We start from the raw sequence: 56,873 nt of genomic DNA on the forward strand, positions 1-56,873 counted from the left end.
GAAGGGGCACCGCTGTTCGCTCAGTCCGACGGCCCAGGCGCCAACACGTCGCGCTGCCCGTTGATGCCCATCGACGACACCAGCCCGGCAGCCTCCATCGCCTCGACCAGTCGTGCCGCACGGTTGTAGCCGATGCGGAACTGGCGCTGCACGAACGAGATCGATGCGCGCCGCGAACGCAGCACGAAGGCCGCGGCTTCGTCGTACAGCGGATCGAGTTCGGCATCGGCGCCTTCTTCGCCGAACAGCTCGCCCGAACCCTCGCTAGTCGGGCCCGCAAGAATCTCGTCCTTGTAATCCGGCTCGCCGTACAACTTCAGGTGCGCCACCACGCGATGCACTTCTTCGTCGGCGACAAATGCGCCGTGGATGCGTTGCGGATACCCCGTGCCCGGCGGCAGGAAAAGCATGTCGCCCTGGCCGAGCAGGCTCTCGGCACCCATCTGGTCGAGGATGGTGCGCGAGTCGATCTTGCTCGACACCTGGAACGCCACACGCGTGGGAATGTTCGCCTTGATCAGGCCGGTGATCACGTCTACCGATGGCCGCTGCGTGGCAAGAATCAGATGGATGCCTGCGGCGCGCGCCTTCTGCGCGAGGCGCGCGATGAGTTCCTCGATCTTCTTGCCAGCCACCATCATCAGGTCGGCCAGCTCGTCGATCACCACCACGATCATCGGCATCGTATCGAGCGTCTCGGGCACTTCAGGATGCGCGGGGAACGGATTGAGCAACGGACGTCCAGACGTCCGCGCCTCGCGCACCTTCTGGTTGAAGCCGGCGAGGTTGCGCACGCGAAGGTCCGACATCAGGCGATAGCGGTTCTCCATCTCGCCCACGCACCAGGCCAGCGCGTTGGCGGCGAGCTTCATGTCGGTCACCACCGGCGCGAGCAAATGCGGGATGCCTTCGTAGACGGAAAGCTCCAGCATCTTCGGGTCGATCATGATCATGCGCACGTCGTCGGGCGTGGCCTTGTAGAGCATCGACAGGATCATCGCGTTCACCGCGACCGACTTGCCCGAGCCTGTGGTGCCCGCCACCAGCATGTGCGGTGCCTTGGCCAAGTCCGCCACCACCGGCTCGCCGGTGATGCCCTTGCCCATGGCCAGGGTGAGCAACGAATCGGAACCGCGGTATTCGGCCGAGTCGAGGATTTCCGAAAGCGCGATCATCTGCCGGTGCTCGTTCGGCAGCTCCAGCCCCATGCAGGTCTTGCCGGGGATCGTTTCGACCACGCGCACGGAGGAGCGGCCCAGTCCACGCGCGAGATCCTTCATCAGCGCCACGATCTGGTTGCCGCGCACGCCCACGGCGGGTTCCACTTCAAAGCGCGTGATCACCGGGCCGGCCGATGCACCCACGACGGAAACCGGGACCTTGAACTCGCGCAGGCGTTGCTCGATGAGCTCGCCGGTTTCCGCCAGCTGCGCATCGTCGATCGCATCGAATGACGGACGCGGCGGCGCGAGCAAGGCAAGCGGCGGCAGCACCGGGTCGTTGCGCGGCCGGGTCGGCGTGGACATGACGGGATGCACCACGTCGGCACGGGTGGCGCTTTGCATGTCGTCGTTTGCCGCGACATGGCGCGCCGGCGCGATGACGCCCGACGGCGGCATGGGCAGCCGCGTGCTTTCGATTTCATCGGCGGGCGTGATCTCCGCCGGCGCCTCGATGGCAACCCCATGGGATGCCAGCACACGTTGCGCATCGACGCTCGCCAGCGACGGCGCTTCGGCTTGCGCGGAAAGCGATACGGTGCGCGGTGACGATGCGTGTGCCGCTGCCGCACCCGGTACGACCACGGCATGGCCACGCAACTCCGCTGACTTGACGAGCGGTGCGGCCCTGGCCAACGGCATCGAAGCAGTGGGCGGCGCGCGTCCGTGCTTGGGTGTCAGCCACGGTTCGCGGATCACTTTCTCGGTGCGCAAAGGTTGGCGCGTGCGAGGGCTGAACGAGGGCATGGGCGGCAACGGTTGTTCCGCACGCACAGGCGCTGCCGTGGGGGGCGCGGGGGCTTGTGTTCGCCGTACCGCATCGCCCTGGCGCTTGTGTGATTTCATGGCCTTGCGTTCCACCCGTCGCACCGCGCCGCGGGAGCGCGAAGGTGAGCGCGGCTGGCCGCGGCGCGATGCCACCCGATCCACGGCGTGCTGCAACACCGTGGCCAGCCCATCGATGACGACCGACACGCGGCCTAACATGGCCCGCCACGGCACGCCGAGATACCAGGGGAGGGCAGCCGCCAGCATGCCAAGCATCAATACGCTGCTCAGGCCCGCGCCAAGCAGACGGGTCCACGCATGGGCCAATGCGCGGCACACCGCGCCGCCCACGTTGGCATCGTCGGTGTAGTGGTCAATCACCAGGCCTTCCAGCGTCGCGCAGGCCAGCAACACCAGCAGCGCGCCAAGCCAGAAACGAATGGTGCCTTCGCCACCCGGCGGGCGCGGGCCACGCGCCATCAGCCGCCTGCCGAGGCGCCACAGGAGAGGAATCAAGCAGAGGGTGGACAGCCCGAAGGCGCCAAAAAAGAAAGTGAGCATGCCGGAGTGTTCGATGCTGCCACGTGCAAACTCAGCATGTTAGCGCCAATGCCTAACGAGCGTCAGCAGATCGTGCTGCAACCGGCTGACATGATTGGCGGCACTACTTGCCGATGCAGAACGAACTGAAGATCGCACCCAGCAGGTCGTCGCTGGTGTAGGTGCCGGTGATTTCGCCCAGCGCGTGCTGGGCCTGGCGCAGTTCCTCGGCCGCGAGTTCGCCGGCGCGAGTGGCACGCAGCACTTGGTCGGCCTGTTCCAGATGGACAGTCACCTGTTCCAGCGCAAGCACGTGCCGGCGACGCGCGCTGAAGGCGCCTTCGCCGCTGCCCGCACCGGCGACCTGCCTGAGGTGCTCGCGCAGCGCATTCAGGCCCTCGCCCGTCTTGGCCGAGGCCCATACCCAGACGCCGTCGGGCCGCGTCTCGTATCGCGCGCCGACATGTTCCAGGTCGATCTTGTTGATCAGCACCAGGCGCTCGACGCTGGCCGGAAGATCGGCGAGCAGCACGAGGTCGAATTCGACGTGATCGGCGTCGGTCACCAGCAACGCCATATCGGCGCGCGCCAGTTCGCCACGCGCGCGACGCACGCCTTCCTGTTCCACCGGATCGTCGGTCTCGCGCAATCCCGCTGTATCGGCCAATTCCAGCGCGACGCCATCGAGATGGAGCTGCTCGCGCAGCACGTCGCGCGTGGTGCCGGCGATGTCGGTGACGATGGCGCGGTCGCTGCCGGCGAGCGCGTTCAACAGGCTGGACTTTCCCGCGTTTGGACGTCCAATGATCGCCACGCGCAAACCGTCGTTGAGGCGCACGCCGCGCTGCGCCTCGCACAACAAAGCGGCCAGCTGCACGCGCAAGGCATCGAGTTGCTGTGTGATCAGCGGATCCGCCAGGAAGTCGATTTCCTCCTCGGGAAAATCGATTGCCGCCTCGATGTGTACGCGCAAGGCCACCAGCGATTGCAGCAGCTCATACACCTTGTACGAGAACACGCCTTCCATCGAGCGCAATGCGGCGCGCGCGCCAGCCTGCGAACGCGCAGCGATCAGGTCAGCCACCGCCTCGGCCTGCGCGAGATCCAGCTTGCCGTTCAAGAACGCGCGCTCGGTGAATTCACCGGGACGCGCCAGCCGCGCGCCCATGTTGCAGATGCGTCGCAACAGCGCATCGAGCAGCACCGGGCTGCCGTGACCTTGCAACTCCAGCACATGCTCACCCGTGTAGGAAGCCGGCGCCGGGAAATAGAGCAGCAGGCCACGATCGATCAACTCACCGTCGCTTTCGCGGAAGGCGGCGAAGTGGGCGTGGCGGGGATCGGGGTCGCGTCCCAGCAGTTCGTGCGCTATGCCAGGTACAGCGGGACCGGACACGCGCAACACCCCGACACCGGCGGCGCCGGAAGCACTGGCGATGGCGGCGATGGTATCAGCGGAGGTCATGGGTGGAATTATGCAGGCTGGTAAAGGTTCTGAGGAAATTGGCGTCTGCTGTTGGATGGAAGGACTGGCAGGACCATTGCGCACTGGGTGCGCTCCTACAGTCGAGCGACAAAGCGATCAAAAGGACGGAATCCGCAGACGAAAAAAAGGCCGCATCAGCGGCCTTTTTCCTCAAAACGGCGACAGCGGTCAGCCCGCCTTCGCCTTCTCTTCCGCGCGATCCACACTGCGCGTGATCAGCCACTGCTGCGTCAGGCTGGTCAGGCCGTTGACCACCCAGTACAGCACCAGGCCCGCCGGGAAGAAGAGGAACATGAAGCCGAATACCACCGGCATCACCTTCATCATCTTCTGCTGCGCCGGGTCCATGCCCGCAGCGGCCGGCGTCAGCCACTGCGTCGCCAGCATCACCAGGATGTAAAGGATCGGCAGCACGAACAGCGGATCAGGCGCGGAAAGGTCGTGCACCCAGCCGAAGAACGGCGCGTGACGCAGTTCGACGCTTTCCATCAGCACGCGATACAGACCGAAGAACACCGGCATGGTGATGAGGATGGGGAGGCAGCCCGACATCGGGTTGACCTTCTCCTTCTTGTACAGCTCCATCATCGCCTGCTGCATCTTCATCTTGTCGTCGCCGTAACGCTCCTTCAGAGCAGTCACGCGCGGCTGCAGCTTGCGCATCTTGGCGCCGGAGCGGAACTGCGCGGCAGTGAGTTTCCACAGCGCGCCCTTCAGCAGCAGCACCAGCAGGATGATGGCCACGCCCCAGTTGCCGCTGATCGCGTGCAGCTGCGACAACAGCCAGTGCAGCGGCTGCGCCACGACGGTCAGCCAACCGTAGTTGGTGGTGAGATCCAGGCCCGGCGCCACGGTGTCGAGCGTACCCTGCAACTTGGGACCCATATACAGGCGTGAAGCGATGGTCGTGCTCTGACCCGGAGCCACGCTCAGCGACGGACCGATCGCGCGGATCAGGTACATGGGCTGCGCGGTGTCGGGATTGATCACGCTGGTGCTGTACGTGTTGGCTTCCTGTCCCTGCGGAATCCATGCCACGAAGAAGTAGTGCTGCAGCATCGATGCCCAGCCGCCGGTGATGACGTGGTTGAGCGGCTTCTTCGCGAAATCGGCGAAGGGCAGCGTGGACATCTTGTCTTCCGGGCTGTACCAGGCGGCGCCGTAGAAGCTGTGCGAGGACGGGTCGCTGAAGTTCTGCCACCAGCTCTTCTGCTGCACCGGCGCCACGCGCTGCAGCTGCGTATAGGCATTGCCCTGCCACGCGTTGCTGCCGGCGTTGTCGATCTTCTCGCCCACGGAAATGACGTAGCTGCCGCGCTTGAGCGTATAGGTCTTGGTAACCGTCAGGCCCGAGGCGTCCGTCCAGGTGAGGTCGGCCTTCAGTTCGTCCTGGCCTTGCACCAGCGCATAGCTGGTCTGCGCGGCCTGGAACACGGCGCGATGATCGGGTGCAGCACCCTGGTTGCTCACCAGGCCGCTCTGCGCCACGAAATACTGGGAACGCTCGTCATCAAGAAGACGGACCGGCGCCGGGTCCGGATCCTTCCTGGTGCGCGGAATGGACGGGTAGTTGAGCAGCTCCGAACGCACCACGGTGCCGCCGCGGGTATCCACGGTGAGGCGAAGCACGTCGGTGGTCAGCGTGATCAGTTGCGCGGAAGCTTCCGTCGTCGTACCCGGCACCGCGGCGGGAGCGGTGGCGGCGGGAGCGGTGGCGGCGGGAGCGGAAGCGCCCGGCACGCTGGCGTCGGCGGCAGGCACTGCGGCGCTGGAGGACGATGCAGCGGCGACCTGTGGTTTCGGGCTGTAATCCTTGTCCCAGGCCATGAAAAGCAGGTAGGCCACGGCCAACAGGGCAAAGATGAGGAACGTACGCGTTTGATTCATCGCGGAGCAGATCCGGTGCATGCCGCGACATCGGGCCGCGGAACAGGGTGAATAAAGGTCAACGCACGATTGTGCCGGCCGCATCGCCCGGCTTCAATGTGGCCTCGAGCCTCACGGAACGCAGTTTCTTCCAGAGCAACTGCAGTTCATCGAGCAGCTCAGGGCCGGGCAGGTGCGCCGCCTGCTCGCGTGCCATCACCATGAGGTCGATGGCCGGAAGCTCAAGGCGATGGCGCCGGAACGATTCGCGCACGAGGCGCTTGAGGCGGTTGCGATCCACCGCGCGCTTGGACACGCGCTTGGAAATGGCCAGGCCCAGGCGAGGGTGATCAAGCCCGTTGGGGCGATAGCGCACAGAAAAACAGCGGCCGCCGAAGCGGCCGCTGACATGACGCAAGGCGGCAAAATCACCGGCGCGGCGAAGCCGCGCCTCGCGCGGCAGGCCGGCGGCACGCATCAGGGCGCGCCGCTTACGGGATCAGGCGCTTACGACCCTTGGCGCGACGCGCGTTCAGGATCTTGCGGCCGTCGGCCGTCGCCATGCGGGCGCGGAAGCCGTGGGTACGGGCGCGCTTGAGCTTGCTGGGCTGGAAGGTTCGCTTCGACATGGCTTCGTCCGAAGTTAAAGTGATAAAAAGGTTGGAAATTATGCAGGGTTATGGCGGGCGCTGTCAAATCCACCTGTCAAAGGGGTTGACATCAGCCTGTTGGCTTCCTGTGGATATCCATGTGGATATCCATCCCATGAAGGAGGGTTCGTGCTGCTAGACTTGCCGGTCCACCCCGCGCGAAAGCGCCCCTTCCTGTGGTTGAAAAGTATCCATGAGTGACCTGTGGCGGCGCTGTCTCGAGCGTCTCGAGGGCGAACTTAACGCCGAAGACCTGCACACCTGGCTGATGCCGCTGCAGGCGCGCGACGACACCCATGGCCTGCAGCTGTTCGCCCCCAATCCGTACACCCTGGACACGGTTCGCGAGCGCTACCTGGCGCGCATCGAGACGGTGATCAGCCAGCTGACCGGGCATGAGCTGACGGTCAAGCTGGAGGTCGGCTCCAGTTCGCCCCGCGCCAATCCCAGCGGCAAGATTGCCCCTCCCGCGGCTGCCAGGCCTGCGGCGGCATCTACCGCAACGATGATGGCCGAACCCCCGGCGCCCAGCTTCAACCACAACCTGGACCCGCACTACACGTTCGAAACCTTCGTCGAAGGCAAATCCAACCAGCTGGGCAAGGCCGCCGCCATGCAGGTGGCGATGAATCCGGGCCGCGCCTACAACCCGCTGCTGCTGTACGGCGGCACGGGCCTGGGCAAAACGCATCTGATGCACGCCACTGGCAACCTGATGCGCGAGCGCAATCCGGACTTCAAGGTGCTGTACCTGCGCTCCGAACAGTTCGTCGGCTCGATGATCGAGGCGCTGCGCACCAAGAGCATGGACGAGTTCAAGCGCCGCTTCCGTTCGGTGGACGCGCTGCTGATCGACGACATCCAGTTCTTCGCGGGCAAGGACACCACCCAGGAAGAGTTTTTCCACACCTTCAACGCGCTGTTCGAATCCAAGCAGCAGATCATCCTCACCTGCGACCGCTACCCGAAGGAAGTGGACAAGCTGGAGCCGCGGCTGAAGTCGCGCCTGGGCTGGGGCCTCTCGGTGGCGATCGAGCCGCCGGATTTCGAGACGCGCGCGGCGATCCTGCTGTCCAAGGCGCACGACAAGGGCGTGGCGGTGGGGGAAAACGTGGCGATGCTGCTGGCCAAGCGCATCCGCTCCAACGTGCGCGACCTCGAAGGCGCGCTCAATACGCTGGCGGCGCGTGCCAACTTCTACGGCAAGCCGATCACCATCGATTTCGCCGAGGAAACCCTGCGCGACCTGCTGGCCACGCATGCGCAGGCGGTCACGGTGCCCAACATCCAGAAGATCGTGGCCGACTACTACCAGGTGCGCCTGCAGGACCTGCTGTCCAAGCGCCGCGTGCGCTCGCTGGCGCGTCCGCGACAGATCGCCATGGCGCTGTCCAAGGAATTGACCGAACACAGCCTGCCGGAAATCGGAGAGGCGTTCGGCGGCCGCGACCACACCACGGTGCTGCACGCCTGCCGCACGATCAAGAAGCATTGCGAGACCGATACCCGGATGCGCCAGGACTGGGAACAGCTGATCCGCATCCTCACCGGCTGAATTACCGGGGGTTGTGCATGAAATGCTTGAAAAGTGTGGTGGCAAGCTGTGGATAATAGGTGGACGATTCGGCCGGCAAAGTTATCCACATTCGGCCCACAATCTTCCGGCCCTTTGGAACACAATGAGAGAATCATATAAAGTTTTGATTCTCTTAGTTTTTTTTTGATTTTTGAGTTATCCACTCCGCCTACCACCACTACAGAACTTCTTTTAAAAACAGAAAAGCAGGTTTAGGGGAAGCGAAAACATGCAATTCAGCATCCAACGAGAAGCTCTGCTCAAGCCGCTTCAGCAAGTCGTCGGCGTGGTCGAACGCCGGCAGACACTGCCTGTGCTTGCCAACCTGCTGGTGAAGGTCGCCGACGGCAAACTGTCGATGACGGGTACCGACCTCGAAGTCGAAATGGTCGCGACCACGGCTGCCGACAAGCTGGCCGACGGGGAGATCACCATCCCGGCGCGCAAGCTGTTCGACATCGTGCGTGCGCTGCCCGACGGTGCGCAGATCGACTTGAAGCTCAATGGCGACCGGGTGGCACTGAACGCGGGACGTAGCCGCTTCACGCTGGCCACGCTGCCTGCCACGGAGTTCCCGACCATCGATGAAATCGAGTTGGTCGAGCGGGTCACGCTACCGGAAGAAGTGCTGCGCGACCTGATGGAACGCACGGCCTTCGCCATGGCGAACCAGGACGTGCGCTACTACTTGAACGGCATGCTGCTGGACCTGCAGGAGCACACGCTGCGCTGCGTCGCCACCGACGGTCATCGTCTGGCGCTGAAGGAAACCAAGCTGGACAGCAAGGTGGCCGCGCGTCGCCAGATCATCATTCCGCGCAAGGGCGTGAACGAGCTGATCGGTCTGTTCGAGACGGGCGATGGCCAGGTCGAACTGGAATTCGGCCGCAACCACCTGCGCGTGCGTCGTGGTGACGTGGTGTTCACCTCGAAGCTGATCGATGGCCGTTTTCCGGATTACGAAGCAGTGATCCCGCTCGGTGCCGATAAGCACGCCTCACTCGATCGTGAAGTGCTGCGCGGCGCACTGCAGCGTGCTGCCATTCTTTCCAACGAAAAGTACCGTGGCGTGAAGCTGGAACTCTCCCCGGGCAAGCTGCGCATCGTCGCCCACAACCCGGAGCAGGAAGAGGCCGTAGAAGAAGTCGAGGCCGAGACGGTGGTGTCCGATCTTGCCGTCGGCTTCAACGTTGGCTACCTGCTGGATGCACTGGGTGCACTGCGCGGTGAGCGCGCTCGCCTGAACCTCCGTGACGCACAGTCCAGCTGTCTGGTGCAGGAAGACGATAGCGACCAGGCTCGCCACGTGATCATGCCGCTGCGCCTGTGATGTGGGGCAGGCGTTTGCCGGAAACGGGCAAGCCACAAGGGAACGCCGGGGCCGTCGCAAGACGCTCCGGCGTTCTTGCTTCGGGGGCAGGGTAAATGCGCCTTGAGAGTCTGCGCATCCAGGGCCTGCGTTGCCTGGCGGATGTCACCATACCCTTATTGCCTGGCGTGACGGTGTTTGCCGGCGCCAACGGGGCAGGCAAGACCAGCCTGCTGGAAGCGGCTTTCCTGCTTTCGCATGGACGATCCTTCCGGGCGGGTGCCAAGGACGCCTTGCTCCAACGTGGTGCCGAGCGGTTGTCGGTGTTCGCGCAACTGCGTCACGACGATGGGCAATCCCGTCGGTTGGGTCTGGGCCGGCAGGGCGTGCGCTGGGAGGCCAGGGTGGACGGGCAGCTGGCGACACTCAGCGAATTGGTGGGCGAGTGCGCCGTGGTCTGTTTCGAACCGGGATCCCACGCCCTTATCGCAGGCGGGGCGGAAGAACGACGGCGTTACCTGGATTGGGGCGTGTTCCACGTGGAACACGAGTTCTTTCTGGCCTGGCGGCGTTATCAGCGGGCACTAAAGCAACGCAACAGCTTGTTGCGAGCCGGCAACCCCGTCCCCGACGCCCAGTTCCTGCCTTGGGAGGCTGAGTTGGCTTCCGCGGCGGAGGTCATCGATCGGCAACGGCAGGTTTACCTCGGTGCACTCCGCCCCCATTTAGAACAGGCCATGGCGGCACTCTTGCCAGAGCTCGGCGCAGTGGAGCTGCGCTACAAGCGCGGTTGGGCGGAGGAGGCCGGTCTGGCGGATGTACTAGCCTCGCAGCGAGGGCGTGATCTTTCGCGCGGGCACACCACGGTGGGTTCTCACCGCGCCGATTGGTCGCTGGCGTTCGAACACGCCCCCCTGCGTGAGCACCTTTCTCGCGGTCAGGAGAAGCTGACAGCCCTGGGCTGTGTCCTGTCGCAGGCGGCGCTCTATGCAGAGCAGCGGAAGGAGTGGCCCATCGTTTGCCTGGACGATCTGGCTTCGGAGTTGGACAAGGCGCACCAGGCGGCCCTGGTCGCCCGCCTCAAGGATGCCGGGGCGCAGGTGTTGGTGACAGGAACGGAGGTTCCTGACGCGCTGCAGGAGGCCACCGCTCATGTGTTCCACGTGGAACAAGGCCAGCTCAGGCCCCTGCTATAATCGACGAATTGTGTATTCCGCCCGGCCTTAACACGGCGCCGAACCGGGCGGGGATTGGCGCCCCAGGAAACGGTCGACGAATGAACGCATCCTACGATTCGAGCAACATCAAGGTTCTGAAAGGCCTGGAAGCGGTGCGCAAGCGCCCGGGCATGTACATCGGCGACACCGATGACGGTACCGGCCTTCACCATATGGTGTTCGAAGTCGTCGACAACTCCATCGACGAGGCCTTGGCCGGCTATTGTGACCACGTCACCGTCACCATCCTTGAGGATGGCTCGGTCAGCGTCAGCGACAACGGCCGTGGCATCCCCGTCGATACGCACCCGGAAGAGGGCCGTTCCACCGCCGAGGTGGTGATGACGGTGCTGCATGCCGGCGGCAAGTTCGACGCCAATTCCTACAAGGTTTCCGGCGGCCTGCATGGCGTGGGCGTGTCGGTGGTGAACGCGCTCAGCTCGCATCTGTGGCTGACCATCTTCCGCGAAGGCAAGGAGTACCAGCAGGAATACGCCCATGGCGAGCCGCTGTACCCGATCAAGCCCGTCGCTGATTCCACCAAGCGCGGTACCACCGTGCGCTTCCTGCCGAGCACCGGCACGTTCACCAATGTCGAGTTCCACTACGACATCCTGGCCAAGCGCCTGCGTGAACTCGCGTTCCTCAATTCAGGCGTCACCATCGACCTGAAGGATGAGCGCGGCGAGGGTCGCCATGACCGCTTCGCCTACGAAGGCGGCATCCGTTCGTTCGTGCAGCATCTGGCCCAGCTCAAGACCGCGCTGCACCCGAACGTGATCAGCCTGAGCGCCCAGCAGGACGGCATCTCCGTCGAACTCGCGATGCAGTGGACCGACTCCTACCAGGAGACGATGTTCTGCTTCACCAACAACATTCCGCAGCGCGACGGCGGCACCCATCTCACCGGCTTCCGTGCGGCGCTGACGCGCTCGCTGCAGGGTTACATCGAGAAGGAAGGCTTGGCCAAGAACGCCAAGGTCGCGCTGTCTGGCGACGACATGCGCGAAGGCCTGATCGCCGTGCTGTCGGTGAAGGTGCCTGATCCGAAGTTCTCCTCGCAGACCAAGGACAAACTGGTGTCCTCCGAGGTGAAGACCGCGGTGGAGCAGGCCGTCAACGAGAAGCTGGGCGAATTCCTGCTGGAACACCCGAACGAAGCCAAGGCCATCGCCTCCAAGGTGGTCGACGCCGCGCGTGCCCGCGAAGCCGCCCGCAAGGCCCGCGAGATGACCCGCCGCAAGGGCGCGCTGGATATCGCCGGCCTGCCGGGCAAGTTGGCCGACTGCCAGGAGAAGGACCCCGCCCTGTGCGAACTGTTCCTGGTCGAGGGTGACTCCGCCGGCGGCTCGGCCAAGCAGGGCCGCAACCGCAAGACCCAGGCCGTGCTCCCGCTGAAGGGCAAGATCCTCAACGTGGAGAAGGCCCGCTTCGACAAGATGCTGTCCTCCGCCGAAGTCGGCACGCTGATCACCGCGCTCGGCACGGGTATCGGCAAGGAGGAGTACAACCCGGACAAGCTCCGCTACCACCGCATCGTCATCATGACCGACGCGGACGTGGACGGCTCGCACATCCGCACCTTGCTGCTGACTTTCTTCTACCGCCAGATGCCCGAATTGATCGAGCGCGGCCACGTTTATATCGGCCTGCCGCCGCTGTACAAGATCAAGCAGGGCAAGAACGAGATGTACCTGAAGGACGACGCGGCCCTCAACGGCTACCTCGTCTCGAGCGCGGTCGATGGAGCGGAACTGCAGTATTCGGCGGATGCGCCAGGCATCTCCGGTGAGGCACTGGAAAAGCTGCTGCGCGACTACCAGACCGCACTCGACCAGATCGAGCGACTGGGCCATCGTTTCGACGCCACCGTGCTCACCGCGCTGCTGGAGTACGCACCGGTCGAGCCGGCGCTGTGGACCGACCCGACCGCGATGCAGGCTTGGCTGGCCGGTGTGGAATTGCGCCTGGCCGCCAGTGGTCTGGGCAAGCCGCGTTATCGCCTTGCCTTGCGCCCGGCGGTGGACGAGCACCCGGCCGCCATCGAGGTGGTGCGAGAGCAGCACGGCCTCAGCCACACCTGGTTGCTCCCGCAGCCGTTCTTCGGCGGCAACGAGTTCCGCCCGATCCTGCAGATGAGCCAGCAGCTCGCCGGCCTCGTCCAGTCGGGCGCGGTGGTCCGCCGTGGCAACGGCTCGCGTGGCGTCCTGAGCTTTGCCGAAGCACGCCACTGGCTGCTGGAGGAGGGCAAGAAGGGCCGTACCATCCAGCGCTTCAAGGGCCTGGGCGAAATGAATCCGGAGCAGCTGTGGGAGACCACCGTGAACCCGGAAACCCGCCGCATGCTGCAGGTAGGCGTCGAGGATGCCTTTGCCGCCGACCAGATGTTCTCGATGCTGATGGGCGAAGCGGTGGAACCGCGTCGCGACTTCATCGAGGCGAACGCCCTGAAGGTCGCCAATCTGGACATCTGATTCACCGTGCCGGTGTTGGCAGTCGCCTTGCGGCGGCGGTCACACCGGCATTCATTTCGGGCGACGTGTTAGCGCATTAATACGTTAGCGCGCGCCTTGGAAAGCGCAAAACCGCGATTTCCAAGGGCAAAAAGTCACGCATGACGTTGCTCGCGGGCTTGCAAATGATGTCAGTTCGCGGCCGTATGGTTCAACTTATTGATTTTTAACAATCTTTGTTGTGGCATTGCGACTTGTTATCTGCAGCCTAGTCAGGTTACGCTCAGCGATCCCCCGCGCCTAATGGGCGTGAAAACCTTACACCTGAGGACTGCCATGAAGCGTGTTCCCTTGATCAAGATGCTTGCAGGCACGGCGCTGGCCCTGGCCGTCGTGAGCACCCCGGTCATCGCAGGCGCGAGCTCTTCCAAAGAAAAGAAGGAAGTGCTCTACCCGAACACCACCCGCGCCGAACCGAAGCTGGACCTGACCAGCGAGAAGGATCAGAAGGCCGTCAACGAAGGCCTCGACGCGGTCGCCAACCAGGACAAGGACAAGGCGAACCAGATCCTCCAGCCGATCGCCGATGGCGGCAGCAAGAGCAAGTACGCACAGGCACTCGCCCTCCAGGGCCTGGCCAACATGCATTACAACGATGGCGACGTGAAGGGCGCCATCGACCTGCTCAAGCGCGCGCTCGACAACGGCGTCATGCCGAACGACACGTACTTCCAGCTGCAGTACGAGCTCGCCCAGTTCTACCTGGCCGACGAGCAGTACCAGCCGGCGCTGGACACGATTGCCAAGTGGCGCGCCGACGGCAAGAAGGAAACCGCCGACTCGTACGCGCTGGAAGGCAATGCCTACTACCGTCTCGAGAAGTACCCGCAAGCGATTGCCGCCATCAAGAAGGCGCAGTCGATGACCGACAAACCGAACGACAGCTGGAACCAGATCCTGATGGCCAGCTACTCGGAGTCGGGCCAGGGCGACCAGGCCGCGCAGCTGGCGCAGCAGCAACTGGCTTCCAATCCGAATGACGCCAACGCGCTGAACAACGCCGTGGCCGTGCTGATGCAGTCCCAGAAGTATCCGGAAGCGATCTCGCTGATGGAGAAGGCCAAGGCCAATGGCCAGCTGAAGACCGAGAAGGACTACGTCAACCTCGCCAAGCTCTACTTGGTCACCGGCCAGGACAGCAGCGACCAGAAGGGTCCGGCTTCCAAGGCCGTGGCCACGCTGGAGGAGGGCATGAGCAAGGGCATCGTGCAGTCGTCGTATGACAACTACATGCTGCTCGGCGCCGCCTCCTACATGTCCGACAACACGTCCAAGTCGCTCGCCGCGTACCAGAAGGCCATCCCGATGGCCAAGGACGGCGAGGCGAACATCCGCGCCGGCCAGCTGCTGATCGCGGACAACAAGTACACCGAGGCCAAGGGCCTCATCCAACAGGGCATCGACAAGGGCGTGCAGCACAAGGGCACTGCTTATATGTTGCTGGCCGAAGCGTGCCGTGGCCTCAAGGACAAGCCCGGTACGATCGCAGCCATGGAGAAGGCCGCACAGGATCCTGAAACCTCCGCCAAGGCCAAGGCCTGGCTGAAGGCGCAGGGAACTAGCAAGTAAGGCAAAAAGTGTATCTACCGTGAGGCGGATAGACGTCCATATGGATGCCTCACGGGTGCTATACAAATGCCATGTGCTGTTGTACCGTTGAAACCTTTCCGTGCTCTCGTCCAGTGGCAAATGTCATCCCTTGTTTGGATCGATATTGCCACCGGATGCCGTGACCACGACTCACCGATTAACTAGCTCCAGATAGTGACAGATGGCCTCAAGTAACGAAGCAACCGGCCAAGGGCCGTTCAATTGGAGGCGTACCTGGGCGCTGGCCGTAGCCATCGCGCTGCATGCGTTCGCGTTTCTGTTGCTGGTGGCGCCTATGGCACCGCCGAAGCAGGTACAGAAAGAAAAAGAACGCACTGTCCAGGTGAACTTCATCGAGCCGCCGCCGCCGCCGCCGCCGCCGCCGCCGCCGCCGCCGGAGCCGCCGAAGCAGCCGCCGCCGAAGATCATTCAGCAGGTGAAGCCGCCGCCGACACCGCCGCCGCCGGCACCGCCGCCGGCTGTGGAAGAGCGCTCGGCGAACGCCGTCTCGGCACCGCCGCCGGCACCGCCTGCTCCTCCGGCTCCGCCTGCGGATATCACCGCCAGCCAGGACATCAGCTATAACAGCCGTATCCAGCCCAAGTATCCGCCGCAGGCTATCCGCCAGCGTCACGAGGGCACGGTCACGCTGATGATCCTTGTGGGTGTGGATGGTTCGCCCAAGGACATCAAGGTGGAATCGTCCAGCGGTTACCGCGAGCTGGATCAGGCAGCGATTGAAACGGCGCGCAAGTGGCGCTTCAATCCGAACATCAGGAACGGACAAAAGACGGAAGGCTATGTCCGCGTCCCGGTCAATTTCAATCTCAATCAGCTGTAACTTCGGTTACGGTCAATCAGTTCACGCTTGACTTTCCAAGGGTAGCGTTATGTTCCTGCAAACTTCTCCGGCCCCCGCGGGCGGTACCACCAACGCCGAAGCCATGAAGTCGATGGGCTTCGACCACCTCATTCACCACTTCGATTTCCTTGGCTGGATCGTGTTCGTGGTGCTGGTGGTGATGTCCTTCTCCTCCTGGTACTTCATCATCGCCAATGCCATCCGCAACGCCATGGTTCGTGGCCGCGCCGACAAGGTGATCAACGGTTTCTGGGCCAATGGTTCGACCCAGGACGCGATCCGCGAGCTGGAAGCCCAGCCCAAGGGCGAACCGTTCTCCAAGATCGCCCTGGACGCCGCTTCGGCCGTCGCTCACCATCAGCAGGCTTCGGCCGGCGGTGGTCGCCTCGCCGAGTCGCTCAGCCGCTCCGAGTTCATTGATCGCGCCCTGCGCCAGGCTGTTGCTCGCGAGAGCCTCCGTCTGGAAGGCGGCCTGACCCTGCTCGCCACGGTCGGTTCGTCGGCACCGTTCATCGGTCTGCTGGGTACGGTGTGGGGTATCTACCACGCCCTGATCTCGATCTCGGCTTCCGGCAACGCTTCGATGGAAGCTGTGGCAGGTCCGGTGGGTGAAGCTCTGATCATGACCGCTTTCGGTCTGTTCACCGCTATCCCGGCCGTGCTCGCCTACAACTTCTTCAACCGTTCGAACCGCCTGACCTACGCTCAGTTCGACGAGTTCGCGCACGACCTGCACGACTTCTTCGCCACCGGCGCTCGCGTCGAAGGCAAGTGAGGATCTGACCCATGGCGATGAGCACTGGAGATAATTCCGGCGGCCCGATGTCGGAAATCAACGTCACGCCGCTCGTCGACGTGATGCTGGTTCTCCTGATCATCTTCATGATCACGGCACCGCTGATGTCTCACCGAATCACGGTGGATCTGCCGACCGCCAATCCGAAGGTTTCGGATAACGAGCCGGTGGAACCGATGGATTTGGCCGTGAAGCCGGATGGCACGTTGTACCTCAGTGACGTCGAAGTCACCGAGGGCGAGCTGAAGGCGCAGTTTGCGGTTGCGGCAGCCAAGAGCCCGCAACCGGAACTGCAGATCCGCGCGGACAAGACCACGGAATACAAGGTCGTGAAGAAGATCCTGGCCAGCGCCAAGGAACAAGGCATGGTCCATGTCGGTTTCATCACGACCGGCAAGGAGTAACAGTCAATGGCATTCAGTTCTGGAAGTGGTAAGGGGCCAATGGCTGACATCAATGTCACGCCGCTGGTCGACGTGATGCTGGTGCTGCTGATCATCTTCATGATCACGGCGCCGATGCTTACCCACAAAGTGAAGATCGACCTTCCGCAGCCGAATCCGAACGTGGTCCAGCCGGAAAATCCGCCGGAACCCGTTCGCCTGAAGATCGACCAGTCCGGCGCGCTGTACTGGAACGATACGCCGGTGGACGAGCTGGGCCTCAAGGCACAGCTGGCGGTGATTGGTGGTCTGGGCGATCCGGCCAAGCAGCCGGAAGTGCAGATCGCTGCGGACGATGGCGTTGCCTATGAGCACGTCGCCCGCGTCCTGGCCGATGCGAAGAGCTACGGCCTGACCAAGATCGGCTTCACCGAAGGTCAGTGATTTCGCAGTAAACCGCAGTAACACTACCCTTAGAAACCCCCGCCCCGTGCGGGGGTTTCTTTTTTGGGCTATTCGAAAAGTTTGGCATGGACGTTTAGACGTCCGAATACATTGCGAGGTCCATCGCGCACTGCGTGCGCTCCTACAAGGTGGCGCTGTTCTTGTAGGAGCGCACCCGGTGCGCGATCAACATCACATCGACGAGAAAAGGCTGCGCGAAGTATCTGCAGGGCGCTGCGTTATCGAGGAAAGGCTCAGCGCAGAATCTGCAGGTAGTTGCGCACCGTGGCCGCGAGTCCTTCGTACAAGGCTTCGCCGATCAGCGCATGGCCGATCGATACTTCGGCCAGGCCAGGAATGGCCGCCTTGAACGTGCCGAGATTGGCCTGGCTCAGGTCGTGCCCGGCATTCACCGCAAGACCCGCGTGTTGCGCGCGCCTTGCCGTGTCGGCGCAACGCTCCAGCTCGGCTTGCACGTCCCCCGCAGCGAACGCGTGGGCATAGGGACCGGTATAGATCTCGATGCGCTGCACGCCGATGGAAGCTGCGGCCTCGAAGCCATTCGCACCGGCATCGACGAACAGGCTCACGCGGGAACCGATGTCACGCAGCTCGGCGACGAGCGGGCGCAACACCTCGATGTCGCGATCGAGGTCGAAGCCGTGATCGGAGGTGATCTGGCCATCGTCGTCGGGAACCAATGTCACCTGCGTGGGCCGCACTTCGCGCGCGAGTGCGATGAGGCCGGGATAGCTGCCGCGTGCGGGCGCGAACGGGTTGCCTTCGATGTTGTATTCGACGCGGCCCCGCAACATGGCGGCGAGTGAGCGCACGTCCTCGGGGCGCACATGGCGCTGGTCGGGACGAGGATGCACGGTGATGCCGCCGCAGCCCGCATCGATGCAGGTCTGCGCTGCGCGAATGATGTCTGGCTCGGTGCCGCCGCGCGAGTTGCGCAGCACGGCGATCTTGTTGACGTTGACGCTGAGCAGGGTCATGGAGAGTGCACGTCTCGGGAGTCGAGGACCGCGGGATAGGCGCGGCGGGTCGCAAACAGTGCGCCGATCAGGCAGGGTCGGCAAGTGTCCACAGCCGCACGTGGCGAGGCTCGCCGTGCCATGCGAGCGTACCGACATGCTCTTCGTCCAGCGCCAGTCGGTGCAGCTGCCACTGGCCGGCCTCGTGACCCTCCAGACGCCCAAGAATGGGCAGCTCCGAGGAGCCCGCGATGCTCAGTCGATGAAGCCCGAAGGCCAGCCCGCGGCCCAGCGCCTTCAGCACGGCTTCCTTGGCGGTCCAGAGGTCGAGGAAGGCCCGGTCGCGTTGTGTTGCCGGCACGCCTTCCAGCCACGCTGCCTCGTCCGGACTGAAATAGCGCCGGGCGATGGGCACCGCCTTGGGATGCGGGCGCAGCCGCTCCAGATCGACGCCCGGCGCGACGCCGCGGGCGATGGCGATCAGCGCCTGGTCGTGGCTGTGCGACCAGTTGAAGGCGAACGCATCGCGGTGCGGGTCGGCGAGCATGGGGCGTCCGTGATCGGACTCCTCAAGCTGCACGGCTTCCGCCGGCACGCCGAGATAGGCGGCCAGCATCCAGATCAGCGGGGCGCGCCCGCGATGGTGGTCATACGCCAGGCGCCACACGTGTATCTCGTCATCGCCCAGCCGCTCTGCTACTTTCCCTGGCGTCTGGCCGTCCGTCGTCATCATCCGCGCATGTTGCCGGGTGGATGGCGGCACTGACAAGCATCGCGAACGTCGATGCCCGCGCCGCACGGCCTTTTGCCTGCAGGGAAGCCTCAGTACGGAGAATCACGCTTGATCGCCGGATGGCTGCTGCTGCTGGTGTCACTGCTCTACGTGGGCCTGCTGTTCGTCGTGGCCTACGCGGGAGACCGGCGGCCGCTGTATCCACGGCAGCCGAGATTGCGGCCGCTGGTGTACAGCCTTGCGCTGGCCGTGTACTGCTCGTCCTGGACGTTCTACGGCGCGGTAGGCACGGCGGCACGCGAAGGACTCGGCTATCTGCCGATCTATCTCGGTCCGATCCTGCTGTTCGTTTTTGGCTTCGGGTTGTTGCGTCGACTCGTGCTGCTCGCGCGCCAACGCAACATCACCTCCATCGCCGATTTCATCGGTGCCCGTTTCGGCAAGTCACATGGACTGGCGGCGCTGGTGGCCATCATCGCGGTGATTGCCGTGGTGCCTTACCTCGCGCTGCAGTTCAAGGCAGTGGCGATGTCGTATTCGGTGCTGGGCGGCATGGGTGCGCCCGGTGCCAACCAGTTCGGCGACAGTGCGCTGTGGTGCGCCATCCTGCTCGCCACATTCGCCATCCTGTTCGGCACGCGTACCATCGATGCAACCGAGCATCACCACGGACTGATGCTGGCCATCGCGGTGGAATCGCTGATCAAGCTGATGACCTTCCTCGCATTGGCAGGTTACGCGCTGTGGCGCGGACCTGGCTTGCAGGCTACAGCGCATCTGCCACTGCAACAGTTTTCCGAAGGCGTTTCCCCGGGCTTCCTGGCGCAGACGCTGCTCGCGTTCTGCGCGATGTTCTGCCTGCCGCGGCAGTTCCAGATCGGCGTGGTGGAATGCGAAGACCCCACCGATCTTTCGCGAGCTCGCTGGTTGTTTCCCATCTACATGGCGCTGGTGAGCCTGGCGGTGTTGCCCATCGTGGCGGCCGGTCTGCACATCCCGCAGGTACTGGGTGGCAACAAGGATGCATGGGTGCTTACCCTGCCCATGAGCTATGGCGATCGAGGCATGGCGTTGCTGGCCTTCATCGGCGGCTTCTCGGCGGCGACGGGCATGGTGATCGTGGCGTCGGTGGCGCTGTCGACCATGATAAGCAACGACCTCGTCATGCCGATGCTGTTGCGCGTGCGACGCTTCAGGCTGGACGAGCGTGCGGATCTTTCGCAACTCGTGCTGCTGGTCCGCCGCATCGCGATCATTGCGCTCGCGGCCATGGCGTACCTGTACTACCGCGTGGTGGCCGACGCCACCAATCTCGCCGACACGGGCCTGCTCGCCTTCGCCGCCGTCGCGCAATTTGCGCCCGGCATCGTCGCCGCACTCTACTGGCGTGGCGCGAGCAGGCGCGGCGTGACGGTCGGTCTTGCCGCGGGTTTCCTGGTGTGGGCGTACACACTGCTGCTACCCGCGATGGATCGCTCGGCCGACTGGCTCGACACCGGTCCGATGGCATTGAGCTGGCTGCAGCCGCAAGCACTGTTCCACCTGAGCGGTTGGGATCCGGTCATGCATGGCACGTTCTGGTCGCTGCTGATGAACGTGGCGTGCCTGCTCTTCGTGTCCTTGCGGTTCCGGCCCAACCTTGAGGAACGCCTGCATGCCGCAATGTTCATCGACCCGTATGCGATCGATAACCGCGGTGCGGGAGACTGGCGTGGCCGTGTGGCCGTGGCGGATTTGCGCACGATCGCCGAGCGCATTGTGGGCGAACGCACCAGCCAACGCGCTTTCGACGAGTACGCCGAGCGTCGCGGCAAGCCGCTGCAAACGGGTGAAGCCGCCGACCGCGCCCTGATCCAGTACACCGAGCGCCTGGTGGCTTCTGCCGTGGGCGCGGCGAGCGCGCGTCGCATCCTGATGGGCGCGTTGTCGGGATCGGGTCTGGACATTGCCGAAGCCATGGCGCTGATGGACGAAGCTTCGCAGGAGCTGCGCTTCAATCGCGAACTGCTTTCCACCACGCTTGAGAATGTCTCGCAGGGCATCAGCGTGGTGGATGCGAACATGCGCCTGGTCGCATGGAATCGTCGTTACCTCGAACTGTTCGACTACCCAGACGGCATGGTCTACGTCGGCGTACCGGTGGCGGACCTGATCCGCTGGAACGCCGATCACGGCGAATGCGGGCCCGGTGAAGTCGAAGCGCACGTGGCCAAGCGCATCGGCCATATGCGCGCGGGATCACCGCATCTGTTCCAGCGCATCCGCCCCGATGGCACGGTGATCGAAATGCGCGGACGCGCGCTGCCGGGCGGCGGCTACGTCACCACCTATACCGATGTCACCGCATACAAACATGCGGAGCAGGCGTTGATCGAGGCGAATGAAAACCTCGAGCAGCGCGTGGACCAGCGCACCGCGGAATTGAGCGAAGCACTCACCGCCACGGCCAACGCGCGCCGCGATGCCGAGACGGCCAATGCATCCAAGACACGCTTCCTGGCGGCGGCAAGCCATGACTTGCTGCAACCGCTGAATGCGGCTCGACTCTTCACCGCCGCGCTGCGCCAGCATCCCGGGCTGGATGCGGAAGCGGGGCAACTCGCGGAACGCATCGATGCCTCGTTCCGCGCCGCAGAAGACCTGCTCGATGCGTTGCTCGACACGTCCCGACTGGACGCGGGAAGCTATCGCGCCGACATCAGCAACATCGCCTTGTCCGACCTTTTCGACTCGCTGAAGGCACAGTTCGCGGTGATCTCCGAACAGCGTGGCCTGCGTCTGCGCGTGGTGCCCACGAAACTCGCCGTGCGCAGCGACCCGCAACTGCTGCGGCGCATCCTGCAGAACTTCATTTCCAATGCGCTGCGCTACACGCGCACCGGTAGCGTCCTGCTGGGTGCACGGCGCATGGGTAGCGAAGTGCGCATCGAGGTGTGGGACACCGGGCCGGGCATCGCCGCCGCGCAGCGTGCGCGCATCTTCGGCGAGTTCCAGCGCCTGGATCGGCCATCGCCATGGGGCGAGAAAGGCCTGGGCCTGGGTTTGTCGATCTGCGAGCGCATCGCCGGCATTCTCCATCACACGCTGGAACTGGATTCGCGCGAAGGCAAGGGCAGCCGCTTTGCCGTGCGCGTGCCACGCGCGGAGAGTGCGGTGCCGCGTCGCCGTGCGTCGGTGCACCCGCTGCCCAACGAGCAACTGCCGCTCACCGTGCTGTGCCTGGACAACGACTCCTCCATCCTTGATGGCATGCGCGCGTTGCTGCAGCGCTGGGGCGTGGATTGCAGGACGGCGCTCGATGTGGCGCAGGCGCAACAGGAACTGCGTCGCGGGCATATCGACCTCATCCTTGCCGACTATCACCTGAGCGACGACATGGACGGCCTGCAGGCGCTGCAGCAGCTACGCAGTGCAGTGGACGACATGCCACCGGTGGCGATGATCACCGCCGACGGCAGCAGCGAACTCAAGCAGCGCGCACGGGCGCTGGGATATCCGATTCTGCACAAGCCGGTGCGGCCGGCGGCATTGCGGGCGTTGTTGACGGCGTTGGTGAGGAGGCAGACGCCGGCTTAGGCGAGTGTGAGGCGTCTGATCGCGCACTGAGTGCGCTCCTACGCATGAACGCCGCTGGTTATTCGTCGTCGTCCGGCAGAGGCGGTAGAGCTTCCTTGTCGATCGCCAGATGACTGGCGGCCAGCGCGACCTGCGTGCGGTTGTTCACGCCCAGCTTGCGCATGATCGCCGTCATGTGCGCTTTAACTGTCGCTTCGGACACGCCAAGGTCGTAGGCAATCTGCTTGTTGAGCAGGCCCTCGGCAATCATCGTGAGCACGCGGAACTGTTGCGGCGTGAGCGTGGCGATGCGATCGGCCACGGCGGCTTCGTCCGGCTTGAGCTCCGCGCCGCCGCCCACGAACTGATGCGGCAGCCACACGTCGCCATCGAGCACCTTGCGGATCGCCGTGATGATGTCTTCGCCCGGCGTCGATTTCGGGATATACGCGGAGGCACCATGGGCCAGCGCACGACGCGCCACCTGCACGTTCTCGTGGCCGGATACCACGATGGTGGGCAGGCCCGGGAACTGGCCACGAATATGCGCCAACGCCGAATACCCACGCGCGCCCGGCATGTGCAGATCCAGCAGCAGCAGCTCGGCATCGGGATATTGCTCGATGAGGCTGAGCAGCGTGTACACGCTGTCGGCGCAATGCACGCTGGCATGAGGCACGGCGGCCACCACGGCGCGTTGCAGCGCGTCGCGGAACAGCGGGTGGTCGTCGGCGATCAGGACATCGGGCATAAGCGAGAAAAGTAGTGCAGAGGAGTGAGAAACGAGAGAGAGCACACTCGCTTCCCGTTCCGATTCAGGCGTTGCTGTTCACGGCCAAAGGAAGCCTGCGAAGAGAAGCGCGAACGAGAGGACGGCAGCATTCTCACTCCTCTTCACTCACTCCTCGTCATTTGATCAGGCGCTCATCCACCAGGTTCTTCACCACACCCGGATCGGCCAGCGTGGAAATATCGCCGAGCTGATCCGGCTGGTTCTCGCCGATCTTGCGCAAGATGCGGCGCATGATCTTGCCCGAACGTGTCTTGGGCAGACCGGGCGCCCACTGCAGGAAATCCGGCGTGGCGATGGGTCCGATCTCCTTGCGCACCCACGCGACGAGTTCCTTGCGCAACTCCTCGCTACCGTTCTCGCCGGCGATCAGCGTGACAAAGGCGTAGATGCCCTGGCCCTTGATGTCGTGCGGCGCGCCAACCACGGCGGCTTCGGCCACCTTGGGATGCGAGACCAGCGCACTTTCCACTTCGGCGGTGCCGATGCGGTGGCCGCTCACGTTGATCACGTCGTCGACGCGACCGGTGATCCAGTAGTAGCCGTCCTCGTCGCGGCGCACGCCGTCGCCGGTGAAGTAGTTGCCCGGATACGCGCTGAAATAGGTGTCGATGAAACGTTGGTGGTCGCCGTACACCGTGCGCATCTGGCCCGGCCAGGAATCGGTGATCACCAAGTTGCCTTCGGTGGCGCCTTCCAGCACGGTGCCGGAGGCGTCAACTACGGCGGGGATGATGCCGAAGAAAGGCTTGGTCGCCGAACCGGGCTTCGCGTCGATGGCGCCGGCCAGCGGCGTGATCAGGATGCCGCCCGTTTCCGTCTGCCACCAGGTATCAACGATCGGGCAACGCTCGTCGCCGACCACGCGGTAGTACCACTCCCACGCTTCCGGATTGATCGGCTCACCCACCGAACCGAGCAGGCGCAGCGAGGCGCGCGAGGCCTTCTTCACCGGGCCTTCGCCTTCGCGCATCAAGGCACGGATGGCGGTGGGCGCGGTGTAGAACAGCGTGACCTTGTGCTTGTCGATCACGTTCCAGAAGCGGCTGGTGTCCGGATAGTTGGGCACGCCGTCGAACATCACCGTGGTGGCGCCATTGGCAAGCGGCCCATACACCACATAGCTGTGCCCGGTGACCCAGCCCACATCGGCGGTGCACCAGTACACATCGTCCTCGCGCAGGTCGAACACCAGCTCGTGCGTGTAGCTGGCATAGACGAGATAGCCACCCGAGGTGTGCAGCACGCCCTTCGGCTTGCCGGTGGAACCGGACGTGTAGAGGATGAACAGTGGATGCTCGGCATCCACCGGCGTCGGCGGGCAATCGGCCGATTGGCCGTCCATCAGCGTGTGGTAATAGCGATCGCGCGGCGACTGCATCGGCACGGCGCTGCCGGTACGGCGCACCACGATCACGGTCTCCACGCTGTTGGTGCCCGGGCGTTCCAGGGCGGCATCCACATTGGCCTTCAGCGGAATCTTCTTGCCGCCGCGCACGCCTTCGTCGGCGGTCACCACCACCTTGCAGGCGGAGTCGGCGATGCGGCCGGCCAGCGAGTCGGGCGAGAAACCGCCGAACACCACGGAATGCACGGCGCCGATGCGCGCGCAGGCCAGCATGGCCACCGCGGCTTCCGGCACCATCGGCATATAGATGGCCACACGGTCGCCCTTGCTGACGCCAAGGTGCTTGAGCGTGTTGGCGAACTTGCACACTTCCGCGTGCAGTTCCTTGTAGGTGATGTGGCGCGACTCGTTCGGGTCGTCGCCTTCGAAGATGATGGCCGTCTTGTCGCCACGCTCGGCCAGGTGGCGGTCGAGGCAGTTGGCCGCGACATTGAGCTCGCCGTCCTCGTACCAGCGGATATGCAGGTCATGGGGATCGAAGGAGACGTTCTTGATCTTCGTCGGCGCCTTCGTCCATTGCAGGCGCTCGCCCACCTTGCCCCAGAAGCCCGCCGGGTCCTTCACCGATTCGGCGTAAAGCCGCTCGTAATCGTCCTTGCGAATGCGGGCGTTGGCGGCGAAATCGGGCTTGACGGGGTAGAGCTTGGTCATCGTGGGGCTCCTGCGGCCGGTCTCGCCGGCCTCCTCATGCGTTGAATGTTGCCGCAGCGCACCATGGCCGGCGGTAGCGACCGAGTGTAGCGGTTGGGCGGTGATCCTTACGTTGCCGCGCGCTTTCGACTTTGGTCGAGGTTCGACCAATGGGGAATAGGCGACCGCGTTGCAGCATGGACATGCTCGGGCCGGTCATCGACCTGGGGAGGCCTGCCATGACATTTCCTACCACCGCCCGGGGCAGCCGGCTGCTGGCGATCAGTATCGCCTGCGCGCTGGCACTGCCACTCGGGGTGCACGCACAAAGCACGACGAAGAGCACGGGAAAGAGCAGCACGCACGAGCAACAGCTCGAGCAACGCGTGAACCAGCTGGAACAGGAACTGGCCGAGTTGAAGGCCATGATCCAGGAACAGAAGCAGGCCACCACGCAGGCGGCGCAGACGGCGCAGCAGGCGCAGGCTACGGCTACGCAGGCGGCGACCACCGCGCAGGCGACATCCACCAAGGTCGAAGCGGTGGTGCCCAATGGCAAGCCGGTGTTCTCCAGCGCGCCAGGCCTGAACGTGGCGCTGCATGGCTTCATCAGTGCCAGTGCGTTCGGACAGGACAAGACCTTCACCTACGGCAATGGCCAGAACGCGGAAATTCCCGCGGTGCCGGCCGCCGCCAACAAGGGTTCGCTCAGCGGCGTGGACGTGCGCAATACGCGCTTCTGGCTCGACTTCACCGGTGCCAAGTTCAATGAGAACTGGGGCGGCGGCGGACGCATCGAGATGGACTTCTTCGGTGGCTTCAACGGCACCGGCGCGTACGCACAGCAGCAACCCACGCCGCGCCTGCGCCAGGCGTACATGGATATCGCCAATGTCAATTCCGGTACCACCATCCGTATCGGCCAGCAGTGGAACCTGATGTTCCCGCTGGACAACACGCCCACCTCGCTCTCGCACATCGCTTTCCCGCTGGGCTTCGGCTCGGGCTTCGTGGGCTGGCGCTACCCGGGCGTGGTGTGGATGCAGGATCTCAACCACGGTTCCAACGGCGCCAAGTGGCGCCTGGACATCGCTGCGTTCTCGGGTAACTGGAACGGTCCGAACCCGTCCGGTGGCACCAACACGATCAACTACCTGACTGCGGGCAACGCCAACTTCCGTCCGCAGATCGAAGCGCGCCTGCGCGTGGCGGACAAGGACTGGCTCGCCTATTTCGTGGCCCACTATTCCTCGCTCAACCTCAGGGGCGTGAATGGTTCGTTCGCCACGCCCATCAAGGACAACATCGACAGCTACGGCTACGAGCTGGGCGGCCAGTGGAAGCCGGGTCCGTGGACGTTCAAGGGGCTGATCTACACGGGCAACGCGCTGGGACAGATCTTCGGTGCGATGTCGCAGTTCGGCGACATCAGCGAGGCTGGCGGTTTCGTGCAGGCGGGTTACAACTTCACGCCGAAGTGGAGCGTCAACGCGTTCTACTCGCAGGCCAATCCCAGCCAGACCGACGTGCGGCGCTGGGTAATCGGCAGCAGCGCCACCGCCAACGGCTTGCTGCGTGACCAGCAGTCCGCCCTGAGCCTGCAGTACGCCTCGGGCGCGTACGAACTTGGCGTGGAATGGATATACGACAAGCTGCGTTACCAGACCGGTGCTGAAGGCGAACGCCGAAACATCAACGGCAACCAGGTCAGCTTGAACGGTCTGTACAAGTTCTGATGTCTCACGGCGGCGGTGCGGAGGCATCGCCGCCTGATCGGCCGGGAACGGGCTTACGGATTTGCCCTTACCCGACAGCGGAGAGAGAGCGAGGGCGGCTTGGCCGCTCCGGTCCGTCGCACCCTGCGTTTTCCCATCCAACTCCCGACCGAACCGTTTACCGAGGGCTTTCATCATGGCTACGACCGCAGTCGACACACGCGGATCGCTCGACACCAACCATCGCCGCGTCATCCTGGCGTCCAGTCTTGGCACGGTATTCGAGTGGTATGACTTCTATCTTTACGGCTCGCTCGCCGCGCTGATCGGCAAGCACTTCTTCAGCGGCCTCAACGAGACGAGCCAGTTCATCTTCGCGCTGCTGGCGTTTGCCGCGGGCTTCGCGGTGCGTCCGTTTGGCGCCATCGTGTTTGGCCGTCTGGGCGACATGATCGGCCGCAAGTACACCTTCCTCATCACCATCGTGATCATGGGCCTGTCGACCTTCCTGGTCGGCGTGTTGCCTGGCTACACCAGCATCGGCGTGGCGGCGCCCACCATTCTCATCGCACTGCGCCTGTTGCAAGGCCTCGCGCTCGGTGGCGAGTACGGCGGTGCGGCCACCTATGTGGCCGAACACGCGCCGCAGGGCAAGCGTGGCCTGTACACCAGCTTCATCCAGATCACTGCGACGTTCGGCCTGTTCCTGTCGCTGCTGGTGATCCTCGGTACGCGCTTGGGGATGGGCACCGAGCCGTTCGAGGCCTGGGGCTGGCGCATTCCGTTCCTGATCTCCTCGCTGCTGCTGATCGTGTCGGTATACATCCGCATGCAACTGTCCGAGTCGCCGGTGTTCCAGCAGATGAAGGCCGAGGGCAAGCAGTCCAAGGCGCCGCTGACGGAAGCCTTCGGCCAGTGGAAGAACCTCAAGCTGGTGATCCTCGCGCTGCTCGGCGCCACCGCCGGTCAGGCCGTCGTGTGGTACACGGGCCAGTTTTATGCGCTGTACTTCCTCACGCAGAGCCTGAAGATAGACGGCACCACGGCGAACCTGCTGATTGCCGCAGCACTGGTCATCGGCACGCCGTTCTTCGTGTTCTTCGGCTGGCTGTCCGACCGCGTGGGCCGCAAGCCCATCGTGCTGGCGGGTTGCCTGCTGGCGGCGCTCACCTACTTCCCGATCTTCAAGGGCCTTACGCACTACGGCAATCCGGCCATCGAACAGGCCGCGGCCACGTCGCCGGTGAAGGTGGTGGCCGACCCGCAGGCGTGCAGCTTCCAGTTCGATCCGGTGGGCAAGACCAAGTTCACCAGTTCCTGCGACGTGGCCAAGAGTGCGCTGGCGAAGAAGGGCATTCCCTATCAGAACGTGGCCGCTGAACGCGGCGCGATTGCCGAAGTGAAGATCGGCGACACCACCATCAGCTCGTTCGAAGGCGGGACGATCGACAGCAAGGCTTTCGCCGACCAGGGCAAGGCATTCGGCACGCAGCTTGGCGCCGCGCTGAAGACCGCCGGCTATCCGGAAAAGGCCAATCCGGAACAGACCAACAACGTGATGCTGATCGTGCTGCTGGCCATCCTCGTCATCTACGTCACCATGGTCTACGGCCCCATCGCCGCGTGGCTGGTGGAGATGTTCCCCACGCGCATCCGCTATACCTCGATGAGCTTGCCGTATCACATCGGCAACGGCTGGTTCGGCGGCTTCGTGCCCACCATCGGCTTCATGCTGGTGGCGTGGAAGGGCGATATCTACTACGGCCTGTGGTATCCGATCATCGTGGCGATCGCCACGTTCTTCATCGGCCTGCTGTTCCTGCGCGAAACCAAGGACGTCGATATCCGCCACTGATCGCGCAGCGATGCATGACGAAGGGCGCGGCAGCACTGCCGCGCCCTTTCTGTTTCGCACGACCGCTGTGGGAGCGCACCCTGTGCGCGACAGCGGCATGTCGGCACGACTTTGGTCGATGAGGGTTGCGCGATCGTGCATGCCACGTCCGTGCGCGCTCCTACACGAAATCTCAATCACTCACGGCTCTAAGATACGCCCACCCCTGCGATCCACGGGAAGCGCATGACGACCCGAGAGCGTACGACCAGGCCAACGCCACGGTTGCGTCGCCGCTGGCGCAGCATGCTGGGATGGATCGCGTTGCTGCTGGATCACCTCAAGCCCGTGCGCGTCTCGCTGTTGATACTGGCGGTGGCGGCGGGTGTTGCCGTCGGCGTGGACCAGGCTGCCGAACTCTTTCTCATCGCGTTGTGGACCGATCCGAGCGCGCGGCGTTATCTCGCCCTGTTGGCCAGCAGCGCGCTGGCGGGTCTGGCGATCTGGTATGCCGCGCGTAACGCTTATCGCGTGCGCTATCCACGCTGGCCTGCGCTGCAGGACGAAAGCGGTGCCGCCTTGCGTGACTGGCTACCGCGTGTGCTTGGCGCCGCCGTGCCGCTGCTGGTATGCCTGGGTTATGTATTTGCGCTGCTGGCGCTTGCGCACGGTCCGTGTGGCGACACCGCGCCTTGCCAGCAGCGCAGCTGGCGCGCGGCAGGCCTGGCGATCGAGTCGTTGCTGCTCATCACCTTCTTCGTGACGCGCCGTCGCATGTGGATGGCGCTGTCGCGGCATGTGGCCTCGGTACGGCCGCCAAGCCGCAAGCCATCACTGGAAGAGCGCGTCTGGCGCGTGCGTGATCTAGGCGTCGTGCCGTGCAGCCTGTATGTCGCCGCGGTGCTTCTGAACGTACTGGCGACCGTGGTGATCGCGCTGCGTCCCGAGGCATTCGACGGCATCGGACCGCTGGCCATCCTGCTGATCGCCGCAGGGTTCCTGTGCTTCAGCGGCGGCCTGTTGTGCATGGTGGGTGACCGGCGCGGACTGCCGCTGCTTACGGCGATGCTCCTGCTGAGCGCGACACTGCACTGGCTGCACCTGAACGACAACCATCGTGTGCGCCAGTACCCCGACATGAGCACGCACGAGCACCCGCGGCCGCCACCGGCGGACACGCGTCCCAGCTTCGATGCCTACACGGATGCCTGGCTGGCGAGTCGCTGTGCGGGCTTCACGCGTTGTCCGGTGATCCTCGTGTCGGCCGAGGGCGGCGGCATCCGCGGCGCGGCATGGTCAGCGCTGGTACTTGCGCGACTCACCGCGCGCCTCGATGCGCTGCAGCCCGATCACTCGCCGCAGTTTGCACGCTACCTGTTCGCCGGCAGCGGCGTATCGGGCGGAAGCCTGGGCCTTGCGGCTTATGTCGCGTTGCTGGCACAACCGGCCGGCGCACCGACCGCAGCGTTGGAAGCGCGCACACAGGCCTTGCTGAGACACGACTTTCTCGCACCGACCTTGGCCAACACGTTCTTCGTCGACTTCACGCAGCGTTGGCTGCCGGGCGCGTGGATGAACGATCGCGCACGAGCGTTGACCCGTGCGTGGGAATCGGCGGCGCGCAAGCAAGGCGTGGACGCCTTCGCGCAGCCGTTCGCCGCGCTCTACGCATCGTCGGCGGCGACGCCGCCGGCCGTGCCTGCGCTGTTCCTCAACAGCACGACGGTGAATGAAGGCAAGCGTTTCATCCAGCATCCGTTCCAGCCGATGGCCACGCCGCAGCGGCAACCGTGGACGGCGGGTTTCGATGGTTCAAGCTGGCTCGACCCGCGCGTGCCCTTGAGCGAAGCGGTGCTCAACAGCGCGCGCTTCACCTACGTGAGCCCGGCCGGTACGCTGGAATCGCGCGCCGCGAATCCGCCGGTGCCGGCGCGACTGCAACTGGTGGATGGCGGCTACTTCGAGAACTCCGGCACCACCACGCTGCTGGAGGTGATGCGACTGTTGCGCGCGCATGCGCGGCAGCAGGGAAAGTCACTGCGCTTCATCGTCATCCACATCAGCAACGATCCGCAGATGAGCGACTTCATCGATCGGCACGACCGCGATCACCCGATGCCGCTGTATTCCGCCGCATGTCCGCCAGTGCCGGGCGTGGTGCGTGACACCGTGCGTGGCGAGGCGTCGGCGCCACTTGCTGCCTTGCTTGATACACGCAGCGCGCGCGGGGAGTACGCGCGCGTGCAGCTGCTCAATGCATTGAAGCCCGACGACAACGATCCGGCGCAAGGCGACATGCTGTGGCACTTCCGTCTTTGCCCGGGTGACTACCCCATTCCGCTAGGGTGGACCATTTCGGCACCGGTATTCACCGAAATGGGCCGGCAGCTCGAACAGGGCTACCCACTGGACGCGATGACCGAAGCGCTGCGCGCCCAGCTGACGCCCGCCGAACCGGATGTGTCGCGTTGACTGAGATCTGCCGGGTGCACACTCGCCGGCATGACCGACACGTTCATCCCGCCGCAGGCCCTGAAGGGTCGGGGCGCCGCTTCCAATCCGGAAGGGCGCTTCGAGTCGATCCGACATCATGCCGAGGACGACGGTTGGCAAAGCCTGCTGCTGGACGACGCCGCGCCGCGCCCACGCACGGAAGTAACCGAAGAACGCGCGCGCAGCGTCATCACGCGCAACGATTCGCCGGACATCCACTTCAACCAGGCGCTCAATCCCTACCGCGGCTGCGAGCATGGCTGCATCTATTGCTTCGCACGGCCCTCGCACAGCTATCTCAACCTGTCGCCCGGCCTGGACTTCGAAACCAAGCTGCGCGCGAAGAGCAACCTCGCCGAAGTACTGCGGCATGAGCTGGCGCGTCCTGGCTACCAGGTGAGTCCGATCAACATCGGCAGCAACACCGATCCTTACCAGCCGATCGAGCGTCGCTGGAAACTTGCGCGCGCCGCGCTGGAAGTGTTGGCCGAATGTCGGCATCCGTGCACCATCGTCACCAAGAACGCGATGGTGGAACGCGACCTGGACATACTCGCGCCGATGGCACGCGACAACCTGGTGCAGGTGTTCGTCTCGATCGGTTCGCTCGACAACCAGCTGGCGGCGAAACTGGAGCCGCGCGCCAGCGCGCCGCACCGGCGCATCAAAACGATCCGCGCACTGGCCGACGCGGGCGTGCCCGTCGGCGTGCTGGTGGCGCCGATCATTCCCGCGCTCAATGATCGCGATCTCGAAGCCGTGTTGGAGCAGGCCGCCGATGCCGGCGCACGCTGCGCTGGTTACACCACGCTGCGCCTGCCTTACGAACTGAAGGCCTTGTTCCGCGAGTGGCTGGCGCTGCATGTACCGCAGCGCGCGGCGCACGTGATGAGTCTGGTACAGCAGATGCACGGCGGCCGCGACTACGACAGCGACTTCACCATGCGGATGCGCGGTCAGGGCGTCTTTGCCGAACTCATCCGGCGCCGCTTCGACGTGGCCTGCCGCAAGCACCACTTCGGCCGCGCCCGCGAGCTGTCGCTGGACACCAGCAAGTTCGTGCCGCCGCGCAAGCCGTCGCCGCAGGGTCAGCTGTTCTGAACCCTTAGCGTGCCGCTAAAGCATTGGCGTGTGGCCTTTACACATGAGTCCATTGCGCGAAATGAGCCAGGCCCAGCCCGTGGCCGGCTTCTATGGCAAGCCTGCGGGCAAGCAGCCCCTGCAGTTGCTTGCCGCCACTGGGGCGGCGTGAAGGCGCTTACGGATGCCAGTACGGCCCATGACGCCGCGGCCGAGCAGAAAGCCATGAGCGACCTCAACACCAACGTCACGGCCATCGCCAAGTTCTTCTGCCGCTTCCGCGTAGGCGCGCTGCTGCAGGACGAAGCGCTGACCGGCCGCAAGAAAAAGCCGCCGATGTTTCCACCGGCGGCCTGGTTCTTTTACGGCGGGAAGCGGTTCAGCCCTTCGCCGGCAGGTACTTGTCGAACCACATCAGCGCGCGCTGCAGCACATCGCGCTGGTGGTCCGGATCGACGAAATGGTGGCCTTCGTTCGGATACACCACCAGCGAAGTCGGCACGCCCTGCGCGCGCAGCGCATGCCAGAACTCGAACGACTGCGGCGCCGGGCATTCCGCGTCGCGATCGCCAACCACGACGAGCGTGGGCGTCTTCACCTGCTTGATGAAGTTGATCGCCGAGCTCTTGGCGTACACCGACGGATCGTCGTACACGGAAGCGCCGAAGAACGGCAGCATCCATTGGTCGATCAGGTTCTGGCCGTAATAGCTCTGCCAGTTGCTGATGCCGGCGCCCGCTACCACGGCGCGGAAGCGCTGCGTCTGCGTGGGCACGAACATGCTCATGAAGCCGCCGTAGCTCCAGCCAGTGAGGCCGAGGCGATGGTCGTCCACCGGCAGTGTCTTCTCGATGGCGTCGATGCCGGCGAGGATGTCGCGCAGGTCGCCGTAGCCGAAATCCTTGCGGTTGGCCTGCACATAGGCTTCGCCCTGGCCGAAGCTGCCGCGCGGGTTGGGCATGAACACGAAATAGCCCAGCGCAGAGAACGGCACGCCGCCGAAGCCCACGCCCGGCCAGCGCGGAATCACCGCCGCCGACGGACCGCCGTGCACGGTGACGATCATCGGATACGACTTCTTCGGATCGTAGTTGGCCGGATACAGCAGCCAGCCCTGCACGTGGTGGCCTTCGTTGTCCCACTCCACCGACTCGGTCTTGCCCCAGCCAGGCTTGAGGCCAGTGTTGAGGTGCGTGACGGCGGGCGGCGGCGTCTTGCCGAGTTCGCCAGCATGCACTTCGGGCGCGGTGTCGAACGAGCTCTGGATGAAGGCGACTCGGGTCTGGTTCGCCGACAGCGACACGGCCATCGAGGCCGTGCCGTCATGCAGGCTCGCCGGCAGCGTGAACAGCGTGGCGGACGGCGCGGCCTTGTTGCCGGTAACGGCATACTCGGCCATCTCGCTCTGGCCGTTGCTCACCTGCGACACCAGCATGTTGGCGTTGGCGGTCCAGGTGAACCATACCGGCGTCACCGTGGTGTCGGGCGTCAGGTTGACCGGGTCGCCACCGCGGCTGGACACCGCGTAGATGTCGCCGCCGGTGGAGCCCTGGTCGCTCATCAGGCCGCCGATGAAGGCGATGCGCTGGCCATCCGGCGAGAAACGCGGCAGCGCCATCTGCAGGCCGTGCAGCGAACCCTTCACCGTGGTCGGGTCGAGCACCATGGTCGCCTTGGCCTCGGCCCTGGCGTCCTGCACGTAGAGCTTGGCTACCCACCAGTTGTTGTCGCCCGGCGGCGGCGCGCCCACGTAAGCGATGCGCTTGCCATCCGGCGACCAGCTGAACTCGTACGCATACGTGTTGGCGTCGGTGAGCAGGTGCACGGCGCCACCGCCGGCATCGACGCTCGCCACGCGCTGCACTTCCACGCCGTCCACGCCGATTTCGCCCGCGGCCGGTTTGGCCGCATAGACGGCGCTGGCGCGGCGGGTGCCGTTGGGCACGTAGAGGAAACCCAGCGACTTGCCGTCCGGCGACCAGTTCAGGCCATCGGACATGCCCGGCAGCTCGGCGAGCCGCCGGGGCGCCGCCTTGGCCGAGGTGTCCACCACGAACAGGTCCTTCTGCTTGCCGCCGCTCGCACAGTTGGAAACGAAGGCGAGGTGGCGCGAATCCGGCGACCAGGCGATTTCGCCGGAGCTGCACGTGCCCGGTTTGTCGTCGCTGACGCGATGCACGTCGCTGCCGTCAACCTTCGCCACCTCGATGCCATCCTTGCCTTCGGTGCGGATCACCCAGGCGAGCTGCGTGCCGTCGGGCGAGATCTGCACCGAATCGATCTGGCGCACCTTGCCGAGGTCGGCGAGCAACTGCTCGATGCGTGGATCGACCGCTGCGGGCGCGGCAAAGGCGGCGGGCGCCAGCGCGGCAATGAGCACTGGCAGGAGAAGACGAGCGGGCTGGGGCATGGACGTGCCTGTTGCGGTGGAAAGCGTAAACGCTAACAGGTCGTTTCCATCGCGTGTAGGCAGCCGTCCATAAGTCATGCCACGGCCGGGGCGCGCTCAAGATTTTGCGCCGTCGTAGCGTGCGCTCCAGCGCATGTGCAATCAGTGCGCGGCGATCGCCTGTTGCTGCCGCGCGGCCTGGATCTGCGCGATCTTGGCCTTGATCGCCGGCATCGCCGCCAGCGCGGAGCGCTCGCCTTCCATGATGGCCTGGTTCTTCTGCTCGAAATCGGCGGGGCCGATCTGGTTCACCTTGGGGCGTATCACGATGTCGGCGCGTGCCAGCTCCTGCTCGCCAAGCTTCTGGCCCATGATGCTGATCGACTGGCCGACGATGTTGATCATGCCCTGCGGGTTGCTGCCATTGGCCTTGCTGGAAATATCCACCGCGATCACCACGTCGGCGCCGAGCTGGCGCGCGGCATCGACCGGCACCGGGCTCACCACGCCACCGTCGACGAAATGCTTGCCGTTGATCTCCACCGGCTCGAACACGCCGGGGACGCTGCTGGACGCTCGCACCGCCTGGCCGGTATTGCCGCGCACGAACACCGTGCGCTGGCCCGTTTCCAACTGGGTGGACACCACCGCGAAGGGCTTGTCGAGCTTGTCCAGCGGGCGGTTCTTCACCAGCTGGTTCACGTAGTCCTGCAGCTTCTGGCCCTGCACCATGCCGCCGGAGAACAGGCGCACGTCGCGAATGCTGCTCTCATCCAGCGAGAAGGCGGTTTCCTGCATCTGGAATGCGTCCATGCCGCTGGCATACAGCGCGCCCACCACGCTGCCCGCGCTGGTGCCCGACACCACATCCGGACGGATGCCGTTGGCCTCCAGCATCTTGATCACGCCGATGTGCGCGAAGCCCTTGGCCGCGCCACCGCCAAGCGCCAGGCCAATGCGCAGCTTCACCACCGGTGGCGGCGCGATGGGCGCGGGCGGCGGCGTGGGCTTGGTGCCGCCGAAGCAGGCGCACAGCACCAGGCTGGCGAACAGGGGAAACAGCAGGCGATAGCGGCGTGTCGCGGACATGGCTTGTGGCGCGTTGGGTTGGGGTGTCACCGCCTTGTACGAGGCGGTGACTGGCGCGCGAGTGTAAGGCCGCCGAAGGGCGGTGTGCTGTCGGTGCGGGGCGCTTGTTGGGCGTCGCTCAGCATTCTTGCCGTCATCCCTGCCTTCGCAGGGATGACAGTGAGGGCGCGGCTATGGAAAGGCCAGCTCCCCCGTCCCGGTCACGCTGCCGCGTCCGCCTCCACGTGGTAATGCGTGGCCACTTCCACTTCCTTCTTCGAACCGAGGAAGACCGGCACGCGCTGGTGCAGCCCGGTGGGCTGCAGTTCCATGATGCGCTCGCGGCCGGTGGTGGCGGCGCCCCCAGCCTGCTCGATGATGAAGGCCATCGGATTGGCTTCGTACATCAGGCGCAGTTTGCCGCCCTTGGACTTGATCTTGGCGTCCAGCGGATAGAAGAACACGCCGCCGCGCGTGATGATGCGATGCACGTCGGCCACCATCGAGGCCACCCAGCGCATGTTGAAGTCCTTGCCGCGCGGGCCGTCGCGACCGGCCAGCAGCTCGCCGATGTAGCGTTGCATCGGCGCTTCCCAGTGGCGCTGGTTGGACATGTTGATGGCGAACTCGGCGGTCTCGTCCGGAATGCGGATGTCGCGGCGGCTGAGCACGAAGCTGCCCACTTCGCGGTCCAGCGTGAATTCGTGCGTCCCGTGGCCGAAGGTCAACACCATCACCGTGGCCGGGCCATACACCACGTAGCCGGCGGCCAGTTGGGTGGTGCCGGCCTGCAGGAAATGCTCGGCCTTGGGCTCGGTAACGCCATCGGGGCAGCGCAGGATCGAGAAGATCGTGCCGACCGAGATATTCACGTCGATGTTGGAGCTGCCATCGAGCGGATCGAACAGCAGCAGGTGATGGCCCTTGGGATACATGTCGGGGATCGGCTGCGGATCTTCCATCTCCTCCGACGCGCAGGCGGCGAGCTGACCGCCCCAGGCGTTGGCTTCCAGCAGGATCTCGTTGGAGATCACGTCCAGCTTCTTCTGCGCCTCGCCCTGGATATTGCCGGTGCCCGCCTCGCCCAGCACGCCGCCGAGGGCGCCCTTGTTGGTGGCCACCGCAATGCGCTTGCAGGCGCGGGCGACCACCTCGATCAGCAGGGAAAGCTCGGCGTTGACGCGGCCGGCGCGGCGTTCCTCGATCAGGAACTGGATCAGCGAGATGGACTTCATGGCGAACCCGCAAGGGAAGGGACACCTATTGTCCCGGCTGCCCCTGCTCCTTGTCAGCTCAATATGTGACCAGTGGGCTCATCTATGTGTCGTGAAAACCTTTTCCGGCGAACCAGTGGCGCAACCTTAGGCTCTTCTGTAGGAGTGCACCCAGTGCGCGACCGAGCGTCATGGAGTACCTCAGCAGCCGGCTGTCGCAGGAACCCAGCGGTTCGCCGCCGTGCCGTCCGATCGCGCATTGGGTGCGCTCCTACAGTTGATCGCGCGCGGTGCCTGCTGACAACACGCTGGCAGCAGGGGGTCCCCACACTGCGTCCTGTCAGAAGGAGGGATTCTCATGCGCGACACGGTGTATTTCCTGGCGTTCGATGGTTTCGCGGACTGGCATGCGGCGCATGCGCTCTGCGAGATCCGGCGGCCGGGCGAATGGCAGTTGAGGACAGTAGGTTTTTCCATGCAGCCGGCGCTTTCCATGGGCGGGTTGCGCGTGGTGCCCGAATTGACCCTGGAGGAGCTGGACCTGCAGCGCGCGGCGCTGCTGATCGTGCCCGGCGGCTATCTGTGGGAACACGGCCACGGCGACGAAGCGGTGGATGCCGCACGCCGCGTCCATGCCGCCGGCGCACCGGTCGCTGCCATCGATAGTGGCGTGCTGGTGCTGGCCCGGGCCGGACTGCTGGATGCCTGCCGTCATACCGGCAGCTGGCCCGGCCACATCGGCACCCATGTGCGCGCGTATGCGGGTGCCGATCAGTACGACCCCAACGTGCTCGCGGTCAGCGACGGCGGCGTGATCACCGCCAGCCAGCTCGGTTGCGTGGAATTCGCCCGCGAAGTGATCCACACGCTCGATCTGTACAGCCCCAGCGACCGCGAGCACTGGTATCGCCTGTTCAAGCACGCCCTGCCGCCGCCGTGGTGCGCCAGCGACGCCGCCACCGCCGTGGCGGCCTGACGAAAGGAGCCTGTCATGCCGTTCCCGATCGGAAAGATTTTGATGGCCTACCGGCCGCTCTACCTGCGTGGCCTGCTGATGGATGGCCAGTACAAGTTGCCTGCCAGCAACCCGGCAACGACGGGCAAGCGGGCGGACACGCCGGCGCCGGAAGCGAAGTCCGAGCGCCTGCCCACGGTGATCGCGTGCAAGCCGCTGCGCGGAGCCACGCCATGAGCCGCGTTTATCACGGCAGCTGCCATTGCGGGGCGGTGCGCTTCGAAGCCGAGCTGGACCTCGCCTCCGGCACCGGCCGCTGCAACTGTTCCATCTGCCGCAAGCTGCGCTTCTGGGGCGCCATGGCCAAGCCGGACACGTTCCGCCTGATCAGTGGCGAAGACGCGCTGGCGGACTACCAGTTCAACACCCAGAGCACGCACAACCTGTTCTGCCGGCACTGCGGCGTGCACTCGTTCCATCGCGGCTATGTGGAGCAGATCGGCGGGGCATTCCTGTCGGCGAATCTTGCCTGCCTGGATGACGCCAGCGACGAGGAATGGGCCGCCGCGCCCGTGCGCTATTCCGATGGCCGCGACAACAACTGGTGGAACGCTCCCGCCATCACCAGCTATCTCTGAATGGAGACCCACGCCATGGCCACCTCACGCGTCACCTTCTACCACGCGCCCAACAGCCGCTCCGCCGGCACGCGTGCGTTGCTTGAGGAACTGGGCGTCGAATACGACCTGCAGGTGCTCAACCTCCGACACAACGAACAGCGTCAGCCCGGCTATAGGGACGTCAATCCGATGGGCAAGGTACCCGCCATCTGGCACCACGATGCGCTCATCACCGAGCAGCCCGCCGTGTACCTGTACCTGGCGGATCTCTATCCGGAAAAGGGGCTGGCGCCTGCCATCGGCGATCCGTTGCGTGGCCCGTACCTGCGCTGGATGGTGTTCTACGGTTCCTGCTTCGAGCCTGCACTGGTCGATCGCTCGATGAAGCGCGACCCGGCCCAACCTTCGACGTGCCCGTACGGCGACTGGGACACCATGTTCAACACGCTGGTGGCGCAGCTGGAGCGCGGGCCCTACATGCTGGGCGAGCGTTTCAGCGCGCTCGACGTCCTGTGGGGCACGGCATTGCGTTGGACCACCCTGTTCAAGCTGGTGCCGGAACTGCCGGTGATCACGGCCTATATCGAGCGCATTGCCTCGCGCCCGGCCATGCAACGTGCCGCAGAACTCGATGCCGAACTGGCGGCTGCTCAGGCGGCGTGAGCCATCGTCTGCCGCCTTCGGGTTTCGCGCCTGTTACCCCGGCGAAAGCCGGGGTCCAGTGCCTTTTCATGGGACGAACCGGCCTCGTCTCACTTGATCTATGCCTTCGCGGCGGCGAACCAGGCGCGCGGCACGACGTCGTTGGCGTAAGCACGCCGAACCGTGACTCCCGGCGCTGGCTCCTGGCGCCGGGCTCGGCGATCATCTGCCGATGCGTCGCGCCGACCGGCTCTTCCTCATCATCCATGCCTTGCGCGGCCGTCGCACCGCGCTGCAGGCGCGCCAGCTTGCGGGCACGCTCGGCGTCTCGCTGCGCACGGTTTATCGCGACGTCGCCGATCTGCAGCTTTCCGGCGTTCCCATCGAAGGCGAAGCCGGCGTGGGCTATCTGCTGCGCAAGGGTTCGGACATCCCGCCGCTGATGTTCACCGCCGACGAACTCGAATCGCTGGTGGTCGGCACGCGCTTCGTACGCGCCTTCGCCGGGCAAAAGCTGGCCGAAAGCGCACAGGCGGCCTTGCTGAAGATCGAAGCCGTGCTGCCGCCCGAACTGCGCGATCGCGCCACGCGTACGCGCATCTATGCGCCGATCTGGCGCGACCAGACCAAGACCGACTTCGCCGCGTTGATCGACCGCCTCAATGCGGCCATCACCGACAACCAGGTGCTGCGGCTGGAATACGCCGACGAAACGGGACGCGAGAGCGCGCGCGAGGTGGAACCGCTGTGCCTGGCGTTCTGGGGCGGTGCGTGGACGCTGGGCACCTGGTGCCGGTTACGCGTGGGTTTCCGCAATTTCCGCCCTGACCGCATCCGCCACTGCACCATTACCGGCGAACGTTTCGGTAGCGAGCAGGGTCGCGATCTCGACGCCTATCTGCAGGCCATGCGCGGCTATTACGAAGGCATGGAAAGCTGAGCGTTTTCCGTGGCCGCACCGGTCATGGCAGGATGGAAGCAGGTGCCAGGCGGCTTTGCCTCCCGACGCGACCCAGCTTTCGCCACAGGCGCGGGGGCAGGGAACCGCCGAGGATGTCGGGTTGGCACTCGTGCCCGCATCATCTCGGCCAAGGGAAATCCGCTGTGACCCATACCTTCCGCATGACCTGGCTGGCGACAGCCGCCCTCGCCCTCGCTGCGCCCGCCTGGGCTACACAGGACGCCGCCGCCCGCTTCAAGCAGATCTACGACCAGGAATGGTCCTGGCGCAACGACCAGTCCGGCATCGCCTCCTCCGGCGAGGCGCAGCCCAACAGCGGCCGACTGGACAACGTCGACGCCGCCAGCCAGCAGAAGCGGCAGGATTACTGGCAGAAGGTGCTGAAGGATCTCGACGGCGTCGAAGTGAAGCAGCTGTCGGCCGAAGACCAGGTCAACTACGCGATCTACCGCGCACAGATCCAGAACCTGCTCGCCGTGCAGACGTTCAAGCAGTGGCAGATGCCGTTCAACAGCGACTCGGCGTTCTGGAGCGATCTGGGCTACGTGCTCGAAGGTGACAACCTGCATACCGCGCAGGACTATCGCCGTTACCTCGACCGACTTGGCCAGGTGCCGTCGTACTTCAACCAGCAGATCGACAATATGCGCGATGGCCTCGCGCGTGGTTTCAGCGTGCCGCGCGAAGTGCTCAACGGACGCGACGTGTCGATCGCCTCGGTGGCGGAACTGAAAGATCCCACCAAGAGCAGCTTCTACAAGCCATTCGAGAAGATGCCGACCTCGATCGCGCCGGCCGAAGCGGCGAAGCTGCAGGACGAGGCAAAGCAGGTGATCCGCAGCAAGGTGATTCCGGCCTACGGTACCCTGCTCACGTTCTTCCGCAACGAATACATGCCCAAGGCACGTACCACGCTGGCGGCCGAAGCGATGCCGGACGGCAAGGCGTGGTATCGCCAGCAGATCATCGAATACACCACGCTCGATCTCGATCCCGACACCATCCACAAGGTGGGCGAGGACCAGGTGGCGAAGATCCACGCCGAGATGGTCAAGACCATGCAGGAGACGGGCTTCAAGGGAAGCTTCGCCGATTTCCTGCATTTCCTGCGCACCGATCCGCAGTTCTACGCCAAGACGCCTGATGAACTGCTGATGCGCACCGCCTGGGTGGCCAAACAGGTGGACGCGCAACTGGGCAAGGAATTCGGCCGCCTGCCGCGCCAGCGCTTCGCCATCGTGCCGGTGCCGGCCGACATTGCGCCGTACTACACCTCGGGCCGCGGCGGCGCGTCGAGTTACCTGGTCAACACGTACGACCTGCCGTCGCGCCCGCTCTACAACATGCCCGCGCTGACCCTGCACGAATCGGCACCCGGCCACTCGCTGCAGCTGGCGCTGGCGGCAGAGCAGAAGGGCCAGCCGGCGTTCCGCCGCGAGGGCTACATCTCCGCGTTCGGTGAAGGCTGGGGCCTGTATTCCGAATACCTCGGCAACGAGATGGGCATCTACAAGACGCCCTACGACCGCTTCGGTTATCTCACCTACCAGATGTGGCGTGCGTGTCGTCTCGTCGTCGACACCGGCATCCATCACCTCGGTTGGACGCGCCAGCAGGCGATCGATTTCATGACGCAGAACACCGCGTTGTCCGACCGCGAAATCGCCAACGAAGTCGACCGCTACATCAGCTGGCCAGGCCAGGCACTGTCCTATGAGCTGGGCTACCTGAAAATGCTGGAGCTGCGCCAGAAGGCAGAACAGGCCTTGGGAACCAAGTTCGATATCCGCCACTTCCACGACACCATCCTGCAGCTGGGTTCCGTGCCGCTGCCGGTGCTGGAAAAGCGCATCGACCGCTTCATCGCCGATGGCGGCCCGGCGCCGGATTTCGGGTGTGATTGCGCCAGGCAGAAAGCGCCGTAACCCGTCGCATTTTTCCTCTCTCCTCCAGGGCGAGTGGCCCTGGGGAACCACGAGAGGGCGCTCGCTGCATTCCGCATGCCATGGCGCACCGGACACGCGCGGTGAAACGCAGATGCCCGCGCCCTGCACGACTCACCAAGCTTCATCACCATCACCGCGCACCGTTTCAGGGGGAAACGACGTCATGAGTGACATGCAAGGCGTACTGGGCAAGGACTGGCAGCGGGACATTCGCTATCCGCTGGTTTATCGGGTCACCACCGGCCAGAAGGTGGCTTGCGGATTCCTGGGCGTGCTGTTCGGCGCCATGGGCATCGGCCTGCTCTACCTGCTGCAGACGGGCCACTCCGATGGACTCGCCACCGCGTTCCTGGCCTTCATGGCGATGTGCCTGCTGGCCATCCCGGTTTATGCCTTCGCTTACGCGAGCAACGCCAGCGTGACGCTGGAGGCGAACGCCATCGAGATCCGCAAGGCTTTCGGCTCGCGACGCCTGGAACGGGCAGGCATCGAGGGCCGCCGGCTGATGCGCGGACGAAATGCGGTCTATCCGCTGATCGTGCCGAAGCAGGGTGCGCCCATGCAGATTGCCCGCTCGACGTTTGGCCTCGATGACCGTTTCAATGCGTGGTTCGACGACTTGCCCGACCTGGATGAAAAGGAACGCGTGGCGACGCTCGCGATGGTCGAGCGGGACGTCACCTTGGGCAGCAACGCGCAGGAGCGACTGGCGACGCTGGAAAAAGCCAAGAAGATGGGCAAGGTACTCAACCTGCTGCCGATGATCCTGCTGGCCTGGAGCTTCATGTATCCGCAGCCCTATGCCGCCGTGGTCGCGTGTGCCGCGGTGCTGCCGTGGGTGGCGATCGTGCTTTCGTGGGCCAAGCCGAACCTGTACCAGCTTGATGGCAAGCAAAGCGATGTGCGTCCGAACGTCGCTGTGTTGTTGATCATGCCGCCGATGGTGTTGGCGTTGCGCGCGCTATTGGACGTCCATATCGTCGATCTCCAGCCGCTGTTCCTGTGGGGCGCCGTACTGGGATTGCCATTGTGCCTGGCCGTCGTCCTGACGCCCAAGACGTCCACGCCCGCATCCAAGAAGCCTTGGGTACTTCCCCTTGTCATGCTGCCCTTCGTGGCCGCCTACGGCGTCGGGCTGCTTGCCATCGTCGACACGATGTGGGACGAGGCCCCCGCGCAGGTCTTCCAGACGTCCATCTCCGGCAAGCATGTCAGCCACGGCAAGAGCACCACCTACGAGGTGTACCTGGCGCCATGGAACGACACCATCCACGAAGACAGCATCACGGTATCGCGCAGCTATTTCGATGCGGTGAACAAGGGCGACGCCGTTTGCGTGCGCCTGCATCCTGGCAAGTTCGGACTACGCTGGATGCAACTGGGTAGCTGCCGCGCCTGAGTCCCGTGCGTTCCACGTACCACCCTCACGGCTTGATGGGCGCAGCGCTGCCGGTTTCCGCGTAGTGCTGCAGTCTTTGCAGCTGCTGCATCAGCACGCCGTCGACATCCGGTGCCAGCTTGTCCAATCCGCTCGCGGAAGAACCAGTCACGCGGTACTCGAACTGCAGTGCCGTGCCATCGCCAGACGGCTTGAGCGCAAACGTCATCACACCCTCAACAGCCATGCCCTGCAGCGGTCCCAGCGCGGTATCCAGTCGCAACAGATGGCCCGGGTTCGCCCAGATCACGCGCCCATGCTCCACGCCTTGGCTGGCCCAACGCTCGCAGAAACAACCGCCGGCCGAGGCCTGCAAGCTGAGGTTTGCCGCATCGCCGGAATAGGTATGCTGGCTGTCCCACCAGTGGCCGATGTCGATCAACGCCGTGTAGACCTTGTCCGGCGACGCATGGATCGTTCGCGCGTTGACGAACAGCGCGTGGTCCGCAGCCGATTCCTTCACCTCGGCACGGACGCCCATCGGGCAGGCCAGGGCCGCGACAGCAAGCAGGAACAGGGCACGCATGGTGTTCTCCCGCAAAGAAGGCCGCAGGAGTATGCGCGGCATGCGCGGCGCCAGACATAGGCTGGTTGGCGTACCGCGCCGCCAGCGCCCGAGCGACGGCGCGGTCTGGGCTGGGCTGGGCAGCCCTGCGCAGGCCTATTGGCGAAAACTTCACCAATACAGTATATTGACGTCAAGGTTTATAAGGAGAGTACGCCATGGCTGCACATCTCCAGTCCGAAGCTATCCCGGCAGGTGACCTGAGCGGCCCCGCCCTGCGCGCCTTTTTCAACCTCGCCGAGCGCTGGAACCTGCGCATCGTGGATCAGCGCCGATTGCTCGGCGATCCGCCGGAATCGACCTTCTACAAATGGAAGCGCCTGCAGGACGGCGCGCTGGGCCGCGACACGCTGGAGCGCATCAGCTACCTGCTCGGCATCTGGAAGGATCTGCAGATCCTCTTCCCCGACGAACAGCAGGCCGACACCTGGGTGCATCGCGCCAACCAGGCAACGGTGTTCGGTGGCCAGACGGCCCTGCAGCGCATGCTGTCGGGCAACGTGGCCGACCTGTACGTGGTGCGTCAGTACCTCGACGCGCAGCGCGGCTGGGGCTGACGGGCGGGCAGTAAGTTTCCGGATTGCCTGCGGCCTACGTCGCAGCCAGCGATACGCCGGCCCGCCATACTCGATGACTCTGGCAGATCGCGTGAGCAGCACTCGTCATGGCAGACATTCCACCCCTTAAACGCATCCGCTGGAACCAGGCTTATCGCATCGTGCCGAGCCGATTTCCTCCGGTCGGCGTGTTCGATCGCATCGCCGCACCCGGCGACCTGGAAGCCCTGTACGCCATCGAGGCGCTGACCAATCCGCGTCTGCGCGACGAGTTGGGGCAATTGCCACTGGTGGCGAAAGACCGACGCATCAGCGGACCTGGAACCACTCCCGTCATGGCCGCCTTCACCCATCTCAATCCAGAAGGAAGCCGCTTCTCGGACGGCAGCTGGGGCGTGTTCTATGCCGGCCACAGCGTGGCCACCGCCGTCGAGGAAACCGTCTATCACCGCGAAAGGTTCCTCGCAGCGACCGCCGAGGCACCCTGCGACATCGAGATGCGCTGCTATCGCACCAGCATCCACGCGCGCTTGCATGACCTGCGCGGTGGCTGGAAAGCCGAACACGATCCGGACGACTACGCGGCCGGCGTCGCGCTGGCGCGCAAGCTGCGTGGCGCGGGCTCCGATGGCATCGTTTACGACAGCGTGCGCCATGCGGGCGGTGAATGCGTTGCCGTGTTCTATCCCGATCGCGTCGCACCCTGCGTGCAGGCGCAGCACCTGATGTACCGCTGGGATGGCACGCGCATCGCGCAGGTGCTGGCCGTCGAGGAATGGAAGCGCCATTGAGCGCTTTCGACGGACAAAAAAACGGGCCTCCCGAAGAAGGCCCGTCCGGCATCCGTGCCGTAGCCCGTAGCGGGCCTAGAAGCGGTAACCCAGGCTGATGCCGTAGACCAGCGGATTGATCTTGGCCGTGCCGACCTTGGTACCGTTCACGTGCACGTCGCTTTCGATGTCCACCCAGCGCAGGTCGGCGGTGAAGATCCATTTCGGATTGAGCTTCACGTCGATGCCCGCGTGCGCTGCCACGCCCCAGCTGTTGTCGATGCTGACGCTGGCACCCTTGAGTGCTCCGGCGCTCTTGGTATCAAAGAAGTTGGTGTAGTTCACACCCACGCCGACAAACGGCGACAACTGGCTGTCGGGCAGAAAGTGATAGTTGATGCCCAGCGTCGGCGGCAGCTCCTTGGTCTGGGCCACCTTGCCCAGGCCCGACAGTTTCACGTCGTGCTCGAACGGCCACGCCGCGAGGAGATCCACGCCGAGATTGGGCGTGATCATGTATTCAAGGCTGCCGGTGGGACGCACGCTGCTGCTGACCGAGGAGCGGGCGCCGGCGAGGGTGCCGTTGTTGCTCTTGGGATCGACGGCATGGGCACCGAAACGAACGACCCAATTGTCGTTGTCGGCGTGGGCGGCGGGGGCAGCGAAGGCGCCGAGGGTAGCGGCGAGGGCGAGGGGAAGGAGAGCTTTCATGGCGTTCATCCGTGTAGGTTTTCGTTCGGAACGAAGCCATGCTCGTAAGAATTTCGTTGTGCGGTTTTGACTTGAATCAAACCGATATAGGGCATACGGACGCAGGCCAGGTTGGCCGCGAAAGCACAACAAGTCTTCAGCCGCCCACGCGTTGTCGCATTGCCATGCGGCGATTTTCAGGGACGCCATGGTGACAAAGTCACTGAAGCGTAAAGTCGCGCCTCCTAACGTCGCCACTCCCGCCTATCAAGGAGCAAATGATGTCTGGCAAGAACGTAGGAACCGCTGATCGTGTCATCCGGGTCATCGTCGGTGGCGTGTTCATCGCACTCGTGTTCATCGGACCCCGCACACCGTGGGGATGGATCGGATTGGTGCCGCTGGCTACCGCCGTGTTCAGCTGGTGCCCGCTCTATCGCCTGTTCGGCCTGCGCACTTGCAAGGAAGCGAGCTGCAAAATCTGAGCGGCGCGATGTCTCCGAGCGCATCATGGAATGCAAAAAACCTACCGAAACCATGGACGACTGCATGCGTGAACCATTGCGGCGCCTGGGGCTGCAGGATCTGCCGCAAGCCCGGGCGCTCATCATTCGGATATTGAAAGGCACGGTCCTGTTCCGTGCCGGGGACGCGTGTCGTGGTTATCCGGTGGTGCTGACCGGCGAGGTGCGTGTGTGCCGCATCGGTCCGTTCGGTCATGACGTGGTGTTCTATCGCGTGCGGGAGGGAGAGGGTTGCGCGGTTTCGGCGGGATGCCTGATGGAAGAACAGCGCTATCCGGTTTTCGGCGTGGCGGAACGGGAAACGACGGCGCTGTTTCTGCCAGCATCAGTGTTCAGGGAGCAACTCGACACGAATGTCGCGTTTCGCGCCTATGTGTTCGGCCAATATGCGATGCGGGTAGGCATGCTGATGACGCAGATCGACAGCCTCATCAGCGAAGGCCCGTCAACACGCTTGGCCAGGCACCTGCTGGCGAGGATGCAAGGTGGAACAGTGACCATGACGCACGCCGAGCTGGCGGCTGATATCGGTACCGCCCGCGAAGTGGTGTCGCGCCATCTCGGTACATTGGTGCGGGCCGGATGGATCAGGCAGCGTCGACAGGTGATCGATATCATCGATGCCGGGGCGTTGCAGGCACTGGCGCATACGGGGCAATAACTTCGCCGCGGCGGCTGTTCGCTGCCGCTACGCCGTTGGTGATATAGGACTGGTGGCAGGCCGAACCTAAGCTCTCGCGAGCTCTTCCGGGGAGGCGCGTGATGAAGCTGATTCTGGGCATGCTGTGGTTTGCGGCAGTAGTACTGTTGCCTGTGCGAGTCGCCGATGCATCGGACATGTTGTCGGCCGGTGAACACACGGCGACGATCAACGGCGTGGCGCTGCACTACACCGTGGCGGGCACCGGCGAACCGCTGGTGCTGCTCCATCCGTTCGGTGCCTGTGCGGGCATCTTCGCGCCGTTCGATGCATCGCTGGGCGTGTACCAGCGCATTGCGATCGACATGCGCGGACACGGCCAGTCGACCAATCCGTCCAAGGTGTTCACGCATCGCCAATCGGCACAGGACGTGCTGGCCTTGATGGACAAGCTTGGCATCCAGCACTTCAAGGCGATGGGCTTCAGCTCCGGCGGCATGACCCTGCTGCATATGGCCACGCTGCAGCCGAAGCGCGTCGATGCCATGGTGCTGGTGAGCGCCACGCCACGCTTCACGGACGAAGCGCGCGCCATCCAGCGAAAGCTTTCCTCGCCGGCAGACTTGCCGCCGCCGGTACTGGCGGGCTATCGCCGGTGCGCGGCACGTGGCGAGCCGCAGGTGCAGGAACTGGTGAAGGAGTTCGCGCACTTCGCGGACAGTCACGACGATATGGCGTTCACGCCTGCCACGCTCGGCAAGATCAGTGCACGAACGTTGATCGTGCATGGCGATCGCGACCCGTTCTTCCCGGTCGCATTGCCGGTGGAGATGTTTGGCGCGATCCCGGTCTCGGCGCTGTGGATCGTGCCGCAAGGCGATCATCTGCCGGTGTTCGGCGCGCAGATGGCGCCTTTCCTCAGCGAGGCGGTGGCGTTTCTCGACGAAAAGCCGGCATCGGCCGCGGGCGGCCACTGAAAAGCGGAAGGCCCGCCGGAGCGGGCCTTCGGGCCGCGATGAAGCAGCTCAGGTATCGGCGTTGGTCGCCCAGCCTTCGCGGTCGCCACGCGTGAACACACGATCGCCATCCAGCACGTCGCCAGCGGCGTGCGGCGGCTGTTCGCGCAGGCTCGCATAGATCGGCGTGAAATCCGGACGCGTGGCCTCGAACAGCTGCTCGAAGCTGTCGATCACGAAATAGGTCTGCTGGTAAGTATCGATGCGATAGCGCGTGCTCATCACGCGCTCCAGCCCGAAGCCGATGCGGTTGGGCGAGGGTGAATCCAGCGAGTAGATCGACTCGCCCTTGGAGCTGACGATGCCCGCGCCGTAGATGCGCATTCCCTCGCTGGTGTTGATCAGGCCGAACTCCACCGTGTACCAGTACAGGCGCGTCAGGTTCATCAGCGCTTCGGGGCCGATGGCGAATGCCTTCATGCCGCCGCGGCCGTAGGCCTGCATGTAGTCGGCGAAGACTGGGTTGAGCAGCAGCGGCACGTGGCCGAACAGATCGTGGAACAGGTCGGGCTCGCTGAGGTAGTCCAGCTGATCGGGCTTGCGGATCCACCAGCTCACCGGGAAGCGGCGGTTGGCGAGGTGATCGAAGAACACTTCATCGGGCAACAGGCCTTCGACCGCCACCACTTCCCAGCCCGTGGCCTGGCCCAGCAGCTTGTTCAGGTCAGCGAACCTGGGGATGCCACCGTCGCCCAGCCCAAAGCGCTCTACGCCGTCGAGGAACTCCTGGCAGGCGCGGCCGGGCAGCAACTCGCGCTGGCGCTTGTAGAGGATGTCCCAGACCTCATGGTCGGTCTGGGAGTAGTCCGCCCATGGCTGTTCCACAATCCCGGTGGCGTACACCGGCACGTAGCCGCGGTCGGTCTGCTGGTGTTCGACACGGCGAGGCGTGGTGTTCATGGCGGGCTCCTGGCGCTGGCGGCGGTGCATACTGATGGGCACAGCTTAGGCCGGTTGGCGCGCATGAAGATTGTTTGATTGCAGCATGCAGAGGCAAATGAGCAATAATCGTGCGCACAGTGGCCATTGGACGGAGCTTCATTGCCATGCCTACGCTTGACCGCACCGACTTGCGCATCCTGGCCGTCCTGCAGAGCGACGGACGCATCACCAATGCGGATCTGGCGGAGAAGGTCAGCCTTTCGCCGTCGGCCTGCCTGCGTCGCCTTCAGCGCCTTGAGGCCGAGGGCATCCTCACCGGCTATACCGCCCAGGTTGACCCGCAGGCGGTGGGCCTCGGTCTGCAGGCTTTCGTCCGGGTGCAATTGACCAAGCACGAGAGCGCCGCGGTGGAGCGCTTCGTTGAGCTGGTGAATGGCTGGGACGAAGTGGTTTCCTGTTACGCGCTCACCGGGGACATGGACTATCTGCTGCACGTCTTTGTAGCCGACCTGCAGGATTTTTCCCGGTTTCTGCTGGATCGCCTGCTGAATGCCTCGGGTGTGGCTGACGTCAATTCCAGTTTTGTGCTTCGCACCGTCAAGCGCTCCGCCGCCTTGCCGCTGACCCGTCTGGAACGTTAAGCACGCCCCGCCCAAGGGGCGCGGGGACACCCCGACTAACGCTAAACTAACTGGACTGATGAACACCCACACCGTTTCCGCCCCGGCCCGCCGCGACCTGATGCGGCCCCTGCGCTACCTCTGGCGCGTACCGCTGCTGCTGTTGCACGTGGTGCTTGGCATCCTGTTGTGTTCGCTGCTTCTCACGTGGACCCGGGACGCGGTGATGGAGAATGGGCGCGAACCGTTTGCGCACCGCACCATCCGTTGGTGGTCGACGGCCCTGCTGCGCATCTTCGGATTGCGCTCCGTGCGTTTCGGTAAACCGTTGGCCGATCCGGTGCTGTTCGTGGCCAATCACACCTCCTGGCTCGACATCGAACTGCTGCACAGCCAGCGCGCGGCCTGCTTCGTGGCCAAGGCGGAGATCGCCAGCTGGCCGCTGGTCGGCTGGCTGGCCTCTTCGGGCGGGACGATCTTCCATCGACGCGGCAGCAATCATTCGCTGGCGGCAGTAATGCAGGCGATGGTGGACCGCCTGCGTGGCGGACGTTCGGTGGCGGTGTTTCCAGAAGGCGGCACGGGCCACAACGGCGTGCTGCGCGTGTTCCATGCGCGCATCTTCCAGGCCGCGCTGGATGCGGACGTACCGGTGCAGCCAGTAGCGCTGCGCTTTGCACGCGACGGTCGCCGCGTGGTCGACGCAGGCTTCCGCGAGGACGAGAACTTCATGCAGAACTTCCTGCGCCTGCTGGGCGGCGCACCGCTGGATGCCGAGGTGCATTTCCTCGAACCCGTACCGGCGACTCCCGATGCGCGGCGCCGCATGGCAGAGCTGTCGCGCGAGCGCATTGCATTGGCGCTGGAAGACCAGCCGAGTCGCGACAACCGCGCATGACGCTGCCCAAGGGTAAGGACTTCCAGCCGTCGTGGCCGCTGCGCAGCGGCCACATCCAGACCATGCTTTCTTCCAGCGGCGTGCGTCGCCTGTTGTTGCCCGCCGGCGCGCAGGCGGTGATGGATGGCGCGGAACCGATGATGGTGGACGGTGGCGACGGCGTGCGCCTGACCGGCGCCTATACCGGGCAGAAAGTGCAGTCGACTTCACGTGGCCTGGCGGTGCTTTTCCACGGTTGGGAAGGCAGCGTCGATTCGACCTATGTGTTGCAGACCGGCAGCCGGCTGCTGGCGGATGGCTGGGATATCTTCCGGCTCAACTTCCGCGACCACGGCGACAGTCATCATCTCAACGAGGCGCTGTTTCATTCGTGCCGCATCGATGAAGTGGTGCATGCGCTGGGTGACATCGCGCGGCGCTTCCCCAGCCGGCCCATGGCGGTCGCGGGTTTCTCGCTGGGCGGCAACTTCGCCTTGCGTGCCGCGCTGCGCGCACCTGCGGCGGGCCTTCCGCTCAGCTACGCGCTGGCCGTGTGTCCGATCATCGATCCCAGTGAGGGCCTGTTTTCGCTGGAGGCATCGGCGCCCTGGTTCTACCAGGCGTATTTCATGCACAAGTGGCGTCGCTCGCTGCAGGCCAAGCAGGCGGCGTTTCCGCAGCACGAGTACTTCGAACTCTCCGAACTCAAGCAGAACCTGCGCGGCCTCACCGCATCGCTGGTTTCGCGCCATACGGATTTCGGTTCGCTCGAAGCGTATCTGGACGGCTATTCGGTCGCCGGTCGCGCGCTCGCTGACCTGCATGTGCCGGCCACCATCCTCACGGCGCGCGACGACCCCGTGATTCCGGTCGATGCGTTCGAGAAACTGGAACTGCCCGCCAACGTGGAACTGGACATTTCCGACTATGGTGGCCATTGCGGCTTCATCCGTGGCTGGGACATGACGAGCTTCACTGACGAATACATTGCCGCACGCTTCAACGCGGTGGTGGCGTAAGCCTGCACGCAGGCATAGCGGTACGGCGTGGGCGCAGGATAAAAGCGGCGGTCGCGCACAGGGTGCGCTCCAACGATGGCTGGGACACGGAGTGATCCATATGACGCAGCATGCGAAAGGCACGTTCGAAGTGAAGATGACACCGCAACCCGGTGTCGAAGGCGTGGGTGATCCGTCCGTGGGCCGCATGTCCATCGAAAAGCGCTTTGCGGGCGATCTTGAGGCCACCGGCCGCGGGCAGATGCTGGCGGTGGGCACGGCGATCGATGGATCGGCCGGCTACGTTGCGATGGAACGCGTGCAGGGCAGCTTGAACGGCCGCGAAGGCAGCTTTGCCCTGCAGCATCACGGCGTGATGGATCGCGGCGCGCCGACGTTGTCGATCACCATCGTGCCGGACTCGGGTACGGATGGCCTCAGTGGCATCGCGGGCGCGTTGAGCATCGCGGTGGAGAGCGGCGTGCATCACTACGAGCTGGCGTATACGTTGCCGGACGTCCCGTAGCGCTTCTATCGATGGGGGGCGCGCCTTGCGCGCGACGGCGGCGTCTGGAGGCGTGTCGTCGTCTTCCCATGACGAGATGGATCCGGGCGCCCTTCGCGCACTGGGTGCGCGCCTGCACAAGAGTGTGGCGCGGTGTTGAAATAATCTGGTCGTGGAAGCTTGCAGGCGCTCGCGCTACGCTTCGGCTTCCTCACCGTCCCGGAGGTCGCCCATGCGTCGCTGGATATTCGCACTGTTTGGCCTCCTGGCCGTCCACACGGCCAGCGCTGCGCCGCAATTGGACAAGCTCACGCTGCCCAAGGGTTTCCATGTCGAGATCTACGCGAGCGACGTGGGCAACGCCCGCGAGATCGCGCTGGGCGCGAAGGGTACGGTGTTCGTGGGCTCCAACAGCGCCGGCAAGGTCTATGCACTGACCGACAGCAAGGGCAGCGGCAAGGCCGACAAGGTGCGCGTGATCGCCAGCGGCCTTCAATTGCCGGTGGGCGTGGCGTTCCGCAATGGTGACCTGTACATTTCCGCGGTCAGCAAGATCCTGGTGCTGCGCGACATCGAGAACCACCTGGACAATCCGCCCAAGCCCGAGGTGGTCTACGACAAGTTCCCGACCGAAACGCACCACGGCTGGAAGTTCATCGCATTCGGCCCTGACGGCAAGCTCTACGTGCCCGTCGGCGCGCCGTGCAACATCTGCGACAAGGGCAAGGACTACGCCAAGATCACGCGCATGAATGCCGACGGCACCGGTCTGGAAGATGTCGCCTACGGCATCCGCAACACGGTGGGTTTCGACTGGCAGCCGGGCACGAAGCAACTGTGGTTTACCGACAACGGTCGCGACCTGCTGGGCGATGACGTGCCCAGCGACGAACTCAATCGACTCACCCGCGTGGGCGAGCACTTCGGCTATCCCTATTGCCACCAGGGCGACACGCTCGATCCCGAGTTCGGCAAGGGCAAGAACTGCAAGGACTACACGCCACCGATCTACAAGCTCGGCGCGCATGTCGCCTCGCTCGGCATGCGCTTCTACGAAGGCACGCAGTTTCCCGCCGACTACAAGGGCGCGGTCATCATCGCCGAGCATGGCTCGTGGAACCGCACCAAGAAGTCCGGCTATCGCGTGATGGTTGTGCGGCTCAACGGCGAGAAAGTGGTGTCGTACGAGCCGCTGATCGATGGCTTCATGCAGAACGAATCCGCCTGGGGCCGACCCGTCGACGTGCAGCCGCTGCCGGACGGCAGCCTGCTGGTGAGCGACGACCTGGCCGGCGCGGTCTACCGGGTGACCTACCAGCCCTGATGCCATGCCGCGCCGACTACGGCGCGACGCAACACCTTGATGGAACTTCCGCAGGAGAACGACCGTGCAATTGCGCAGCGACAACTTCATCCACGGGCAACCGATTCCGCCCGCCAACGCCTTCTGCAGGATCGGGGCGCCAGTTGCGCTTTCGGACAACCTGAGTCCGCACCTGGCCTGGAAGGATGCGCCACTGGCGACGCGCTCCTTCGTGCTGATGGGCCTGGATTTCGACGTGCCCAGCAAGCCGGACGATGTCAACCAGGAAGGCCGCACCGTGCCTGCCGATCTTCCGCGCGTGGAGTTCGTGCACTGGTTGATGGCCAACATTCCGGTGGAGTGCGGCGAGCTGGCGGAAGGCGCTTGCAGTGACGGCATCGTGCCGCATGGCAAGCGGGCGCCCTACGGCCCGCCGGGCAGCGTGCAGGGGCTCAACGACTACACCGGGTGGTTTGCCGGTGATGCGCAGATGAAGGGCGAGTACCTCGGCTACGACGGCCCGTGTCCGCCGTGGAACGATTCCATCGTGCATCACTATCACTTCCGCCTGTACGCGCTGGATGTGGAGCACCTGAAGCTTGCCGACGGCTTCACCATCGCGGAGCTGCGCAGCGCCATGGACGGCCATGTATTGGCGGAAGCGGAGTTGATGGGAACGTACGCGCTCAACCCCGCGCTGGCCTGAATGCTTCGCGGGCGCTGGGTGAACGGAAACCAACAACGCGCAGGCGTGAGGGAATCTTCACGCTCGCAAGGCATGGCGTGTGGGTGAATGTCGCCGGGGTGAAGCACTGCCCCGTCGAGAGGAAACCCCCCATGCTCCACTACGCCCTGGTATTTCTGGTCATTGCCATCATCGCGGCGCTGTTCGGGTTTACCGGCATCGCCGGTACGGCGGCGGGTATCGCGAAGATCCTTTTCATCGTCTTCCTGATTCTTGCCGTGATCGCGTTCTTTCGTCGCGCGAGTTGATTGGCAGCGTGCCGGGGACGTTGCGCCCCGGCACGCGCGGAGCCGATGTCGTTAGATTCCAAGTCTTAACGGAGAATGTCATGAACAAGCAGGTCCAGGCGCATGAGGAAGGTGGCAACTCTGCCGCCGAACGCATCGAGGAGCGCGCCGAGCGCATCAAGCAGGCCACTTCCAGCGCCGTGACGAACACCAAGGAAGCGGTGGATCGCGCCGCCGATCACGTCGAGGAAAGCCTGCACCGCGCCACCGACAAGGCGGCCGACGCCGCCACGCGCGCAAGCGACAAGGCGGACGAATACCGCCAGCGCGGTCGCGAGGTCTACGACGACGCGGTCGACCGCGCCGACGAATGGCTTGATCGCGCACGCGAATACGTACGCGACAAGCCGGTGCAGTCCGTGGCCATTGCGCTTGGCGCTGGCTGGCTGCTTGGCCGCATACTTCGTCGCTGATGGCGGCGAGGGCGAGGGATGAGTCAGACCGATAGCGGTAGTGCACCTGCGGCACCCGACGACATGCCGGCGCCGCCACCGCCGCCCGGTCTGCTGGAGGATCTGGGGCGCCTGGGACGCGCGTTCCACAAACTGTTCGGCGCCCAGCTCAGCCTGTTGGCGGCCGAACTGGGGCTGGCGCGCAGCGCGGTGCACTGGCTGTTCGCTGCCGCGCTGGTCGCCACCGTGGCCGCTGTCGGCTTCGGCCTGACCCTGCTGGGACTGGTCGGCTGGTTGCTGGCCCAGTGGTTTGGTTCGTGGACCTGGGCACTGGTTGTCATGGCACTGATGGAGTTGGGCGTGCTGGTTGGCGCCATCGTGCTGTTCCGGCGTTGCATGCACTGGATGACCTTGCCCGCGACGCGGGGCGAGTGGAGTGCGATGATGCAGGACGTCCTGCATCGTCACGAGCCGCAGGGCGACAACCGCCCAGAGGACCTGCCATGAGCCTGATCAAGCAGCTGCATGCAGTGCGCGAAGCGGGCCTACGCGCGAGAGACGCGCGCCACGAACTGGCCGTGCCTGCCCAGGCGCTGCTGGCGCGTGGTCAGCACTATCCGCTGACCACGGTGGGCCTGGCCGCCGGGGCCGGTTTCGTACTCGGCAAGCTCGACGTGCATCCTCTGCGCGTGCCGGGTCTGGGCACGTTGCTCAGCGGCACGGCCGCCGAAGTGGTGGGCCAATCGGTGCGCCTGCTGGCCGAATACGCCCAGGACAGCTTCGACTTCACATGACCGAATCCGAATCTCCATCGTCGCCCGTCACCGAAGGTGACGTGGTGCAAGTCCCGGTACCCGTCGAATCGATGGTGCCCCATCGCGAGCCGCGCGTGGCCATGGTGCGCGTGCAGCGCACGCAAAGCGCGCGCCGGCACCTGCGCGGCATTCGCATCGTGCTCAACATGTTCCTCGCGCTGGCCGTGCTCTATACGGTGACGCTGACCAAGCAGCTGCTGATTCCGCTGGTGCTGGCGTCGTTCATCGGCCTGGCGCTCAATCCCATCGTGGCGCGCGGCGCGCACTGGGGCATTCCGCGCTGGCTGGGCGCGAGCGTGCTGGTCATTGCCCTTATCGCCGGCATCGGCGCAGGCGTGGGCATGCTTACGCAGCCGGCGCTGGGCTGGTTCCATGAGGCGCCTGCGGCGATCCGCGCGTTCGTGCCCAAGCTGCGCTCGATCACGCAGCCGCTGGAGGCCGCCAACCGGGCCACGCAAAGCCTCACGGGACCCGCGCGTGCGCAACAGCCACCGCCGCCCGGGCTGACCATTTCCGCGTGGGACGTGGTGGCCACCACGCCCAAGATCCTCGCCGGCGTGCTGACCGTGGTCCTGCTGGTGTTCTTCTTCCTCGTCTACGGCGATCTCATGCTGCGGCGCCTGGTGGAGGCGTCGCCCAACTTTGGTTACAAGCGACATGCCGTGTCGATCATGCGAGGCATCCAGTACGAGGTATCGCGCTACATCCTCACAGCGGCACTGATCAATTTCGGCCTTGGTGCGATCACCGCCGGGATGCTGTGGCTCTATCACATGCCCGATCCGTTGCTGTGGGGCACGGTGGCGATGATGGCCAACTTCATTCCCTACGTGGGCGCGATCACCACCACCACGGTGCTTGCCTTCGTGGGCCTGCTCAACTTCAACGATGTCGGTTCCGCGTTGTTGCCCGCGCTCACCTTCGCCGGCATCACGGCCTTCGAAGGCAACCTGGTGACACCGCTGATCCAGGGTCATCGCATGCGGCTTAGCCCGATCGCGATCCTGCTATGGCTGCTG

General features: G+C 64.6%; 51 protein-coding genes and 2 pseudogenes (1 of these 53 running past the window's edge). 37 read left to right on the forward strand and 16 right to left on the reverse strand.

The window, feature by feature from the left end; translation table 11 throughout:
• Window positions 1-20 precede the first annotated feature (20 nt).
• From VFG49_RS19250 to rpmH, 6 genes and pseudogenes are all read right to left on the reverse strand, one after another.
• Window positions 21-1,637 (reverse strand): annotated as a pseudogene (locus VFG49_RS19250) (DNA translocase FtsK); the annotation flags it as partial.
• Window positions 1,638-2,207: 570 nt separating this feature from the next.
• Window positions 2,208-2,549: pseudogene (locus tag VFG49_RS19255) on the reverse strand (DNA translocase FtsK 4TM domain-containing protein); the annotation flags it as partial.
• 103 nt (window positions 2,550-2,652) lie between these two features.
• Entirely contained in the window at window positions 2,653-3,993 is a 1,341-nt protein-coding gene (gene mnmE / locus VFG49_RS10970; protein WP_324860370.1) for a tRNA uridine-5-carboxymethylaminomethyl(34) synthesis GTPase MnmE, read from the reverse strand.
• A 189-nt stretch (window positions 3,994-4,182) separates the two neighbouring features.
• Entirely contained in the window at window positions 4,183-5,901 is a 1,719-nt protein-coding gene (yidC, locus tag VFG49_RS10975; protein ID WP_324860373.1) for a membrane protein insertase YidC, read from the reverse strand.
• A 58-nt stretch (window positions 5,902-5,959) separates the two neighbouring features.
• Window positions 5,960-6,358 carry a ribonuclease P protein component gene (gene rnpA, locus VFG49_RS10980; protein ID WP_324860375.1) on the reverse strand — a complete coding sequence of 133 codons (399 nt, stop codon included), beginning with the start codon at window positions 6,356-6,358 and terminating at the stop codon, window positions 5,960-5,962.
• A 13-nt stretch (window positions 6,359-6,371) separates the two neighbouring features.
• A complete protein-coding gene (rpmH, locus tag VFG49_RS10985; protein ID WP_019464789.1) occupies window positions 6,372-6,509 on the reverse strand; it encodes a 50S ribosomal protein L34 in 138 nt (45 codons plus the stop codon).
• A 214-nt stretch (window positions 6,510-6,723) separates the two neighbouring features.
• Here rpmH and dnaA point away from each other — a divergent pair, with 214 nt between their 5' ends.
• The 9 genes from dnaA (at window position 6,724) to VFG49_RS11030 (ending at window position 17,220) form a co-directional block, all read left to right on the forward strand.
• Complete coding sequence (gene dnaA / locus VFG49_RS10990) at window positions 6,724-8,085, forward strand: chromosomal replication initiator protein DnaA (RefSeq protein ID WP_324860379.1); 1,362 nt, start codon at window positions 6,724-6,726, stop codon at window positions 8,083-8,085.
• Window positions 8,086-8,335: 250 nt separating this feature from the next.
• Entirely contained in the window at window positions 8,336-9,436 is a 1,101-nt protein-coding gene (gene dnaN, locus VFG49_RS10995; RefSeq protein ID WP_324860381.1) for a DNA polymerase III subunit beta, read from the forward strand.
• Between the two features lie 95 nt (window positions 9,437-9,531).
• Window positions 9,532-10,611: a DNA replication/repair protein RecF gene (gene recF / locus VFG49_RS11000; RefSeq protein WP_324860383.1), complete on the forward strand. Its 1,080-nt coding sequence runs from the start codon at window positions 9,532-9,534 to the stop codon at window positions 10,609-10,611.
• A gap of 80 nt (window positions 10,612-10,691) precedes the next feature.
• Complete coding sequence (gene gyrB, locus VFG49_RS11005) at window positions 10,692-13,106, forward strand: DNA topoisomerase (ATP-hydrolyzing) subunit B (RefSeq protein WP_324860385.1); 2,415 nt, start codon at window positions 10,692-10,694, stop codon at window positions 13,104-13,106.
• 315 nt (window positions 13,107-13,421) lie between these two features.
• Window positions 13,422-14,714, forward strand: coding sequence for a tetratricopeptide repeat protein (locus tag VFG49_RS11010; protein WP_324860387.1), 1,293 nt, complete (start codon window positions 13,422-13,424; stop codon window positions 14,712-14,714).
• A gap of 202 nt (window positions 14,715-14,916) precedes the next feature.
• A complete protein-coding gene (locus tag VFG49_RS11015) occupies window positions 14,917-15,576 on the forward strand; it encodes an energy transducer TonB (protein ID WP_324860389.1) in 660 nt (219 codons plus the stop codon).
• A gap of 49 nt (window positions 15,577-15,625) precedes the next feature.
• Window positions 15,626-16,372 carry a MotA/TolQ/ExbB proton channel family protein gene (locus tag VFG49_RS11020; protein WP_324860391.1) on the forward strand — a complete coding sequence of 249 codons (747 nt, stop codon included), beginning with the start codon at window positions 15,626-15,628 and terminating at the stop codon, window positions 16,370-16,372.
• A gap of 11 nt (window positions 16,373-16,383) precedes the next feature.
• Window positions 16,384-16,797 carry a biopolymer transporter ExbD gene (locus VFG49_RS11025; RefSeq protein ID WP_324860393.1) on the forward strand — a complete coding sequence of 138 codons (414 nt, stop codon included), beginning with the start codon at window positions 16,384-16,386 and terminating at the stop codon, window positions 16,795-16,797.
• Window positions 16,798-16,803: 6 nt separating this feature from the next.
• On the forward strand, window positions 16,804-17,220 hold the full coding sequence (locus VFG49_RS11030; protein ID WP_324860395.1) for a biopolymer transporter ExbD: 417 nt from the start codon (window positions 16,804-16,806) through the stop codon (window positions 17,218-17,220).
• A 254-nt stretch (window positions 17,221-17,474) separates the two neighbouring features.
• Here VFG49_RS11030 and VFG49_RS11035 read toward each other — a convergent pair whose 3' ends face one another.
• The gene (locus tag VFG49_RS11035) at window positions 17,475-18,218 is read right to left on the reverse strand and encodes a pyridoxine 5'-phosphate synthase (protein ID WP_324860397.1); all 744 of its coding nucleotides are present in this window, start codon (window positions 18,216-18,218) and stop codon (window positions 17,475-17,477) included.
• Window positions 18,219-18,285: 67 nt separating this feature from the next.
• Window positions 18,286-18,930, reverse strand: coding sequence for a 4'-phosphopantetheinyl transferase family protein (locus VFG49_RS11040; RefSeq protein WP_324860399.1), 645 nt, complete (start codon window positions 18,928-18,930; stop codon window positions 18,286-18,288).
• 108 nt (window positions 18,931-19,038) lie between these two features.
• Here VFG49_RS11040 and VFG49_RS11045 point away from each other — a divergent pair, with 108 nt between their 5' ends.
• The gene (locus VFG49_RS11045; RefSeq protein WP_324860401.1) at window positions 19,039-22,506 is read left to right on the forward strand and encodes a PAS domain-containing hybrid sensor histidine kinase/response regulator; all 3,468 of its coding nucleotides are present in this window, start codon (window positions 19,039-19,041) and stop codon (window positions 22,504-22,506) included.
• Window positions 22,507-22,564: 58 nt separating this feature from the next.
• Here VFG49_RS11045 and VFG49_RS11050 read toward each other — a convergent pair whose 3' ends face one another.
• Together VFG49_RS11050 and acs are read right to left on the reverse strand one after the other, a co-directional pair.
• Complete coding sequence (locus VFG49_RS11050; protein ID WP_324860403.1) at window positions 22,565-23,236, reverse strand: response regulator transcription factor; 672 nt, start codon at window positions 23,234-23,236, stop codon at window positions 22,565-22,567.
• Between the two features lie 157 nt (window positions 23,237-23,393).
• Complete coding sequence (acs, locus tag VFG49_RS11055) at window positions 23,394-25,334, reverse strand: acetate--CoA ligase (RefSeq protein ID WP_324860405.1); 1,941 nt, start codon at window positions 25,332-25,334, stop codon at window positions 23,394-23,396.
• 218 nt (window positions 25,335-25,552) lie between these two features.
• Here acs and VFG49_RS11060 point away from each other — a divergent pair, with 218 nt between their 5' ends.
• The 4 genes from VFG49_RS11060 (at window position 25,553) to VFG49_RS11075 (ending at window position 32,456) form a co-directional block, all read left to right on the forward strand.
• Window positions 25,553-27,049 (forward strand): alanine-zipper protein, encoded by a 1,497-nt coding sequence (locus tag VFG49_RS11060; RefSeq protein WP_324860407.1) that lies wholly within the window; start codon window positions 25,553-25,555, stop codon window positions 27,047-27,049.
• Window positions 27,050-27,224: 175 nt separating this feature from the next.
• The gene (locus VFG49_RS11065; RefSeq protein WP_324860409.1) at window positions 27,225-28,883 is read left to right on the forward strand and encodes an MFS transporter; all 1,659 of its coding nucleotides are present in this window, start codon (window positions 27,225-27,227) and stop codon (window positions 28,881-28,883) included.
• Between the two features lie 225 nt (window positions 28,884-29,108).
• Window positions 29,109-31,334: a hypothetical protein gene (locus VFG49_RS11070; protein ID WP_324860410.1), complete on the forward strand. Its 2,226-nt coding sequence runs from the start codon at window positions 29,109-29,111 to the stop codon at window positions 31,332-31,334.
• 30 nt (window positions 31,335-31,364) lie between these two features.
• Window positions 31,365-32,456 carry a PA0069 family radical SAM protein gene (locus tag VFG49_RS11075; RefSeq protein ID WP_324860412.1) on the forward strand — a complete coding sequence of 364 codons (1,092 nt, stop codon included), beginning with the start codon at window positions 31,365-31,367 and terminating at the stop codon, window positions 32,454-32,456.
• A 358-nt stretch (window positions 32,457-32,814) separates the two neighbouring features.
• On the opposite strand, the gene VFG49_RS11080 is transcribed toward VFG49_RS11075, so the two are convergent.
• From VFG49_RS11080 to VFG49_RS11090, 3 genes are all read right to left on the reverse strand, one after another.
• Complete coding sequence (locus tag VFG49_RS11080; protein WP_324860414.1) at window positions 32,815-34,845, reverse strand: S9 family peptidase; 2,031 nt, start codon at window positions 34,843-34,845, stop codon at window positions 32,815-32,817.
• Between the two features lie 141 nt (window positions 34,846-34,986).
• Complete coding sequence (locus tag VFG49_RS11085; RefSeq protein WP_324860416.1) at window positions 34,987-35,913, reverse strand: patatin-like phospholipase family protein; 927 nt, start codon at window positions 35,911-35,913, stop codon at window positions 34,987-34,989.
• 200 nt (window positions 35,914-36,113) lie between these two features.
• Window positions 36,114-37,127: a class 1 fructose-bisphosphatase gene (locus VFG49_RS11090; protein WP_324860418.1), complete on the reverse strand. Its 1,014-nt coding sequence runs from the start codon at window positions 37,125-37,127 to the stop codon at window positions 36,114-36,116.
• Between the two features lie 337 nt (window positions 37,128-37,464).
• On the opposite strand from VFG49_RS11090, the gene VFG49_RS11095 reads away from it, so the two are divergent.
• From VFG49_RS11095 to VFG49_RS11125, 7 genes are all read left to right on the forward strand, one after another.
• On the forward strand, window positions 37,465-38,082 hold the full coding sequence (locus tag VFG49_RS11095) for a DJ-1/PfpI family protein (protein WP_324860420.1): 618 nt from the start codon (window positions 37,465-37,467) through the stop codon (window positions 38,080-38,082).
• 15 nt (window positions 38,083-38,097) lie between these two features.
• A complete protein-coding gene (locus tag VFG49_RS11100) occupies window positions 38,098-38,298 on the forward strand; it encodes a hypothetical protein (RefSeq protein WP_324860422.1) in 201 nt (66 codons plus the stop codon).
• The gene (locus tag VFG49_RS11105) at window positions 38,295-38,699 is read left to right on the forward strand and encodes a GFA family protein (RefSeq protein WP_324860424.1); all 405 of its coding nucleotides are present in this window, start codon (window positions 38,295-38,297) and stop codon (window positions 38,697-38,699) included. Before VFG49_RS11100 ends, VFG49_RS11105 begins: the two co-directional genes overlap by 4 nt.
• 15 nt (window positions 38,700-38,714) lie before the next feature.
• Window positions 38,715-39,344, forward strand: a complete 630-nt coding sequence (locus VFG49_RS11110; protein WP_324860426.1) for a glutathione S-transferase family protein — start codon at window positions 38,715-38,717, stop codon at window positions 39,342-39,344.
• A gap of 211 nt (window positions 39,345-39,555) precedes the next feature.
• A complete protein-coding gene (locus VFG49_RS11115) occupies window positions 39,556-40,263 on the forward strand; it encodes a YafY family protein (protein ID WP_324860428.1) in 708 nt (235 codons plus the stop codon).
• A 182-nt stretch (window positions 40,264-40,445) separates the two neighbouring features.
• Window positions 40,446-42,209 (forward strand): DUF885 domain-containing protein, encoded by a 1,764-nt coding sequence (locus VFG49_RS11120; protein WP_324860500.1) that lies wholly within the window; start codon window positions 40,446-40,448, stop codon window positions 42,207-42,209.
• A 184-nt stretch (window positions 42,210-42,393) separates the two neighbouring features.
• Window positions 42,394-43,629, forward strand: a complete 1,236-nt coding sequence (locus tag VFG49_RS11125) for a hypothetical protein (protein ID WP_324860430.1) — start codon at window positions 42,394-42,396, stop codon at window positions 43,627-43,629.
• Window positions 43,630-43,654: 25 nt separating this feature from the next.
• Here VFG49_RS11125 and VFG49_RS11130 read toward each other — a convergent pair whose 3' ends face one another.
• Window positions 43,655-44,194: an SRPBCC domain-containing protein gene (locus VFG49_RS11130; RefSeq protein WP_324860432.1), complete on the reverse strand. Its 540-nt coding sequence runs from the start codon at window positions 44,192-44,194 to the stop codon at window positions 43,655-43,657.
• Window positions 44,195-44,391: 197 nt separating this feature from the next.
• On the opposite strand from VFG49_RS11130, the gene VFG49_RS11135 reads away from it, so the two are divergent.
• Both VFG49_RS11135 and VFG49_RS11140 read left to right on the forward strand, forming a co-directional pair.
• A complete protein-coding gene (locus VFG49_RS11135) occupies window positions 44,392-44,790 on the forward strand; it encodes an MbcA/ParS/Xre antitoxin family protein (RefSeq protein ID WP_324860434.1) in 399 nt (132 codons plus the stop codon).
• Between the two features lie 107 nt (window positions 44,791-44,897).
• Entirely contained in the window at window positions 44,898-45,581 is a 684-nt protein-coding gene (locus VFG49_RS11140; RefSeq protein WP_324860436.1) for an RES family NAD+ phosphorylase, read from the forward strand.
• Window positions 45,582-45,656: 75 nt separating this feature from the next.
• Here VFG49_RS11140 and VFG49_RS11145 read toward each other — a convergent pair whose 3' ends face one another.
• Window positions 45,657-46,271 (reverse strand): OmpW/AlkL family protein, encoded by a 615-nt coding sequence (locus VFG49_RS11145; RefSeq protein ID WP_324860438.1) that lies wholly within the window; start codon window positions 46,269-46,271, stop codon window positions 45,657-45,659.
• A 260-nt stretch (window positions 46,272-46,531) separates the two neighbouring features.
• Here VFG49_RS11145 and VFG49_RS11150 point away from each other — a divergent pair, with 260 nt between their 5' ends.
• The 3 genes from VFG49_RS11150 to VFG49_RS11160 all read left to right on the forward strand — a co-directional run bounded on the left by VFG49_RS11150 (window position 46,532) and on the right by VFG49_RS11160 (window position 48,391).
• Window positions 46,532-46,735, forward strand: a complete 204-nt coding sequence (locus tag VFG49_RS11150) for a DUF2892 domain-containing protein (protein WP_324860440.1) — start codon at window positions 46,532-46,534, stop codon at window positions 46,733-46,735.
• Between the two features lie 25 nt (window positions 46,736-46,760).
• Window positions 46,761-47,435 (forward strand): Crp/Fnr family transcriptional regulator, encoded by a 675-nt coding sequence (locus tag VFG49_RS11155; protein WP_324860442.1) that lies wholly within the window; start codon window positions 46,761-46,763, stop codon window positions 47,433-47,435.
• 101 nt (window positions 47,436-47,536) lie between these two features.
• Complete coding sequence (locus VFG49_RS11160) at window positions 47,537-48,391, forward strand: alpha/beta hydrolase (protein WP_324860444.1); 855 nt, start codon at window positions 47,537-47,539, stop codon at window positions 48,389-48,391.
• 48 nt (window positions 48,392-48,439) lie between these two features.
• On the opposite strand, the gene phhA is transcribed toward VFG49_RS11160, so the two are convergent.
• Window positions 48,440-49,330 (reverse strand): phenylalanine 4-monooxygenase, encoded by an 891-nt coding sequence (gene phhA / locus VFG49_RS11165; protein WP_324860446.1) that lies wholly within the window; start codon window positions 49,328-49,330, stop codon window positions 48,440-48,442.
• Window positions 49,331-49,476: 146 nt separating this feature from the next.
• Here phhA and VFG49_RS11170 point away from each other — a divergent pair, with 146 nt between their 5' ends.
• The 11 genes from VFG49_RS11170 to VFG49_RS11220 form a co-directional block, all read left to right on the forward strand.
• On the forward strand, window positions 49,477-49,953 hold the full coding sequence (locus VFG49_RS11170) for an Lrp/AsnC family transcriptional regulator (RefSeq protein ID WP_324860448.1): 477 nt from the start codon (window positions 49,477-49,479) through the stop codon (window positions 49,951-49,953).
• Between the two features lie 58 nt (window positions 49,954-50,011).
• The gene (locus VFG49_RS11175) at window positions 50,012-50,830 is read left to right on the forward strand and encodes a lysophospholipid acyltransferase family protein (RefSeq protein WP_324860450.1); all 819 of its coding nucleotides are present in this window, start codon (window positions 50,012-50,014) and stop codon (window positions 50,828-50,830) included.
• Window positions 50,827-51,828: a YheT family hydrolase gene (locus VFG49_RS11180; RefSeq protein ID WP_324860452.1), complete on the forward strand. Its 1,002-nt coding sequence runs from the start codon at window positions 50,827-50,829 to the stop codon at window positions 51,826-51,828. Before VFG49_RS11175 ends, VFG49_RS11180 begins: the two co-directional genes overlap by 4 nt.
• A 100-nt stretch (window positions 51,829-51,928) precedes the next feature.
• Window positions 51,929-52,333: a DUF3224 domain-containing protein gene (locus VFG49_RS11185; RefSeq protein WP_324860454.1), complete on the forward strand. Its 405-nt coding sequence runs from the start codon at window positions 51,929-51,931 to the stop codon at window positions 52,331-52,333.
• A gap of 211 nt (window positions 52,334-52,544) precedes the next feature.
• Window positions 52,545-53,636 (forward strand): PQQ-dependent sugar dehydrogenase, encoded by a 1,092-nt coding sequence (locus tag VFG49_RS11190; RefSeq protein ID WP_324860456.1) that lies wholly within the window; start codon window positions 52,545-52,547, stop codon window positions 53,634-53,636.
• 64 nt (window positions 53,637-53,700) lie between these two features.
• Window positions 53,701-54,321 (forward strand): YbhB/YbcL family Raf kinase inhibitor-like protein, encoded by a 621-nt coding sequence (locus tag VFG49_RS11195; RefSeq protein ID WP_324860457.1) that lies wholly within the window; start codon window positions 53,701-53,703, stop codon window positions 54,319-54,321.
• 131 nt (window positions 54,322-54,452) lie between these two features.
• Window positions 54,453-54,608, forward strand: a complete 156-nt coding sequence (locus VFG49_RS11200; RefSeq protein ID WP_038622806.1) for a DUF1328 domain-containing protein — start codon at window positions 54,453-54,455, stop codon at window positions 54,606-54,608.
• 80 nt (window positions 54,609-54,688) lie between these two features.
• On the forward strand, window positions 54,689-55,060 hold the full coding sequence (locus tag VFG49_RS11205) for a hypothetical protein (protein WP_324860460.1): 372 nt from the start codon (window positions 54,689-54,691) through the stop codon (window positions 55,058-55,060).
• 18 nt (window positions 55,061-55,078) lie between these two features.
• A complete protein-coding gene (locus tag VFG49_RS11210; RefSeq protein WP_324860462.1) occupies window positions 55,079-55,546 on the forward strand; it encodes an ABC transporter ATP-binding protein in 468 nt (155 codons plus the stop codon).
• A complete protein-coding gene (locus tag VFG49_RS11215) occupies window positions 55,543-55,833 on the forward strand; it encodes a hypothetical protein (RefSeq protein ID WP_324860464.1) in 291 nt (96 codons plus the stop codon). The genes VFG49_RS11210 and VFG49_RS11215 overlap by 4 nt, the downstream gene beginning before the upstream one ends.
• A 71-nt stretch (window positions 55,834-55,904) precedes the next feature.
• Window positions 55,905-56,873, forward strand: the 5' portion of a protein-coding gene (locus VFG49_RS11220) for an AI-2E family transporter (RefSeq protein ID WP_324860502.1). The gene runs 123 nt beyond the window's last position; the window shows 969 of its 1,092 coding nt (coding positions 1-969); the start codon lies at window positions 55,905-55,907; its stop codon lies off the right edge, out of view.

It is taken from the genome of Dyella sp., assembly GCF_035685885.1.
Taxonomy (GTDB): domain Bacteria; phylum Pseudomonadota; class Gammaproteobacteria; order Xanthomonadales; family Rhodanobacteraceae; genus Dyella.

Bases quoted from the DNA above. Each gene is read 5' to 3' on its own strand.
- phhA (WP_324860446.1), bottom strand. From the start codon at position 49,330: ATGAACACCACGCCTCGCCGTGTCGAACACCAGCAGACCGACCGCGGC.
- VFG49_RS11025 (WP_324860393.1), top strand. From the start codon at position 16,384: ATGGCGATGAGCACTGGAGATAATTCCGGCGGCCCGATGTCGGAAATC.
- VFG49_RS11060 (WP_324860407.1), top strand. From the start codon at position 25,553: ATGACATTTCCTACCACCGCCCGGGGCAGCCGGCTGCTGGCGATCAGT.
- VFG49_RS11085 (WP_324860416.1), bottom strand. From the start codon at position 35,913: ATGTCCGCGACACGCCGCTATCGCCTGCTGTTTCCCCTGTTCGCCAGC.
- VFG49_RS11170 (WP_324860448.1), top strand. From the start codon at position 49,477: ATGCCTACGCTTGACCGCACCGACTTGCGCATCCTGGCCGTCCTGCAG.
- mnmE (WP_324860370.1), bottom strand. From the start codon at position 3,993: ATGACCTCCGCTGATACCATCGCCGCCATCGCCAGTGCTTCCGGCGCC.
- VFG49_RS11125 (WP_324860430.1), top strand. From the start codon at position 42,394: ATGAGTGACATGCAAGGCGTACTGGGCAAGGACTGGCAGCGGGACATT.
- VFG49_RS11100 (WP_324860422.1), top strand. From the start codon at position 38,098: ATGCCGTTCCCGATCGGAAAGATTTTGATGGCCTACCGGCCGCTCTAC.
- VFG49_RS11075 (WP_324860412.1), top strand. From the start codon at position 31,365: ATGACCGACACGTTCATCCCGCCGCAGGCCCTGAAGGGTCGGGGCGCC.
- VFG49_RS11155 (WP_324860442.1), top strand. From the start codon at position 46,761: ATGGAATGCAAAAAACCTACCGAAACCATGGACGACTGCATGCGTGAA.
- VFG49_RS11070 (WP_324860410.1), top strand. From the start codon at position 29,109: ATGACGACCCGAGAGCGTACGACCAGGCCAACGCCACGGTTGCGTCGC.
- gyrB (WP_324860385.1), top strand. From the start codon at position 10,692: ATGAACGCATCCTACGATTCGAGCAACATCAAGGTTCTGAAAGGCCTG.
- VFG49_RS11105 (WP_324860424.1), top strand. From the start codon at position 38,295: ATGAGCCGCGTTTATCACGGCAGCTGCCATTGCGGGGCGGTGCGCTTC.
- VFG49_RS11015 (WP_324860389.1), top strand. From the start codon at position 14,917: ATGGCCTCAAGTAACGAAGCAACCGGCCAAGGGCCGTTCAATTGGAGG.
- VFG49_RS11145 (WP_324860438.1), bottom strand. From the start codon at position 46,271: ATGAAAGCTCTCCTTCCCCTCGCCCTCGCCGCTACCCTCGGCGCCTTC.
- VFG49_RS11180 (WP_324860452.1), top strand. From the start codon at position 50,827: ATGACGCTGCCCAAGGGTAAGGACTTCCAGCCGTCGTGGCCGCTGCGC.
- VFG49_RS11120 (WP_324860500.1), top strand. From the start codon at position 40,446: ATGACCTGGCTGGCGACAGCCGCCCTCGCCCTCGCTGCGCCCGCCTGG.
- VFG49_RS11200 (WP_038622806.1), top strand. From the start codon at position 54,453: ATGCTCCACTACGCCCTGGTATTTCTGGTCATTGCCATCATCGCGGCG.
- VFG49_RS11130 (WP_324860432.1), bottom strand. From the start codon at position 44,194: ATGCGTGCCCTGTTCCTGCTTGCTGTCGCGGCCCTGGCCTGCCCGATG.
- VFG49_RS11115 (WP_324860428.1), top strand. From the start codon at position 39,556: ATGCGTCGCGCCGACCGGCTCTTCCTCATCATCCATGCCTTGCGCGGC.
- VFG49_RS11210 (WP_324860462.1), top strand. From the start codon at position 55,079: ATGAGTCAGACCGATAGCGGTAGTGCACCTGCGGCACCCGACGACATG.
- dnaN (WP_324860381.1), top strand. From the start codon at position 8,336: ATGCAATTCAGCATCCAACGAGAAGCTCTGCTCAAGCCGCTTCAGCAA.
- VFG49_RS11135 (WP_324860434.1), top strand. From the start codon at position 44,392: ATGGCTGCACATCTCCAGTCCGAAGCTATCCCGGCAGGTGACCTGAGC.
- VFG49_RS11020 (WP_324860391.1), top strand. From the start codon at position 15,626: ATGTTCCTGCAAACTTCTCCGGCCCCCGCGGGCGGTACCACCAACGCC.
- VFG49_RS11030 (WP_324860395.1), top strand. From the start codon at position 16,804: ATGGCATTCAGTTCTGGAAGTGGTAAGGGGCCAATGGCTGACATCAAT.
- VFG49_RS11035 (WP_324860397.1), bottom strand. From the start codon at position 18,218: ATGACCCTGCTCAGCGTCAACGTCAACAAGATCGCCGTGCTGCGCAAC.
- rpmH (WP_019464789.1), bottom strand. From the start codon at position 6,509: ATGTCGAAGCGAACCTTCCAGCCCAGCAAGCTCAAGCGCGCCCGTACC.
- dnaA (WP_324860379.1), top strand. From the start codon at position 6,724: ATGAGTGACCTGTGGCGGCGCTGTCTCGAGCGTCTCGAGGGCGAACTT.
- VFG49_RS11110 (WP_324860426.1), top strand. From the start codon at position 38,715: ATGGCCACCTCACGCGTCACCTTCTACCACGCGCCCAACAGCCGCTCC.
- VFG49_RS11215 (WP_324860464.1), top strand. From the start codon at position 55,543: ATGAGCCTGATCAAGCAGCTGCATGCAGTGCGCGAAGCGGGCCTACGC.
- VFG49_RS11175 (WP_324860450.1), top strand. From the start codon at position 50,012: ATGAACACCCACACCGTTTCCGCCCCGGCCCGCCGCGACCTGATGCGG.
- recF (WP_324860383.1), top strand. From the start codon at position 9,532: ATGCGCCTTGAGAGTCTGCGCATCCAGGGCCTGCGTTGCCTGGCGGAT.
- VFG49_RS11190 (WP_324860456.1), top strand. From the start codon at position 52,545: ATGCGTCGCTGGATATTCGCACTGTTTGGCCTCCTGGCCGTCCACACG.
- VFG49_RS11010 (WP_324860387.1), top strand. From the start codon at position 13,422: ATGAAGCGTGTTCCCTTGATCAAGATGCTTGCAGGCACGGCGCTGGCC.
- VFG49_RS11160 (WP_324860444.1), top strand. From the start codon at position 47,537: ATGAAGCTGATTCTGGGCATGCTGTGGTTTGCGGCAGTAGTACTGTTG.
- VFG49_RS11140 (WP_324860436.1), top strand. From the start codon at position 44,898: ATGGCAGACATTCCACCCCTTAAACGCATCCGCTGGAACCAGGCTTAT.
- VFG49_RS11205 (WP_324860460.1), top strand. From the start codon at position 54,689: ATGAACAAGCAGGTCCAGGCGCATGAGGAAGGTGGCAACTCTGCCGCC.
- VFG49_RS11065 (WP_324860409.1), top strand. From the start codon at position 27,225: ATGGCTACGACCGCAGTCGACACACGCGGATCGCTCGACACCAACCAT.
- VFG49_RS11040 (WP_324860399.1), bottom strand. From the start codon at position 18,930: ATGATGACGACGGACGGCCAGACGCCAGGGAAAGTAGCAGAGCGGCTG.
- VFG49_RS11150 (WP_324860440.1), top strand. From the start codon at position 46,532: ATGTCTGGCAAGAACGTAGGAACCGCTGATCGTGTCATCCGGGTCATC.
- yidC (WP_324860373.1), bottom strand. From the start codon at position 5,901: ATGAATCAAACGCGTACGTTCCTCATCTTTGCCCTGTTGGCCGTGGCC.
- rnpA (WP_324860375.1), bottom strand. From the start codon at position 6,358: ATGCGTGCCGCCGGCCTGCCGCGCGAGGCGCGGCTTCGCCGCGCCGGT.
- VFG49_RS11050 (WP_324860403.1), bottom strand. From the start codon at position 23,236: ATGCCCGATGTCCTGATCGCCGACGACCACCCGCTGTTCCGCGACGCG.
- acs (WP_324860405.1), bottom strand. From the start codon at position 25,334: ATGACCAAGCTCTACCCCGTCAAGCCCGATTTCGCCGCCAACGCCCGC.
- VFG49_RS11090 (WP_324860418.1), bottom strand. From the start codon at position 37,127: ATGAAGTCCATCTCGCTGATCCAGTTCCTGATCGAGGAACGCCGCGCC.
- VFG49_RS11095 (WP_324860420.1), top strand. From the start codon at position 37,465: ATGCGCGACACGGTGTATTTCCTGGCGTTCGATGGTTTCGCGGACTGG.
- VFG49_RS11185 (WP_324860454.1), top strand. From the start codon at position 51,929: ATGACGCAGCATGCGAAAGGCACGTTCGAAGTGAAGATGACACCGCAA.
- VFG49_RS11080 (WP_324860414.1), bottom strand. From the start codon at position 34,845: ATGCCCCAGCCCGCTCGTCTTCTCCTGCCAGTGCTCATTGCCGCGCTG.